The organism is Streptomyces sp. NPDC093598, from assembly GCF_044764825.1.
In the GTDB taxonomy this organism is placed as follows: domain Bacteria; phylum Actinomycetota; class Actinomycetes; order Streptomycetales; family Streptomycetaceae; genus Streptomyces.
The window spans coordinates 56,070-99,884 of record NZ_JBIWIV010000023.1 but is presented as its reverse complement, the minus strand read 5'-3'; the positions used below and the strand labels follow the sequence as shown (position 1 = coordinate 99,884).

26 protein-coding genes and 5 pseudogenes are annotated in these 43,815 nt (G+C 69.3%); 18 read left to right on the top strand and 13 right to left on the bottom strand.

All coding sequences use genetic code 11. The features are described from left to right. A pseudogene (locus ACIRDU_RS36920) lies at positions 1-531 on the bottom strand (hypothetical protein); the annotation flags it as partial. A 141-nt stretch (positions 532-672) separates the two neighbouring features. Next, positions 673-957, bottom strand: a complete 285-nt coding sequence (locus ACIRDU_RS36915; RefSeq protein WP_403588307.1) for a hypothetical protein — start codon at positions 955-957, stop codon at positions 673-675. An 800-nt stretch (positions 958-1,757) separates the two neighbouring features. Here ACIRDU_RS36915 and ACIRDU_RS36910 point away from each other — a divergent pair. The 4 genes from ACIRDU_RS36910 (at position 1,758) to ACIRDU_RS36895 (ending at position 9,035) form a co-directional block, all read left to right on the top strand. After that, positions 1,758-3,116 (top strand): glycoside hydrolase family 43 protein, encoded by a 1,359-nt coding sequence (locus tag ACIRDU_RS36910; RefSeq protein WP_403588305.1) that lies wholly within the window; start codon positions 1,758-1,760, stop codon positions 3,114-3,116. Between the two features lie 365 nt (positions 3,117-3,481). Further along, on the top strand, positions 3,482-5,788 hold the full coding sequence (locus ACIRDU_RS36905) for a beta-L-arabinofuranosidase domain-containing protein (protein WP_403588303.1): 2,307 nt from the start codon (positions 3,482-3,484) through the stop codon (positions 5,786-5,788). Between the two features lie 116 nt (positions 5,789-5,904). After that, a complete protein-coding gene (locus ACIRDU_RS36900; RefSeq protein ID WP_403588301.1) occupies positions 5,905-7,311 on the top strand; it encodes a non-reducing end alpha-L-arabinofuranosidase family hydrolase in 1,407 nt (468 codons plus the stop codon). A 77-nt stretch (positions 7,312-7,388) separates the two neighbouring features. Then, entirely contained in the window at positions 7,389-9,035 is a 1,647-nt protein-coding gene (locus tag ACIRDU_RS36895; RefSeq protein WP_403588299.1) for a glycoside hydrolase family 27 protein, read from the top strand. A 119-nt stretch (positions 9,036-9,154) separates the two neighbouring features. On the opposite strand, the gene ACIRDU_RS36890 is transcribed toward ACIRDU_RS36895, so the two are convergent. After that, the gene (locus ACIRDU_RS36890; protein WP_403588297.1) at positions 9,155-11,806 is read right to left on the bottom strand and encodes an RICIN domain-containing protein; all 2,652 of its coding nucleotides are present in this window, start codon (positions 11,804-11,806) and stop codon (positions 9,155-9,157) included. Positions 11,807-12,067: 261 nt separating this feature from the next. Beyond that, complete coding sequence (locus tag ACIRDU_RS36885) at positions 12,068-13,174, bottom strand: ricin-type beta-trefoil lectin domain protein (protein WP_403588295.1); 1,107 nt, start codon at positions 13,172-13,174, stop codon at positions 12,068-12,070. A 559-nt stretch (positions 13,175-13,733) separates the two neighbouring features. Here ACIRDU_RS36885 and ACIRDU_RS36880 point away from each other — a divergent pair. Continuing rightward, positions 13,734-14,094: pseudogene (locus ACIRDU_RS36880) on the top strand (2Fe-2S iron-sulfur cluster-binding protein); the annotation flags it as partial. A gap of 253 nt (positions 14,095-14,347) precedes the next feature. Here ACIRDU_RS36880 and ACIRDU_RS36875 read toward each other — a convergent pair. From ACIRDU_RS36875 to ACIRDU_RS36860, 4 genes are read right to left on the bottom strand one after another with little or no spacing between them, the layout of a single operon-like run. Beyond that, positions 14,348-15,826, bottom strand: coding sequence for an NAD-dependent succinate-semialdehyde dehydrogenase (locus ACIRDU_RS36875; RefSeq protein ID WP_403588315.1), 1,479 nt, complete (start codon positions 15,824-15,826; stop codon positions 14,348-14,350). Positions 15,827-15,831: 5 nt separating this feature from the next. Next, entirely contained in the window at positions 15,832-17,106 is a 1,275-nt protein-coding gene (locus tag ACIRDU_RS36870; protein ID WP_403588293.1) for an aspartate aminotransferase family protein, read from the bottom strand. A gap of 25 nt (positions 17,107-17,131) precedes the next feature. Then, complete coding sequence (locus ACIRDU_RS36865; RefSeq protein WP_403588291.1) at positions 17,132-17,896, bottom strand: SDR family NAD(P)-dependent oxidoreductase; 765 nt, start codon at positions 17,894-17,896, stop codon at positions 17,132-17,134. Further along, on the bottom strand, positions 17,893-19,203 hold the full coding sequence (locus ACIRDU_RS36860) for an amino acid permease (RefSeq protein WP_403588289.1): 1,311 nt from the start codon (positions 19,201-19,203) through the stop codon (positions 17,893-17,895). Before ACIRDU_RS36860 ends, ACIRDU_RS36865 begins: the two co-directional genes overlap by 4 nt. Before the next feature lie 344 nt (positions 19,204-19,547). Between ACIRDU_RS36860 and ACIRDU_RS36855 the strand changes: the two genes are divergently transcribed. The 3 genes from ACIRDU_RS36855 to ACIRDU_RS36845 all read left to right on the top strand — a co-directional run bounded on the left by ACIRDU_RS36855 (position 19,548) and on the right by ACIRDU_RS36845 (position 23,958). After that, complete coding sequence (locus ACIRDU_RS36855) at positions 19,548-20,225, top strand: GntR family transcriptional regulator (RefSeq protein WP_403588288.1); 678 nt, start codon at positions 19,548-19,550, stop codon at positions 20,223-20,225. 248 nt (positions 20,226-20,473) lie between these two features. Further along, on the top strand, positions 20,474-21,982 hold the full coding sequence (locus tag ACIRDU_RS36850) for an ABC transporter substrate-binding protein (RefSeq protein WP_403588287.1): 1,509 nt from the start codon (positions 20,474-20,476) through the stop codon (positions 21,980-21,982). Positions 21,983-22,095: 113 nt separating this feature from the next. After that, complete coding sequence (locus ACIRDU_RS36845; RefSeq protein ID WP_403588285.1) at positions 22,096-23,958, top strand: ABC transporter permease subunit; 1,863 nt, start codon at positions 22,096-22,098, stop codon at positions 23,956-23,958. Positions 23,959-24,192: 234 nt separating this feature from the next. On the opposite strand, the gene ACIRDU_RS36840 is transcribed toward ACIRDU_RS36845, so the two are convergent. Continuing rightward, positions 24,193-26,997 carry a GH32 C-terminal domain-containing protein gene (locus ACIRDU_RS36840; RefSeq protein ID WP_403588283.1) on the bottom strand — a complete coding sequence of 935 codons (2,805 nt, stop codon included), beginning with the start codon at positions 26,995-26,997 and terminating at the stop codon, positions 24,193-24,195. 198 nt (positions 26,998-27,195) lie between these two features. Then, on the bottom strand, positions 27,196-30,129 hold the full coding sequence (locus tag ACIRDU_RS36835) for a GH32 C-terminal domain-containing protein (protein WP_403588281.1): 2,934 nt from the start codon (positions 30,127-30,129) through the stop codon (positions 27,196-27,198). A gap of 266 nt (positions 30,130-30,395) precedes the next feature. Between ACIRDU_RS36835 and ACIRDU_RS36830 the strand changes: the two genes are divergently transcribed. From ACIRDU_RS36830 to ACIRDU_RS36810, 5 genes are all read left to right on the top strand, one after another. Beyond that, complete coding sequence (locus ACIRDU_RS36830) at positions 30,396-31,430, top strand: LacI family DNA-binding transcriptional regulator (RefSeq protein ID WP_403588279.1); 1,035 nt, start codon at positions 30,396-30,398, stop codon at positions 31,428-31,430. Between the two features lie 186 nt (positions 31,431-31,616). After that, a complete protein-coding gene (locus tag ACIRDU_RS36825) occupies positions 31,617-32,879 on the top strand; it encodes an ABC transporter substrate-binding protein (protein WP_403588277.1) in 1,263 nt (420 codons plus the stop codon). 87 nt (positions 32,880-32,966) lie between these two features. Beyond that, complete coding sequence (locus ACIRDU_RS36820) at positions 32,967-33,893, top strand: carbohydrate ABC transporter permease (protein ID WP_403588275.1); 927 nt, start codon at positions 32,967-32,969, stop codon at positions 33,891-33,893. A 1-nt stretch (position 33,894) separates the two neighbouring features. Then, a complete protein-coding gene (locus ACIRDU_RS36815) occupies positions 33,895-34,767 on the top strand; it encodes a carbohydrate ABC transporter permease (protein WP_403588273.1) in 873 nt (290 codons plus the stop codon). Between the two features lie 114 nt (positions 34,768-34,881). After that, entirely contained in the window at positions 34,882-36,303 is a 1,422-nt protein-coding gene (locus tag ACIRDU_RS36810; RefSeq protein ID WP_403588271.1) for a glycoside hydrolase family 32 protein, read from the top strand. A gap of 206 nt (positions 36,304-36,509) precedes the next feature. On the opposite strand, the gene ACIRDU_RS36805 is transcribed toward ACIRDU_RS36810, so the two are convergent. Continuing rightward, positions 36,510-37,103 (bottom strand): hypothetical protein, encoded by a 594-nt coding sequence (locus ACIRDU_RS36805; protein WP_403588269.1) that lies wholly within the window; start codon positions 37,101-37,103, stop codon positions 36,510-36,512. 752 nt (positions 37,104-37,855) lie between these two features. Between ACIRDU_RS36805 and ACIRDU_RS36800 the strand changes: the two genes are divergently transcribed. Both ACIRDU_RS36800 and ACIRDU_RS36795 read left to right on the top strand, forming a co-directional pair. Next, complete coding sequence (locus tag ACIRDU_RS36800) at positions 37,856-39,076, top strand: MFS transporter (protein ID WP_403588267.1); 1,221 nt, start codon at positions 37,856-37,858, stop codon at positions 39,074-39,076. 294 nt (positions 39,077-39,370) lie between these two features. Then, positions 39,371-39,817: pseudogene (locus tag ACIRDU_RS36795) on the top strand (MBL fold metallo-hydrolase); the annotation flags it as partial. On the opposite strand, the pseudogene ACIRDU_RS36790 reads toward ACIRDU_RS36795, so the two are convergent. After that, positions 39,814-40,263, bottom strand: a pseudogene (locus tag ACIRDU_RS36790) (transposase); the annotation flags it as partial. The pseudogenes ACIRDU_RS36795 and ACIRDU_RS36790 overlap by 4 nt on opposite strands. Positions 40,264-40,441: 178 nt before the next feature. Then, positions 40,442-41,439 (bottom strand): annotated as a pseudogene (locus ACIRDU_RS36785) (IS701 family transposase). 311 nt (positions 41,440-41,750) lie between these two features. Between ACIRDU_RS36785 and dhaK the strand changes: the two are divergent. The 3 genes from dhaK to ACIRDU_RS36770 are packed head-to-tail and all read left to right on the top strand — an operon-like array spanning position 41,751 to position 43,795. Further along, on the top strand, positions 41,751-42,743 hold the full coding sequence (dhaK, locus tag ACIRDU_RS36780) for a dihydroxyacetone kinase subunit DhaK (RefSeq protein ID WP_403588265.1): 993 nt from the start codon (positions 41,751-41,753) through the stop codon (positions 42,741-42,743). 49 nt (positions 42,744-42,792) lie between these two features. Next, on the top strand, positions 42,793-43,392 hold the full coding sequence (gene dhaL, locus ACIRDU_RS36775; protein ID WP_403588263.1) for a dihydroxyacetone kinase subunit DhaL: 600 nt from the start codon (positions 42,793-42,795) through the stop codon (positions 43,390-43,392). Then, positions 43,385-43,795 carry a PTS-dependent dihydroxyacetone kinase phosphotransferase subunit DhaM gene (locus tag ACIRDU_RS36770; RefSeq protein ID WP_062925113.1) on the top strand — a complete coding sequence of 137 codons (411 nt, stop codon included), beginning with the start codon at positions 43,385-43,387 and terminating at the stop codon, positions 43,793-43,795. The genes dhaL and ACIRDU_RS36770 overlap by 8 nt, the downstream gene beginning before the upstream one ends. The last annotated feature ends 20 nt before the right edge of the window (positions 43,796-43,815 follow it).

Here is a 43,815-nt window from a genome sequence, read left to right as displayed (position 1 = left end):
GGCTTCGCCCGCGAGGTCGCCGACGAGGTGCTGTTCATGGACGGCGGCATCGCGGTGGAACGCGGCGACGCCCGTGAAGTGCTGGCCAATCCCCGCGAGAAACGAACCCAGGCATTCCTCGAAAGGGTGCTGTAGCAGGGCACGGACCTGCGGCAGCGGTTCGGCAGCGCATCCGACCCGGCTCTTGCTCCGGTCAAAGCCGTCGCCTTCGGCGAGTTGGTGGGCCTTGGCCGGAGTGACGCCGATGCTGTGACCAGTGGTCCATGTCGAGGCCGCGGGCGGCGACCGGGCCGATGCGGATCGAATGCTCGCCCCCCCGGGTCCGGGGCCTTGAGCCGTCGACAGACCGACCAGGTGCGGACCCGTCCTGATCTCCGGCACCGCCGGAAGGCTCTGGTCGAGCCGCCCGCGCACCTGTGGAAGCACGATGTCGACATCTGCGATGGCTCGCTGGAGGCCGGAGCCCGCGAAGATCTTCATCACCTCCGCGGGGCCGAAGATTTCCGTGCCGCCCCGGACCCGCCCGGGCACGGCGGCGACGATCTGACGCAGGGGGCCCTGTGCGGATTCGGCGGCCTGCGCGATCAGGTCGACCAGCCACCGTGCGGCGTCCCTGACCTCCTGGTGATCGGCGCACCGTCACGTGCTGGATCACGCGGCCTCTCAGGTCGGTCACCAGGACACCGGTGGTCTTGGCGCCGAAGCTGATACCGACGACGTGGCCGGCCTTGCCGGACAGGTCCAGATACGTGGACCGGCGACCGGGCCGGTGACCTCGTCGACCCCGCACTCGACGAGGAAGCCGTCGGCCCAGATCTCCTCCACTGCTCTGAAGACCGTGGCCCTGCTCAGGCCTGTCAGCTCGGTGAGCTTGTTCCGTGTCAAGGGGGCATGGGAGAGGACCACGTCGAGAACTGACGCCTTGTTGCAGTCGCGGGAGGTTGGGTCGGTGGTCACGTGATGACCACAACGAGCCCGGTACGCCGATCGGACCGGGGCCGGTTCGGACGGTACGCCCAAGGGCGACGCGGTGACAAGCGGCTGTTTCGACAGACTTGTCGTTCCCGCCTGGCCGCGCTCGAAAGCGTCCGTGCCGGAGGCTTCCGTCTTGTCGGACGGGCGACTTGACCGCGCACCAGGAGCCAGCCGGCCGTCAGCGGCGGGTCTTCCAGCCGCCACCAGGGCTCGTCGGGGACGACGTGCCGGGCAGTCCGGCGTCACGACCACGGACCGTGCTCCGGTGCGCGCCCGACGACGGCCAGGGCACCGGCCGCTCGAACACGGAGCACCGTGGCGCGGTACCCGGCGGGATGTTCGGTGAACAGCCTTGTGCGAGGGGAGAACTGAGCCGCTCCGCTCCCCGCAGGTCCGCCCTCGGTGCACCTCTCGCGCGGTTCCTGATCCGAGCCGATGAGTCGCGGCGGGTGGAGCGAAGAGCAACGCATCCTGCACACGCGCATGCGGCCCTGCGGGGGCCGGCCGACGCGAGAAGTGTCCGGTGGTGCGAACGTGGGTCACGTCCAGCTGTGCGGAATGGTCGCAGAACGGACAAGAGACCTCGTACGGAGTTCAACGTGCGCTACGGCACTGCCACCCCGCCGCCCGGGTGACCCGAGCCGCACCGGAAACGGAACCCGTCGGAAACATTGACGGAAGCACGGCCCATACCTATCTTCTGCTCGAAGTACCGCACGCAGTTCGGAACTTCGAACAACCTCTCAAGCGTCAGGGCAGTTCACGCAGAAATGGGACGAGCGTTGGACAAAACCCTCAGGGCGGTCCTCGCCCTCCTCGCCTCGGTGGCCGCCCTGCTGGGCCTCACCACCGCCTTCGCCGGTACGGCCGGAGCCGCCCACCCGCCGGCGGGACAGACGACGCGGTACACGATGACCGCATTCACCAACAGCAGCGAGTCGAACATGTACGTGTACGACTCGCCGGACGCCACCGGATTCACCCTGCGGAAGGGCCCGTCCTACACCCCGCCGTCCGGTCTGATCCGAGACCCCAGCATCTTCAAGCACACCGACGGCTTCTACTACCTCACTTACACCACCAACTGGACCGGGAACACGATCGGTTTCGCCCGGAGCACCGACCGAGTGAACTGGACATTCCTGTACAACCACACGATCCCGATCAGCGGGCTGACCCGCACCTGGGCGCCCGAGTGGTTCATCGACACCGATGGCAGCGTCAACGTCATCGTGTCCCTGACGTCGGCGAGCACCGCGACCCACTTCACCGCCTACAAGATCACGGCGACCAACTCCGCGCTGACCGCCTGGTCGGCGCCCACGCAGCTGTCCGGCATCGGCCCGAACTACATCGACACCTTCGTCGTCAAGGTCGGTTCCACCTACCACGCGTTCACCAAGAACGAGACGACGAAGTACATCGAGTACGCCACCGCCTCCAGCCTCACCGGCCCGTACACCGTCAAGAAGACCGGCGACTGGGCGGGCTTCGGCGACTGGGTCGAGGGCCCGGCCCTGGTCCGGCTCGACAACGGAGGCTGGCGCATCTACTACGACGGTTACCGCGCCGGGAAGTACTGGTACAGCGACAGCTACGACAACTTCGCCACCTGGTCCACGCCCACCGAGGTGCCCGGACTGTCCGGCTCCATACGCCACGCGACGGTGCTGAAGGAGACCGTCTCCGGTGGCGTCACCCTCCCGGCCAACACCACTCGGTCCCTCCAGTCCGTCAACTTCCCGAGCCGTTACGCCGTGGTGCGCTCCGACAACCTCGGCTACATCGACCCGGTGACATCCTCCAGCAGCACCACCGTCAAGCAGAGCGCCACCTTCACCGTCGTCCCCGGACTCGCGGACGCCAACTGCTACTCCTTCCGCGACTCCGCCGGACGCTATCTGCGGCACTGGGACTACCGGATCCGCTTCGACAGCAGCAGCGGCACGGCCGTCTTCGACAAGGACGCCACGTACTGCGCCCGTCCGGGCGCGACCGCGGGCTCGGTGAGCCTGGAGTCGTACAACTACCCGGGCCGTTACCTCCGCCACTACAACTACGCGCTGCGCATGGACCTCTACCAGAACACCGACACCTTCCGCGCCGACAGCTCCTTCACGGTGGTCAGCCCCTGGGCCTGACCTGTCCAACCCCCGGCCGGGCCGTCGTGGACCCACGCGGCGGCGCGGCCCCCCTGTCGCCCCGTCAGACGCCACGGCTGCATCCGGCGGCCCCGGAGACGAGGAACCACATGCCGCAGCACGTTCCAGGCGCGCCCCGGTCCAGGCCACGGCCCTCACCGCGTGGATACGCAACCACACGCGCATCGGCTCTCGCCGGCACGGCGGCCGCCACCAACGGCTCCGCCGTGATGCCGTCGGCCTGCCATGTGTGACGGCACGTCGGCAGCAGGCAAGTCCGTGACGTACTGCACCCGACCGTCGGACATGCGAGCGAACGCTCCTACGAACCAAGCAGTCACTCTTCCCTCACCGAAAGGTTCAAGATGTCTTCCTCCGTCAGCAGACGGCGCTTACTGCAAGCAGTCGGGGCCACCGCCGCCGCCTCTGCCACCGGATCCTTCGTCTGCGCGTCCCCCGCCCACGCGGCCGTGCCGCCCGCAAGGGTCGACATCGGGGTCTCCGCGCACCCCTTCGCACTCGACCAGGTCCGGCTCACCGCGAGCCGCTGGCTGGACAACCAGAACCGCACGCGGAACTACCTGCGGTTCGTCGATATCGACCGACTGCTGTACAACTTCCGCGCCAACCACCGGCTGTCCACCAACGGCGCGTCTTCGAACGGCGGTTGGGACGCGCCCGACTTCCCCTTCCGCACCCATGTCCAAGGGCACTTCCTCACGGCATGGGCACAGCTGTACGCCGTGACCGGGGACACCGTCTGCCGGGACAAGGCGACCCACATGGTCGCGGAGCTGGCCAAGTGCCAGGCCAACAACAGTGCCGCCGGTTTCAACGCCGGGTACCTCTCCGGCTACCCCGAGTCCGACTTCACCGCTCTCGAGCAACGGACCCTGAGCAACGGCAACGTGCCGTACTACACCATCCACAAGACCCTCGCCGGCCTGCTGGACGTATGGCGCCACATCGGCAGCACACAAGCCCGTGACGTGCTGCTCGCCCTGGCGGGATGGGTGGACCGGCGCACCGGCCGGCTGAGCGGCCAGCAGATGCAGGCCATGCTGGGAACCGAGTTCGGCGGCATGAACGCCGTGCTGACCGATCTCTACCAGCAGACGGGCGACGCGCGGTGGCTCACCGTCGCCCGACGGTTCGACCACGCGGCGGTGTTCGACCCGCTGGCGGCCAACCAGGACCGGCTCAGCGGACTGCACGCCAACACCCAGGTACCCAAGTGGATCGGGGCCGCGCGGGAGTACAAGGCGACCGGCACCACCCGCTACCGGGACATCGCCACCAACGCCTGGAACTTCTGCGTCGACTCGCACACCTATGCCATCGGCGGCAACAGCCAGGCGGAGCACTTCCGCGCCCCGAACGCCATCGCCGGCTACCTGAACAAGGACACCTGCGAAAGCTGCAACACCTTCAACATGCTCATCCTCACCCGGGAACTGTTCGCGCTGGACCCGAACCGGGCCGCGCTGTTCGACTACTACGAGCGGGCGTGGCTGAACCACATGATCGGCCAGCAGAACCCGGCCGACCCCCACGGCCACGTCACCTACTTCACCCCGCTCAACCCGGGAGGCCGGCGTGGTGTGGGTCCCGCGTGGGGCGGCGGCACCTGGAGCACCGACTACGGCACGTTCTGGTGCTGCCAGGGCACGGGCCTGGAGATGCACACCAGGCTGATGGACTCCATCTACTACCGCAGTGACGACACGCTGATCGTGAACCTGTTCGTGCCCTCGGTGCTCACCTGGTCGGAGCGCGGAATCACGGTCACCCAGACCACGACATACCCCGTCAGCGACACCACGACCCTGCAGATCACCGGCAACGTCAGCGGAACCTGGGCGATGCGCTTGCGCATCCCGGGCTGGACCGCCGGGGCCACCGTCAGCGTCAACGGCACGCGGCAGGACATCGCCACCACGCCCGGCAGCTACGCCACCCTGACCCGCTCCTGGACCTCCGGCGACACGGTCACCGTCCGTCTGCCCATGCGGGTCGTCATGCGAGCGGCCAACGACAACGCGAACGTCGCCGCGATCACCTACGGTCCGGTGGTCCTGTCCGGCAACTACGGCGATTCCACGCTCAGCTCCCTCCCCTCGCTGAACACGTCCTCGATCAGACGGACCAGCAGCACGTCACTCGCCTTCACCGCCACCGCCAACGGCTCCACCGTCAGCCTGGGCCCGTTCCACGACGCGCACGGCCACAACTACACCGTCTACTGGAACGCCGGCGGCACCGTCCGTCTCACCAATGTGGGCAGCGGTCTCGTGCTGGGCATCCAGGACATGTCCACGGCCGACGGCGGCCGCGCCCTCCAGTGGCACGACTCGGGCACCGCCGACCACGACTGGCACATGGTCGCCGATGGAAACGGGTTCCGCTTCCGCAACGCCCACAGCGGCAAGGTGCTCGGCATCTTGAACATGTCCACGGACGACAACGCGACCGTCCTGCAGTGGTCGGACAACGGCACCGCCGACCACCGATGGACACTGCTCGACCAGGGAGACGGGACGTACAAGATCCGCAACGAGCACAGCGGCAAGTTGCTCGCCATCGCGAACAACTCCACCTCTGTCGGCGCGTTCGCGATCCAGGATTCGGACGACGGCACCGCCGACAACCGGTGGCGCATCGTGCGGATATGAGTTCCGCCCCGGAGGCAGAAGGCCGCTCTCCCCCTTCTGTCTGCTCGACAGCTCGACCCTTGTTCGGCATGACGAACATGACGAACGGAACCGCTCACTCAAGGAATGAGACCCCCATGCGCAGACGTGGTTTCAGCCGCAGGCACGTGTCAGTCGTGCTCGCGACCCTGCTCGCTTCGGCGGCGACACTCGTCGCCAACCCCGCCCAGGCCGCCACCACGAGCACCGTGCGCGGCGCCGGTTCCGGCCGGTGCCTCGATGTGCCGGGCACCAGCCAGACCGACGGCACGAACGTGCAGGTCTGGGACTGCCACGGCGGGACCAACCAGCAGTGGACGCTGACGGACAACAACCAGCTCACCGTGTACGGCAACAAGTGCCTGGACGTTCCGGGCCACGCCACCACGGCCGGTACCCGGCCGGTGATCTGGTCCTGCAACGGCGGGACCAACCAGCAGTGGAGGGCGAACGCCGACGGTACGATCGTCGCCGTGGAGTCCGGGCTGTGCCTGGACGTCTCGGGCGGCGCCACCGCCAACGGCACAGCGGTGCAGCTCTGGAACTGCAACGGCGGCAGCAACCAGAAGTGGACCGGCCTGACCGGGACGCCGACCACGTGCGCACTTCCGTCCGCCTACCGGTGGTCCTCGACCGGCCCGCTCGCGCAGCCGACGAACGGCTCGCTGGCGCTGAAGGACTTCACCACCGTCCCGTTCAACGGACAGAACCTGGTCTACGCCACCAGCTCCGACGGAAACGCCTGGAGCGGGATGATGTTCAGCCCCTTCAGGAACTGGTCCGACATGAGCACAGCCACCCAGAACGGAGTAAGCGGGCCGGCGGTGGCGCCCAAACTGTTCTACCTCTCGACCAGGAACATCTGGGTGCTGGCCTCGAACGGGTGGGGCACCAACTGGCCCTTCACCTACCGCACGTCCAGCGACCCCACCAACCCCAACGGCTGGTCCGCCCCGCAGCCACTGTTCACCGGCAGCGTCCCGGTCGGCGGCCCGATCGACCCGACCCTGATCGCCGACGGCCAGAACATCCACCTGTTCTTCGCCAACGACAAGGGCAGCATCTTCAGGTCGAGCATGCCGCTCGGGAACTTCCCCAGCAGCTTCGGCTCCTCCTACACCACGGTCATGACCGACACCGAGGAGCGCCTGTTCGAAGCCCCCGAGGTCTACAAAGTCCAGGGCCAGAACCAGTACCTCATGATCGTCGAGGCGCGGGGTGTCAACGGGCGCTACTTCCGCTCCTTCACCGCCACCAGCCTGACCGGCACGTGGACCGAGCAGGCCGGCAGCGAGAGCAACCCCTTCGCGGGCAAGGCCAACACCAACCAGACCTGGACCAACGACATCAGCCACGGTGACCTGGTCCGCGTCAACGCCGACCAGACCATGACCATCGACCCCTGCAACCTGCAGTTCCTCTACCAGGGCAGGTCTCCCTCATCGGACGGCACCGACTACCTGAAGCTGCCGTACCGGCCGGCCCTGCTCACCCTCCAGCGCTGACCCGGGCGCACCTGATCACCAACTCATGAGCGGCCCATCAGGCCCGCACAGCTACGCGGGCCAGGAAGGAACCCCCCATGGTTTCCCTGCGCAGACGACTACTGCATCTCCTCACGGCCACCGCGCTGACGCTCGCCGCCTGCGTCACCGCCTCCGCCGGCTCGACCGCCGAGGCCGCGCCGGGCAGCCCGGCGCTCACCCCGCCACTGGGCTGGAACAGCTGGAACAGCTTCGGGTGCGGGATCACCGAGGCGCAGGTCCGCCAGGCCGCCGACGCGATGGTGTCCACGGGCATGAAGGCCGCGGGCTACCAGTACGTCGTCGTCGACGACTGCTGGTTCGACCCGCAGCGTGACGCGGCGGGCAACCTCCGGGCCAACCCGACCAAGTTCCCCAGCGGCATGAAGGCGCTCGGGGACTACATCCACGGCAAGGGCCTGAAGTTCGGCATCTACCAGGCGCCCAACGAGAAGACGTGCGCGCAGGGCGTGGGGACCTACCCCGGCTCCACCGGCAGCAAGGGTCACGAGGCCCAGGACGCCGCCACGTTCGCCTCATGGGGCGTGGACTACCTCAAGTACGACTGGTGTTCCGGCAGCGGCACCCTCAACGAGCAGATCGCGCAGTTCACGACCATGCGCGACGCCCTGCGTGCCACCGGCCGCCCGATCGTCTACAGCATCAACCCCAACAGCTTCCACTCCCCCACCGGCGACAAGTACGACTGGGGTGAGGTCGCCGACCTGTGGCGGACGACCGAGGACCTGCTCGACATCTGGCAGAACAACAACACCAACAGCTACCCGATGGGCGTCGGCAACGTCCTGGACGTCACCGCGCCGCTGGCCGCGCAGTCGGGCCCGGGAAACTGGAACGACCCCGACATGCTGGTCGTCGGCCGTCCCGGTCTGTCGCTGACCGAGTCCCGCTCCCACTTCGCCCTGTGGTCGCTGCTCTCGGCCCCGCTCATGGCCGGCAACGACATCCGCACCATGTCCGCCGACGTGAGCGCGATCCTGCGCAACCCCCGTCTGCTGGCGGTCAACCAGGATCCGCTGGGCGCGGGCGGGCGCAGGGTGCGCGACGACGGCGACACCGAGGTGTTCGCCAAGCCCCTGTCCGACGGCTCGGTCGCCGTGGGCCTGTTCAACCGGGGAGGGGGCACCACGACCATCACCGCCTCGGCCGCGCAGGTCGGCCTCACCGGAGGGTCGTTCACCCTCACCGACCTGTGGACCGGTGCCACGTCGAGCACGTCCGGGCAGATCTCGGCGAGCGTCCCGGCGCACGGTGTCGCCGTGTTCAAGATGACCGGCGGCAGCCCGCTGGCCTCCACCACCGCACGTCTGCGCGGTGGTGGATCCGGCCGCTGTCTGGACGTGGACCGCGCCGCCACCGCGGCCGGGTCGGCGACGCTGATCTGGGACTGCCACACCGCCGCCAACCAGCTCTGGACCACATGGGCCGGAGGCGAGATCCGCGTCTACGGCGACAAGTGCCTGGACGCCTCCAACCAGGGCACCACCAACGGCACACGGGTCGTCATCTGGCCCTGCAACGGCCAGAACAACCAGAAGTGGACCAGGCAGACCGACGGGTCGATCCGCAACGTCCACGCCGGGCTCTGCCTGGACGCCCAACAAGCAGGGACCGCCAACGGGACCCCGGTCGTCCTGTGGACCTGCAACGGCCAGAACAACCAGAAGTGGACCACACTCCCGTAACCCGCCACCCCTGCCACCGCACGGGCAGACGCCCGAGCGGTTGAGGGCAGTCCCACGACAGCGGACCTAGCTGCGGGGCCGCAGGCCGTCACGGCTGCGGCCCCGCCACGGCTCTCGGGTCAGGACGGGTCGCCGTACTGCAGGCCGCGTCCGTTGGTGCCGACGTAGACGCGGCCGAAGGTGTCGGGGTCGCCGGTGATGACGCCCACGCCGCCGATGGCGCCCCACTGGTGGGCGTTGTCGTTGACGCGGAGCCAGGTGGCGCCCTTGTCGGTGGAGCGGAAGACGCCGGTGACGTCCTTGACGGTGCCGATCAGGTACAGGGCCTGGTATCTGGTGCCCGGCTTGGCCTTGCCGAAGCCGAGGGCGGAGGCGGACTGCACCGACCTGAGGGTGGTGAAGGTCCGGCCGCCGTCGGTGGAGCGCAGCAGCCCCTTGCCGCCGCCGGCGATCCACAGGTCCCCGGCGATGCCGGGGACGGCCTTGAGCCGGCCGTCGGGCAGGTTTCCGGCGCGGGCGGTGAAGGTCGCGCCGCCGTCGGTGCTGGCGTAGAGCGTGCCGCCCGACAGCGAGTAGAAGGTCCTGGCCGAGGAGCGGTCGGCGACGACCACGGCGCCGTTGCCCAGGCCGCTGACCCTCGACCAGCTCGCCCCCTTGTCGGTGGAGCGGTAGGGGTCCTGGCCGGCCTGGGTCCAGACGATGGTGGAGCCGTCCGCCGCGAGCGCGGCATGCCCGTCCTGGGCACTGGCCACCGGTTCGGCCTTGAAGCCGTTCCAGCTGCTGCCGCCGTCGGTGGAGTAGGCGCCGTCCTGCGCGCCGCCACGGCCGACGCGGACCATCATCGAGGGCTTGGACTGGGCGAAGTCGATGTCGGTGCTGTTGGTCATCAGCGGGTTGTTCAGCCGCCCGGAGGGCACCTTGGTCAGGGAGTCGTGCCGGAAGCCGCCCTGGTCACCCATGGCGGTGATGACGCTGGCGCCGCCGGGAGGGGCGATCGCGTCCAGCAGCGCGGTCTCTTCCAGCCCTCGGGCGCCCATGCTCCAGTGGCTCGTGCCGCCGCTGTCGGAGGCATTGGCGTCCTTGCTGCGCAGGATGCCGTTGCCGGTGCCGTACAGCACGTGCCCGGAGTTGAAGGGATCGATGGCCAGGGCGGTCATCCAGTGCCCGGTGTGGGTGCCGACGTAGGGAGCGGCGGAGGCGTTGCGCTTGGACTTGTCGGCCAGGGCCTTCCAGGTGGTGCCGCCGTCGGTGCTGCGGTAGATCTCGTCCTCGGGCCACCAGCGGCCGAGGGTGGTGACCATCACCGTGGAGGGCTTGCGCGGGTCGACGGCCAGACCGGAGAAGCCATAGTCGCCCTTGGACGGGGAGATGCTCTTCCACGCCCCGCTGCCCGGCGTGTACTTCCACACCGAACCGCCCGTCACGCCGTTGGGGCCGAGGGCGTTGGTGTACGTCAGGTACAGCGAGCCGTCACCGGAGAGCACGCCGTGCTGCGGCAGCTGGCCGGTGGGCTGCCCGGAGACGGCCTGCCAGGTGTTGCCGCCGTCGGTGGAGCGGTACAGCGGGGTGGACTTGTCCCCGACACCGACGTAGATCGTCTTGCTGCCGGCCGGGCCGTACGTCACGAAGGAGATGCCCGCGCCGCTGCTCGCCCCGTCCTTGACGGGGAACGAGGAGACCTGCCGCCATGTCACGCCGTAGTCGGTGCTGCGCCACAGGCCGTTCTTGCGGGTGCCCAGCAGCAGGGTGCGGTGGTTCGCGGGGTCGATCACGAGCCGTTCGCCCGCGCCGCGGCCGTCCTCGTTGCCGCCGATCTTGAAGGGCAGACTCGTGCGCTTGAAGGTGCGGCCCCGGTCGGTGGAGCGCAGGATCGCGCCGTTGCCCGCCCACTCGTTGGTGTAGGTGCCCGCCCCGAGGTAGAGCCGCTTGGGGTCGACGGGGTCGGTGGCCACCGAGTCGATGCCCAGCAGGTTCCAGTCCTTCTCGCCGATCCAGTCGGTCAGCGGGATCCACTGCTCGGCCCCGGTGTCCCAGCGGTAGGCGCCGCCCATGTCGGTACGCGCGTACAGCAGGCCCTTCTCCCGCTGGTTGAACACCAGTCCGGTGACATAACCACCGCCCACCACCTGGGCGTTCTTCCACACATACGGACCGGCCGCGGCCGTGGTCCGCGCCGTGCCCGCCCCGGCCGCCCGGGTCTCGGCTGTCTTCACCAGCTTCCACTGCTGGTTGGCGCTGCCTGTGGCGGGATACTGGACGACTGCCGCGCCGTCGGCCTCGGAACCCTTGGAGACGCCCAGCAGCTGGCCGCTCCTGCGCGAGGTGAAGGTGACGGCGTCGGAACCACTCACCTCGTTGAGCTTCCACTCCTGGGAGGTGGAGGAACTGTCGGTCTGCTGCTCCGTGGCGGCCGCCCGGGCGGTCGAGTCGCCCGCTATGCCCAGCACTTTGCCGCTGTTGCGGTTGACCAGCTCGTAGTAGCCGTCCCTGGTGGGCCGCAGCCTCCATTGCTGGTTGGCGGTGTTCTGGTCGGTCCACTGCTGGATACGGGTGCCGTCGGCGGTGGAGAAGCTGCTGACGTCCAGCACCTTGCCGCTGCGCACGGAGACCAGCCGGTAGTAGGCATCGCCATCGACCGTCGCGGCCTGCGAGTCCTCCTGCGCGATCAGGAGATACGGCACGAGAACGGCGGGCACGCCGAGCAGCAGACCAGTGGCGGTCCAGCGGCGACGGTGACGCCCGCGGCGCCCGCCGTTCGTGGGGTTGTTCATGGGGAGGCGTTCTCCTTGCGTGCTGTTCAACAGTGGAAATCCGGATCCCGGCCACTGGAACTGGCCGGATCCGCTCCCTTGTCGTCACAGACGTCACACAAGGTTGCCGCGAGCCGGAAATTGGATGTCAGCCGTCGTCTTTGAGGTCTCCGGCGCGCTGGGAACCCCGGCGCCACAGCGGGAGCCGGTCCCGACCGTGCCCCGCCACCGGTGTTCTCCCGCAATCCGCGCCCGGAAAGGGTTCAGATTCCGGGAGCGGGGTCATCCGGCGGTCAGAGTGGTCCACTTCTGGTTGGAGCCGCCGTTGCAGTCCCACAGGTGGAGCTGCGTGCCGTCGGTCGTGGAGGAGCCCGGAACGTCGAGGCAGCGACCGGATGCGGGGTTGCGGTAGCCACCGTTGTAGGGCTGCCATACCTGGTTGGCACCGCCGTGGCAGGACCAGAGCTGTACTTTCGTGCCGTTGGCGGTGGCTCCGCCGACGGCGTCGAGGCACTTGCCCATGGAGCGCAGCGTGCCGTCGGTGTAGGCGGACCAGAAGTGGTTGGCACCGTCGCCGCAGCTCCACGTCTGGACGGCGGTCCCGTCGGTGGTGGCGGCGCCCTTGACGTCCATGCACTTGCCGGCCACACCGGACTGTACGCGTGCGGGAGCGGGGGCGGGGTTCTTCAGCCATCCGGCGCTGTCCGCGGCCCTGACGCCGCGGTGGAAGACGTCGGCCATCTTCTGATAGCCCGAATCGTTGGGATGCAGGGCGTCGGCCAGGTCGGCCGTGGTCAGGCTGCTCATGTCCACGTAGGCGACGCGCTTGCCCGCGGCCCGTGCCTCACTGACGATCTGGGGGATGGCCTGGTTGTACGCGGCCCGGTACCGCTCCTCCGAGCCGCTGGTGGACACGACCAGCGAGGCCACGAGGACGGTCGCGTCGGGGGCGGCGGCGGTGATCTGGCCGACCAGCGACTTCAGCCGGGCGGTGGCGGTGGAGACCTCGTAGGACCTGTCTAGGTCGTTGGTGCCGATGTGCAGCGTCACGACATTGGGCCGGTAGCGGGTGAGCGAGGCATCGGCGAGTGCGGCGATCTGGTCGATGCGATATCCCGAGTGGCCTTGGTTGTCCGGGTCGGACATCGAACCGCCCCGCAACGTGCCGACGAAGTCGAGCGGATGGCCGTCCGCGGCAAGCTTGTCCCACAACGGGCCCCGGTAGCCGTTGCCCGTACTGCTGCCCACACCCCAGGTGATGGAGTCACCCAACGGCATGACCCGCAAGGGCGTGGTGGAGGCTGCGGAGGCAGGGGCCACGCCTCCCGCTGTCACCCCCAGCGCGGCGGTGACCAGCGTGATGAGGGACAGAATCCAAGACTTTCTCATGGAGTTCCTCTCTTCTTCGAGCGATTGCTGAATCAGCGAACTGACCGCCGCCCGGCCGTACCAGCGTGTGGTTCGCCGACGACGGCCCGCTCGACGTCCGGATCACCGAGCACAAGGGCGCCGTGATGGCCGTCGCGGCTCAGGAATCCGTCCGGTGGAACGGAAGACGGTGTCGGCCTCGGCCCAGCGGTTGTTGGTGGAGACGACGAGGGTGCCGGGGCGGCGGGCGGCGACGGTGCCGTGCGGCACCCGGCGGTGGGGGCGACGTGCGGAGTCGTGACTGGGGAATTGGCTGAGCTGAAAGAGGGACATCCCATGACTGGGACACGAGGCGCTGTCGAACCGCTTCGACATTGCTGTGAGGTTAAGTGAACGCCCATGGGTGCACAAGGCCCCTTCCAACATTCCCCGGGACACGGAAGAGGCTCTTCGTATGGGCTGCTTGACGCGACGACGTTGGTGATTCATTGCCCTCCCCTGGTCCCACAACGGGTATCGAAGCGCTTCGAATGCGTTCTTCGCTCCACCTCTCCAGGGGAGCGCGCGTGTTCGCATCCAGCTGGACGCGGTCGAGGACCGCTGCCCGTCCGGCGTGCTGCGCGTCGAGCGGTTCCGGCCGAAGGAGCAACCGGCCGGTCCGGGCGGAGAGTTCGAGATCGAGCTGGCGCAAAGTGGCCTGCCCCTGACCGTCGCGCCGGGCGTGTCCGTGCTCGACACGGTGCGGTCGGCCGGCGTCGAGGTGCTCTACCCCTGCACCGAGGGCACCTGCGGCACCTGCGGCACCTGTGAGACCGACGTCCTTGACGGCACCCCGGAACACCGGGACTCCGTTCTCACTCCTGAGGAGCGGGAGAGCGGTGAGACGAGGGATGATCTGTGTCTCCCGGTACCGGGGGCGGCGGCTGGTGCTGGACTTGTGACCCGCAGGTCGGCCTCGATGCGGGCGACGGTCGCCACGCAGCAGGAGGCAGCCCCGCTGCGCCGGGCGGAAGCCGCCATCCCAGAAGTGGGGGCGTGCCCGGCCCCGGCAAGCGGGACCGGGCGCCACCAAGAGGTCGGCAGTCCGGCGAGTGGCCGACAGTGTGGGATCGGCGGGAGTCGTCCCCGTCAGGCCAGTGGGTCGACGCGCCTTGTCGGGCCGCCTCGGCACGGCGTTGTGCCGGCGAGGGCCGGTCAACTGGTCGGCCGCAAAGAGAGGTTGTAGTAGCGGATCTCCTCGTACTCCTCGAGTCCTTCGCTGCTGCCCTCGCGTCCGAGGCCGGATTGCTTGACCCCGCCGAACGGTGCGGCCGCGTTCGAGGGGACGCCCTGGTTGATGCCGACCAGTCCGGTGGCCAGTTGGTCGGCCACGTTGAAGGCGCGGTCGAGGTTCTCGGTGAAGACGTAGCCCGCCAGGCCGTGCTCGGTGTCGTTGGCGCGGGCGATGGCCTCGTCCTGGTGGGAGAAGCGCTGGATGGCGGCGACCGGCCCGAAGATCTCGGTGCGGGCGAGGTCGGCGTCAGCCGGTACGTGGTCCAGGAGCGTCGGTTCGAAGTACGTGCCGGGGTGGCTGGGAGCCGAGCCGCCGGTGCGGAGGTGTGCGCCGCGGCGGGTCGCGTCCTCGACCAGGCCGGTGAGTCTGGTCACGGCGCTGTGGTCGATCACAGGGCCGAGGTCGACGCCCGGGGCGAGTCCGTTGCCGACCTCGATGGCGGCCAGCCGGTCGGTCAGGGCGTCGACGAAGGCGTCGGCGATGCCGTCCTGGACGAAGATGCGGTTGGCGGCGATGCAGGACTGGCCGCCGTTGCGCATCTTGGCGGCGAACGCCCCGTCGACGGCCCGCTCCAAGTCGGCGTCGTCGAAGACCAGCAGCGGGGCGTTGCCGCCCAGTTCCATGGAGCTCTTGAGGACGTTGTCCGCGGCGAGACGCAGGAGGACCTTGCCGACCCCGGTCGATCCGGTGAAGGACACCTTGCGCGCCCTCGGGTCGGCCAGCACGGCGGTGCTGAAGGCGGGGGCGTCGGTGGTGGTGACGACCTGCACCAGGTCTTCGGGGACACCGGCCGCGACCGCGAGCTGGACCGCGAGGATGGTGGTCAGGGGGGTCTGGGGCGCGGGTTTGACGACCACGGGGCAGCCGGCGGCCAGCGCCGGGGCTATCTTGCGGGTGGCCATGGCGAGCGGGAAGTTCCACGGGGTGATGAGGACCGACAGCCCCACGGGTGCGCGCCGGGTGAACAGACGGGCCCCGCCGGTGGGGGCGTCGCGGAGGTTTCCGGCCGGGCGTACCGCTTCCTCGGCGTACCAGCGGACGAAGTCCGCGCCGTAGGAGACTTCGGCACGGGCCTCGGCGAGCGGCTTGCCCATCTCGCGGGTGATGAGCAGGGCGATGATCTCGGCGTTGCTTCTGATCAGGTCGTACCAGGCGCGCAGGATGTCGGCGCGGTGCCGCGTGGTGGTGGCGGCCCAGGACCGGCCTGCCTCGTCGGCGCGGGCGACGGCGTCGAGGGCCTGCCGGACATCGAGGTCGGGGACCTGGGCGATCGTGTGGCCGGTGGCCGGATCGTGGACGTCGAAGGTGCGGGCCACGCCCGGCACGGCGAGATCGAGGTTGGCCAGAACCTTGTCGGAGCCGGCCAGGGCGGTCGGTTCGGCGTCGGGGAGGGTGCGCATGGTGGTCACTTGGCTTCCTGGTCGGCGATGACGGTGTCGATGGCGGCCACGAGCTGCCGGATCTCGTCGTCGGTGGTGATGAACGGCGGGCTGATCTGAACGGTGTTGCCGCGCAGCGGTCGAGTGATGAAACCGTGCTCGACCAGTTCGTCGGTGACCGCTTCGGCGCTGATGTCGTCCGTGAGCGTGATGCCGCCCAGGAAACCCGCCACCCGTGTCTCCACGACCGCTGCCCGGGTCGTGAGGCCGTTCAGTTCGCGGGCGAGCAGCTGTTCCAGCTCGGTCACTCGGGGCAGCAGCTTGTCCTCGTCGAGGAGGTCGAGGTTGCGCAGGGCGACGGCGGAGGCGGTGGCGTGCCCGGCGTAGGTGGCGCCGTGGCGGAAGACGGGGGTGTCGGATGAGTCGCGGTAGAACGGCTGCCAGATGTGGGGCGCGACGAGTACGCCGCCCAGTGGGGCGTATCCGGACGTGATGCCCTTGGCGAAGGTGATCAGGTCGGGCCGGAGACCGTACCGCTCGGAGGCGAACATGTGGCCCGTACGTCCGAACCCGGTGATGACCTCGTCGACGATCAGGAGGATGTCGTTCTGCCGGCAGATGCGCTGCAGTCCCTCCAGGTAGCCGGGCGCGGGCGGGTTGACGCCGCCGGTGCCCTGGATGGGTTCGGCCACGATCGCCGCGATGCTCTCCGGGCCGATGTCGCGCACCGTGCGCTGGACCGCCTCGATGTCGTGGGTCGAGACGCGCGCGGTCTCGGGCACCAGGGACTCGGTGCCGTAGCCGGCGCGGTTGAAGTCGAGGCCCGCGATGCTGGTGCCGTAGGCGTGCAGGCCGTGGTAGGCGAACTCGCGGCTGAGTATCACGGTCTTGCCGGTGCGTCCCTCGCGCTGCCAGTGGCGGCGGGCGAGCTTGCAGGCGACGTCGATGGCGTCGGATCCGCCGCTGTTGAGGATGACCTTGGGGTCGTCGATGGGCGAGAGCGTGGCCAGGCGCTCGGCGAGTTCGACGGCTCGGTCGTTCAGGTAGCGGCCGAAGATGTGGTACGTCTCCAGCCGCCGCATCTGCTCGTAGGCGGCCTCTGCGAGTTCGGGGCGGGCGTGGCCGACGTTCGCGTGCCACAGACCGGCCGTGCCGTCGAACAGACGGCGGCCGTCCGTGGTGAAGACGTAGCTTCCTTCGGCGCGGTCGACGGTCAGCTGGCGTCCCAGGACGGACGGGAGGTGGGCCTGGGCGCTCCAGAGGGCGGGCCCGGTCAGGACGGGCGGGTTCTCGTTGGACATGACTGCTTCCCTGGGGGTGTGCGAGTTACTGGGCGGTGTAGCCGCCGTCGACGGGCAGGGTGATGCCGGTGATGTAGTCGGCGCTGGGTGAGGCCAGGAACGCGATGGCGTTCGCGACGTCCTGCGGGGTGGCCGGCCTGCCGAGCGGAATGCCGTCGGCCACCGTGCGGGCAACGGTTTCGGGGTCCTCGTGGGAGGCGAGCCATTCCTCGTAGAGCGGCGTGCGGGTCATGCCGGGTGCTACGGCGTTGACGCGGATGTTGTACGGCGCGAGTTCCACCGCGGCCGCCGCCGTCAAGGCCTTCATCGCGCCCTTGCTGGCGCTGTAGACGCCCATCGTGGCAACGCCGACCGTGGCCAGCCGGGAGGTGACGTTGATGATGCTGCCGCCCGACTCCCGCATGGCGCGCCCTGCCGCCTGGAGCACGGCGATCGCGGCGAAGGTGTTGATCTCGAACGTGGCGCGGATCTCGGCGGCCGGGACGTGCAGCAGTTCTCCGGTGTGGTCGCTTGCCGCGTTGTTCACCACCACGTCCACCCTGCCGAACCGGTCGACGGCGTGTGCCAGGAGACGTTCGGGTTCGCCGTCCCGTGTGAGGTCGGCCGGGGCGAAACAGGCGCTGTCGGAGTCGAGTTCACGCGCCAGGGCCTCACCTCGTTCGCCGCAGCGGCCGCTCAGGAGTACCGCGAACCCGTCGTGGTGGAGTCGCCGGGCGGCTTCGGCGCCTATGCCGGAGGTGGCGCCCGTGACGAGAGCCACCCGGGACGGCGTCGGTACCTGGCTCGTCATCGACGTGCGACGGCCTTCTGCACGTACCGCACGACCACGTACGTGGCGAGGATGACGGCCAGGCTGAGGACGCTGAGGTAGAGCTGCGAGCGGGCGTCCGGAACCAGCAGCATGGAGCTCACCACGACCAGGATGCCCGCCAGGGTGATCCAGCTCAGGTACGGATAACCCCACATGCGGAGCTTGAGCCGCTCGGGGGCCTCCCGCTCCAGCCGGCGCCGCATGCGCAGCTGTGATCCGGCGATGATCGCGTAGACGAACAGGCCCACGGCCCCGGCGGAGTTGATGATGAAATCGAAGACGGTGTCCGGCGCGACGTAGCTCATGACGACGGCGACATAACCGGCGGAGGTGCAGGCCAGAATGGCCTTCCAGGGCGTTCCCTTCCGGTTGCGGTCGGCGACCCATCTCGGCGCCCAGTTGTGGCGCTGGAGTGCGAACAGCATCCTCGAGGCCGTGTAGAGGCCGGAGTTGAGGACCGACAGTACGGAGGTGAGGACGACGACGCTGATGATGGTGGACGCCGCGGGTATGCCCATCTTGCCGAAGGCGGCGGCATAGGGGCTGGTCTGGGTCGGGATCTGGCCCCACGGGGTGATCATCACCAGCAGGGTCACCGAGCCGACGTAGAAGATGATCACACGCCATACCGTCGAGGAGGTCGCCTTGACGACCGACTTCACCGGGTCGGCGGACTCCGCCGCGGCGATGGTCACGATCTCCGTGCCGACGTAGGCGAAGATCACCATCACGATGCCGTGCAGGATCGCCGACAGGCCGTGGGGGGCGAAGCCGCCGTGGGTGACGTTGCCGACCGACAGGTTCGACCCTGGCCAGATGCCCAGCGCGAAGAGGGTGCCGGCGAGGAGGAAGACGACGATCGTGGCGATCTTGACCGAAGCCAGCCAGAACTCGGTTTCGCCGAACGAGCGGGTGGACACGAGGTTCGAGGCGGTGAGAAGGGTCATCAGGACCAGGGAGAAGACCCACTGGGGTACGCCCGGGATCCACAGCATGAGCAGTTTGGCGCCGGCCACCGCCTCGAACGCCACGACGCCCACCCAGAAGTACCAGTACAGCCAGCCGATGGTGTAGCCGGCCCAGCCGCCGAGCGAGGCGCGGGCGTACTCCATGAACGACCCGAGCGTGGGTGAGGCGGTGGCCATCTCCCCCAGCATCCGCATGACGAGGATGACCAGGAGGCCGCCGAGGGCGTAGGAGAGGATGCTCGCCGGACCCACGGTGTGGATGACGGCTCCGCTGCCGACGAAGAGGCTGGCGCCGACGATGCCGCCGAGGGCGATCATTCGGACGTGCCGTTGTCTTAGTGGTCCCGGCGCGTCGGGCTTGAGGTGCTCTGTGGTGACCTCGGGAATTGTCTGCACTGTTCTGAGCCTTTCTGCGGCGTCGTTGCCGGTGGTCGCGCATGCGACAAACAACGGGGGCCGTGTGCGCGCCAGGCGGTCTGCGGCTCGGACGTGGACGTGGAGCGCCTGGCATCGCGGTGGCTGGGCGGGGGCGGGACTCGCGGCGTCGGGCGACGGCGCGGAGACGCTGTCCCAGGACGAGTCGAGCTGTGCGACCGTCGATGTGGAACTGTAGAACAGTTCTACTGTTGAGCGCTAGGGCCCCGGCTCGGTACGATGACGCCATGACGGCACTCGACGGGTTGGTGGCCCGCAGGACCACCACCGCACAGCAGATCGCGGACGGACTTTCGCAGCGGATCCTCGCGGGGGCCTTCCGCCCCGGTGAGCGCCTGCGCGAGAGTGCGATCGCCACCGAACTCGGTATCGCACGCAACACGGTCCGCGAGGCGGTGCGTCTACTGGAGCACGGCGGTCTGGTCCGTTTCGAGCTGAACCGCGGGGCCGTCATCATCTCTCCGACACCCGAGACGGTCGCGGAGCTCTACACCGCTCGCCAACGCTTGGAGACGGCCGCGCTGGCGACACCCCTCTCCGGTGACCAACTCGCTGTCGTGGAAGAGTCCTACTCCCGACTCGCGACGGCGACCAGGTCACACGAGCGCGCTGACATCGTGGCCGCGGACCTGGCCTTTCACGCGGCGATCGTGGCAGCCCTCGGCAGTAGCCGCATCGACGCGTTCTACGCGGGACTGACCCGGGAACTGCGCTTCTATCTCATGGCCCTGTCCGCACACGAGCGGGAGTACGAGAACCCCCGCAAGGTGGTCAGCGAGCACGAGCCGCTCATGGAAGCGGTCCGGGCAGGCGATGCCCGGCGTGCACAGCGCGAGGCGAGTCACCACATCGAGACGAACGCCGAAAGAGTGCAGCGAATCCTGGCCGCTCACGACGACGGCTGACGCCTGCACCCCGCACACACCGTGGCGGTGACGGACGTCGAGTGAGGCCGCCCGCACGGCGGCGGGCGCAGGGAGGGGCCCGACCGCCGACGACCCCGGACGGACCCGGCACGCACCGAAGACCCCACCATCCCGCGAGGAAACAATTCCGCGTCTTGAAACCCTCTTGGCGAAATGGAAACGGTTTTCACCTACTCTGCCGTTGAAGCCCCCTTGATCGCCACCGTCGGAAGACAAGAACGCGAACCATGAGAACACCCCGCCGCCGACTGATAGCCGGCTTGCTCCTCGCTCCCCTCCTCACCGGCTGTTTCGCCTCCCATGAGGACGACCCATCGTCCTCCGGCTCGTCGGGCTCCGCAGCGGGAGCCCGGCTGCGGGTGGCCCTGGCCTTCGCACCGACCGAGCACTACTCCCCTTACGGCCAGGACGCCTTCATCATGTCCCGGTTGGATGTCTCGGAGGGGCTGACCAAGCTGGACGCCAACGGCACCGCGATCCCCTCGCTCGCCGAGTCGTGGATCAGTGACAAGGACGGCAGGAGCTGGGTGTTCACGCTGCGGCAGGCCAGGTTCCAGGACGGCACCGCGGTCACCGCGAAGGCCGTCGCCTCCGCGCTCACCCACGCCGCCGAGGCTGAGCCGGCACCCGCCGCCCTGAGCGGAGTGAAGCTGACCGCCCAGGCCATGGGCGAGGACCGGGTGCGGGTCGACACCGGCACGGCCGACCCGGTGCTGCCGCTGCGGCTGTCGAACCCTGGCCTGGCGGTGTTCTCCCCGAAGGCGTACGAGAAGAACGGCACCGTGAACCCGGTCGGCACCGCCACCGGCCCCTTCGAGATCACGAAGATCACCGGTGACACGGCGGCCACCCTGAACCGCTTCGACGGCTACTGGGACGGCCTCGCCCAGTCCCCCGGCATCGACGTCCAGTTCATCGCCGACGGCACCGCCCGCGCCGACGCCCTGCGCACCGGCCAGGTGGACATCGCCCAGGCGATCCCCGTCTCGCAAATCGCGTCCCTGGACAAGGGCACCGTCCACGAGACGGACACCGCCCGCGACACCAGCCTCTACCTGAACACCAGATCCGGCCCCTTCACCGACCCCGGACTGCGGGCCGCCGCCCGCGAGGCCATCGGCACCTCCGTCATCGCCAAGCAGGTGTACGAGGGGTACGCCGAACCCGCCAAGGGCCTCTTCGGCCCCGCCCTGCCCTGGACGGCCGGCAAGCGCGTTGCGCCCACCGGACGGGCCGAGGCCACCAAGCCCGACGGCAGGACCATCACCATCGCCACCTACTCCACCCGGCCCGAGCTGCCCGAGGTGGCCCAGGTGCTGCAGCAGGACCTGGAGAAGGCCGGGTTCAAGGTGAAGCTGGTGGTGCGCAGCGACTCGCAGGTCGAAAGCGACATGCTGGCCGGGAAGTACGACGCCGCGGTGACCTCCCGCAACATGATGCTCGACACGGGCGACCCCGTCTCGGTCCTGGCCAGCGACTTCACCTGCCACGGCACGTACAACCTGTCGCAGCTGTGCGACAAGAACGTCGACCGGCTCGTCGCCGCCGCCCAGGCACAGTCCGACACCGGCAGGCGGCAGGACGCCGCCATGAAGGCCGAGGCGGCGATCCTCGGCACCGACGCCGTGATCCCCCTCGTCCACGTGAAGGCAGTCCTGGGCATCGCCAAGTCGGTGCAGGGCGCGCTGTTCAGCTGGGACGAGCGCCAGTACGTGGGAACAGGATCCCGGCGCTGAACCGCACATCCGGCCGCTCCGAAGGCCCCTCCGCTCGGTCCACCGCCCTGCGCGCTCTGGCGCGGGGCGGCGGCCCCACGCTGCTGTGGCGGGCCGCGCTCACCGCCGCCCTGGTGTGCGCGATCGGCCTGCTGCCATGGCTGTCGCGCACCGACCCCGCGCTGACCGTGCTCAAGGCCCGCTCCGCAGAGCGCGATCCCACCCCCGGGGCACTGCGGGCCATACGGGATCAACTCGGCTTGAGCAGGGGCCCGTTGACGCTGCTCGGGCACTGGCTGGGCGGACTTCTGCGCGGAGACACGGGCCGCTCCTGGGTCTCCGGCAGCGAGGTGCTGCCCTCTGCCGCACAGGCCCTCGGTGTCTCCCTGATGCTGATGGCCGGGGCTGTCGCGGTCGCCGTGTGCACGGCCGCCGCGGTGTGCGCCCGCACCCTGTGGCTGGGCTCCAGGCGCCAGCCCGGCACCAGGCGTCCGGGCGGCACCGGATCGGCGGTGCTGGCCGCACTGCCCGAGTTCCTCGTCGCCTCCGTCCTCGCCTCGGTCATCGGCGCGCAGCTCGGCTGGCTGCCCGCCCTCGGCTGGTACGGCCCCCAGTGGATGGTCCTGCCCTCCCTCGCACTCGGTCTGCCCGCCGGGGCGGTCCTCGGGCGACTCCTGGACGACCTGTTGCCCGGCGCGTTCGCCGAGCCGTGGGCTTTGGCGGCTGCCGCCCGCGGCCTCCCGCCCAGGGCCGTGGCCCGCGAAGCGGTGCGGCGCTGCGTGCCCGGCCTGCTGCCCAACCTGGGTCTGTTCGTAGTGAGCCTGACCGGCGGAGCCGTCGCCGTGGAGCAGATCTTCGACATCCCCGGTCTGGGTCAGCTCACCCTGCGCGCCGCCCTCGCCCAGGACCTGCCCGTCCTGCAGACCGGCACGCTCACCCTGGTCGTGCTCGCCGCCATCGCGGGTGCCCTGGCGCGACTCACCGCCCGGCTGCTCATCGGGCCCGCGCTGCGCGACGGCGCCCTGCATTCCCTGCATCCTCCCGCACCGCCGGCGCGCAGCATCCTCCCCTTGCTGTACGGGGCACTGCTGGCCGCCGTCATCACCCTCGGCCTGCCACGCGACCCGCTCGCGCTGGACCCCGCCGCCGGACTCCAAGCCCCCTCCGCCTCCCATCCGTTCGGCACCGACGCGCTCGGCCGGGACATCCTGGCCCGCGTCGGCCACGGCGCGCTCACCACCCTCGGTATCGCCCTGGCCGTCAGCGCCGCCGCCCTCGTCACCGGCCTCTTGCTGGGCCTGCTCCCCCGCCTGTCCGGGCCCGTGGCCGACACCATCAACGCCGTACCACCCGTCCTGGCCGGACTCCTCGTCACCGGCCTCGCGGGCAGCGGCCCGTGGACCCCGGCCATCGCCGTGGCCGTCGGCGCCTGGACCCCCCTGGCCACCCACACCTCCGCCCTCCTCCAGCAGGAACGCGCCACCACCCACCTCACCGCCACCCGCGCCCTCGGCGCCTCGGAGTGGTACCTGCTCACCCGGGAGTTGCTCCCGGCCGTCCTGCCGCCCGTCGTCCGCCACGCCCTGCTCCGACTGCCCGGCGTCGCCCTGAACCTGGCCGCGCTCAGCTTCCTCGGCCTCGGTGCCCAGCCCCCCTCCCCCGAATGGGGCCTGCTGCTCGCCGAGAACCAGCCATACGCCGAACGCGCCCCCTGGGCCGTCCTCGCCCCGGCCGCCGTCCTGGCCCTGCTCGGAGCGCTCGCGGTCACGGCAGCCGGTGGAGTCCGCATCCCCCGGCTCAGGCGGCCGCAGGCCGCTTTGCGCTCTCGGGCCGAATCAGGTGGAAGAGCTCGCGTGCCACATCGAGGGCCTGCACCAAGCCAGGCGGGCGGTCGGAACCGTGACTGCGGTGTATTGGCAGGCCCCTATCGGGACACAACCCCCAGACTCGGTGCGGGCACGCACCGTCCCACACCCGAAGAGCGACACACTACGTGACAAGGCACCCGGCCAGCTCTCACACGAGTCAGACCCCGACACGGGACGGCACCCGTCGGGTTCCCCCCCCCCGGCACAGCCGCCCCAGCGACCGCGTGCTTCCGGAAGATCCAGCGACCGGCCCGCGAGTTGCTCGCATGGGATCTGACAGCGCCGGAACCACTCGGATTACGTGAGACGCATCGACCCGGTCGGCGCGCCAGACGTGCCGACCGGGTCGATGGCGCCGACGGGTCAGTCGGTCAGGTTACCCATCTTCCAGATGGTCATGGACTTGACGACACTGCCGTCGCCGAAGAGCCGCAGGCCGAGAGAGTCCTGCCGGAAGGGGTACGCGCGGGTGGTGATGGACTTGTGCGCGTTCGCGTACGCCTCGATCATCGAGCGGTCCAGGAACACATCCAGTGACAACTGTCCGTTGGAGAGCGTCAGCGGACCTTTCTGGATGCCCGGGTCGGCGTCGACGCTGGAGTTGTTTCCGGATCGTGTTCGATCGACGCCCAGCTGTCCGGCTGAGGCGTCGTAGAACAGACGGGTCCGCTCTTCGTCCCCGGGGCTGCGCAGGACGTCCAGACCGAAGGTGTCGGCGCTGCCCCGCTCCAGGGTCAGCTTGATGTGCAGCATGTCCCCCTTGATGTCTGCCAGGCGCGCATTGGCGTCGGCGACGGAGGCCGGTTCGTTGATCTTCAGGAGCGGTTCGCCCACATGGAGCCGGGAGACCTCCTCGACCGGGCCGACTCCCAGGTCTCCGTCAGGTCGCATGGACAGTTGGACGGGGAGTCCGGCGTTGTGGGCCCAGCCGGCGTCGTAGTGGGCGCGCTCCGTGCGCCGGTCCTGCGCGATGCTGAAGACGAGGGAGCGGCCCTTGTCGTCGACCGTGCCGCTGGGGCCGGTGAAGTGATCGCCGTAGTCGAGCAGCTTGGGCTCGGTGGTGTCGGGTGTCCATCGGCGGGCCTGGGCGTCCCAGGTGCCGACCCAGTAGTAGACGTACTTGCTGCTGTACTCGGCGGGGCCGTCGGGGAAGGACGGGTTGACGAGCAGCGCCCGTCGCTGGCGTCCCTGGTCGTCCTTGCCGATGGGGAGGAAGGTGGGCAGCTCCCAGACCTGGCCGGTCTTGGGGTGGGCCGCCACGTCACCGACCATCAGAGGCCCCGAGTAGGTCCAGTCGGTGAGGTTCTTGGAGGTGTAGAGGAGCGCCGTCCCGCCGACGCTTCGACCTGAGGTGGTCTGGACTCCCGAGCCGACCAGCTGGAACCAGGTGTCGCCTTCCTTCCACACGTCCTGGTCGCGGAAGTCCCCGAAGCGGACCTTCCGTCCGGCGCCGACGTCCAGATCGGCGGTCTGGCTGGTCACCAGGGTCGGGTGCATCTTCCACTCGACCAGGTCCGGGTCGCCGGGGTCGACGGGGCGTGCGAGTCCGGTTGCCTGGTTGGGGCGCTGGGAATCGTTGCCGGCCGTGAACAGCAGGACGGGGACGCCGTTCTCGTCGAGGGTCGCGTCGCCGGACCAGACACCGTCGGGTGCCACACTCCCCGCGGTGGGTGCGAGGGCGACGGGCAGGTCGCGCCAGTGCACCAGATCCTCGCTGACCGCGTGCCCCCAGCCGATGTTGTGCCAGTAGGGGCCGTGGGAGTTGTGCTGGTAGAAGAGGTGGTACTTGCCGTTGACCTGGATGGGGGCGTGGGGCTCGTTCATCCAGTGGTTGGGGGCCGAGAAGTGGTAGCCCGGGCGGTAGCGGTCGCCGTCGTAGCGTGAGCGGTCCATGGCCATACGGGCCTCAGGGATGCTGCCTCCGGCGAATGTCTGCATGTCGTGCTCGTGGCCGGCCCGCACGGCTTCGGAGGTGAGCGCGTCCGTGTGGACCTTCACCTCGTCGATCTGGCCGTTGAACATGTTTGCGGCAAAGGTGCCGTTGATGATGGCGGGCTGGTTGTGGCGGCCGATGAGCAGGGGAACGTCGGCCTTGGCCAGACGGGCCGTGGTGGGGATGGCGGTCCGGGCGACCTGCTCGCCATTCAGGTAGAGGCTGATGGTGCCCTCGCTCGGAGCGAAGGCCGCGGCGATGTGCGCCCACTTGCCCGCGGCCAGAGCTGCCGCCTGGGGGACCGCCGTCTCGTACCAGGCGTCACCGGTACCGATGCCGAACTGCCACATGCCGTGCCGGCCGACGCCGAGCGAGAATCCTCGGCGTGCTGCCTTGTCCTGCTGGTTGACGATGGCCGAGGGCTTGCCTTCGTCACCCCATTCGAAGGCGCGCGGTGCGACCCAGGCTTCGACGGTCATGCCGTCCGTGGGGAGCTGGGTCTGTGATGCGGCGCGGGTGACCCAGGTGGAGTAGCCGTCGAAGAGAAGGGCGCCGGACAGGACGCCGTCCTCCTGCCGCTTGGTACGCCACAGTGGGTCGCTGTTCGGCTTGTGGACCGCGTTGTTGAAGACGTAGCTGATGGGGTCCGCGCTCCGGCTGATCCGCTCCGTGGTCGCGGTGCCGTGGCCCTCGGCGAAATCCCAGTAGGCGGTGAGCCCTTCGAGGCCCGGGTCCGGAGCCTCGTCCAGGCCGACTCTCACGTCGTCCAGGTTGATGTGTCCCCAGCCGCCGGTGGCCCGGTCGACCGCCGTGATGCGTAACCGCTCGCCCAGGTGCTCGCGCGCGTCCCAGGTGACGCGGCGGTAGGCCTCGTCGTCGGTGCCGGTGGCCTTGTGCAGGACGGTGCCGTCCAGGGTCGTCAGAGCCACGTACAGCCGGCCGTCGTCACGGCCGCCGGAAACCAGGACACTGACCATTCCCGTGCCGGTGAGGGTGAACGGCTCGGAGGTGACGGTGCCTGTGGGGGCATCACCGCCGCCCGCGAATCCCCAGAGGTGATAGGTGCCCTGCTGGTTGAAGCAGCAGCCCCATCCCCAGCCCGGCTGGTTGGTGACGGATCCGTTGAAGGCGCCTCCTGTGGTGCTCCAGCCGCTCAGGTCGCCCGTCTCGAAGCCGGGGTTGGACAGGGTGTTCTCGCCGGCGCCGGCCTGTCCCGACATGAGGGGCGTTGTCATGCCGAGACATGCCACGAGGACGAGCAGTGTGCGCAGCAGGCTGCCCGGGGGCCCCGTCCTGGATGTCGCTGATGAACGCGTGCGCATGCATACCTCCGGTGATGGGGTGAGGTGTGTTGAGCAGGCTGATCAGTGCGTTCTCCTGGTCGCGGGCCCACGACAGGGCCCCGGGAGCGTGGAACGTGGGTGGGCAGGTGGTCAGGAGCGCTGGACAGGCACGTTGACGTCGTCGACGTTGATGTGGCCCCAGCCGCCGGTCGCCTTGTCGACGACCTCGACGTAGACCCGTTCGCCGATGTGCTCGGACAGGTCGAAGACGACACGGCGGTACTGTTCGCCACCACGCCCGGTTTCCTTGGCCAGTACCTTGCTGTCGTCCGCGCGGACGACAGCCGCGTAGAGCCGGTCGAGGTCGTTGCCGCCGGACACGAGCAGGTCGACCACGCCGTCTCCGCCGAGGACGACGGTGGCGGAGCGGAGCACACCTGTGGCGTCGTCGCCGCCCGCGTCCGGGTTGAAGCCCCACAGGTGGTGGCCGCCCGGGTCGTCCGCCGTCTCGGCCTGGTAGAAGGGTCCGCCCCAGCCCCAGTCGGTGCGGGTGGTCACGTTGGCGTCGCCGAAGGTGGTGCCCGAGACGACGGTCCATCCGGTGAGGTCGCCGGTGGCGAAGTCGTGGTTGGGCAGGGCGTCGACGTTCGTCGGGCGCGGCGGGTCGTAGGCGGCCGGCGCCACGGACGTGTCGTAGGCGCCGTTCATGCGCCAGACGTCCAGGGAGACGACCCGGGCGGAGCCGCCCTCGCTGGTCAGCCGCAGGCCGGTGGCGTCCTTCCGGGTCGGGTAGACGCGGCTGGTGAGGCTGTTGGTGCCGTTGACGTACGCCTCCAGCATCGAACGGTCGAGCAGGACCCTCAACCTCAGCTGTCCGCCGACGAGTTCGACCGTGCCGCCGTGGACGCCCTTGCGGACGTCCGGGTCGAGGCTGGAGCGGCCGCGGTCGATGGAGAAGCGGTGCTTGCTCGTGTCGTAGGAGAGCAGGGTCCGCTCACTGCCGTCGGCGCTCGACCGGACGGCCAGGGTGACGGTCGTGGCGTCGCGGGGCTCGATGACGGCCTCGATGTCGAGCATGTCGCCGGAGATGCCGGCGAGTTGGCGGTCGGCCTCCTTCACCGACGCCTGGCGGATCTTGACCAGTCGTCGGCCCCGCAGTCCGGCCGCCTCTTCGATCGGCTCGACTCCGAGGGTTCCGTCCTGGCGCAGCGAGACGCTGACCGGCATGCCGGCGTTGTGGGCCCAGCCGGACTGGGCGTGCTGCTGTTCGCTGCGGCGGTCCTGGGTGATGCTGAAGAGCACCGAGCGGCCGTCGGGGGTGACGAAGCCGGACGGGCCGGTGAAGTGCTCGCCGAAGTCGAACTCGCGGGGCTTTTCGTGGTCGGGCACGAAGCGGAACGCGCGCTTGTCGAAGGTTCCGATCCAGTAGTAGGTGTGCTTGACGGCGTCAGGGTTGAACGCCTCCCACCAGGGGCTGACCAGCAGGATGTGCTTGCCGGTGCGCTTGCCCGTCGGGCCGGGGAGCGGCAGGAGCACCGGCAGTTCCCAGACCTCTCCGGGCTCGGGGACCTTCGTGAGGTCGTTCCAGTGCAGCGGGCCCCGGTACGTCCAGGGCCCCTCGGGCCTGCGTGCGGTGTAGACGAGCGCGGTGCCGCCGTGCTTCCTGGTGACCTGGGTGCCGTTGTAGTCGACGATGCCGCTGCCGACCAGTTGGTACCAGACGCCGTCCTCCTCCCAGACGAACGGGTCGCGGAAGTTCTCCGCCCACGCGGTGCCGGGGCCGGCGGGGAGACCGGCCGGGGCCTCGGTGACCGGCTCGGACTTCATGGTCCAGGTGGGCAGGTCCGTGTCGTGGTCGGTCTTGTACGAGGACACGGCCATGCCGGTGCGCTGACGGTAGGGAAGCCGGTCGTCGCCGCCGGTGAAGAAGAGCACCGGCCCGCGGTCGCCGTCGACGTAGGCCGAGCCCGACCAGATCCCGTCCGGTCCGGGCGAGTCCGCGGCGGGCGCGAGGGCGATGGGCATGTCCCGCCAGTGCACCATGTCGGTGCTGACGGCGTGTCCCCAGTGGATCTGGCCCCAGAACGGGCCGAGCGGATCGTGCTGGTAGAAGATGTGGTACTTGCCCTTGAAGTACACGGGCGCGTGCGGCTCGTTCATCCAGTGCCAGGGCGGCAGCATGTGGAACTGGGGGCGGTGCCGGTCGCCGTCGAAACGGGACCGGTTCAACGTCAGGTCCGGGCGGGGCACGCGGTTGCCGGGCAGCGCGGCAACGCTCTCGGTGTGCTCCCGCTGCGCGGTGGTGTCGTCCAGGGTGCCGGGGCGGATGACGAGGCTGTCCAGCAGGCCCATGTACATGTTGGCGTGGAACTCGCCGTTGAGCAGGGTGGGCCGGTTGTGCCGGCCGATCAACAGCAGCTCACCGAGGGCCAGTTGGGGGGTCTTTTCGGGAGTGGCGGCGGCGCCGATGAGGCGGCCGTCGCGGTAGAGGCGCAGCTGGTGTGCGGCCGGGTCGTAGCTGGCGGCGACGTGGGTCCATCGGCCCTTGGCGGCCGGCTGGTCCTGGGCTCCCTTGACCTCGATCAGGTCGGTGCCGAAGCCGAGCTGGAAGACGATCTGGCCGAAGCGGCGCAGACCGAGCAGGAAGCCGGTCCTGGCGTCCGGGTTGTGCTGGTTGACCAGGGCCTGGGGCTTGCCGTCGATGCCGTGCTCGTAGGCGTAGGGGGCGATCCACGCATCGATGGTCAGGCCTTGGGCGGGGTCCAGCCGGCCGGGGCCCTGGGCGGTGACGACGGTGGAGTAGCCGTCGAAGTACAGCGCCCGGCCGCGCACTCCGCGCCGCCGGACGGGATCGGTGTCCGGCTTGTAGCGGGCGTCTTCGAAGACGTAGTCGATGGGGTCGGCGGAGCCCGAGACCGCCTCGCGGGCGACCGTGCCGCCGCGCTCGTCGAAGTCCCAGCGGGCGGTGGGACTTTGGGGTCCGCGTCGGCTCTCCGCAGCGGCGGAAGCGGAAGCGAACGAGAGCGGTACGACGGCCCCGCCGATGGCGGCGGACACGACGGTGAGGGCTGTTCTTCTCCTCATGGGCGGGCTCCTGGGTGGTGCGCGGCAGGTGTGACGCTCTGCCAAATCGGTTTAAGCGAGATGGCTCGGCATCGTTCGCTCCCCGCTCCTGCTAACGCAAGAGCTAATGCATACCGATTTACCTGGGGGTTACAACAGAGACGGGCAAATCGGTATGTATAGCCCCCATTTTTCATTCGAGATGTCTGCGGTGTTGACATCCGGCCACGGGCGCATCAATCTCTTCGCAACTTGCTAATCCGATTTATCACGGAGCTGAGCAGCGCATGTCTGAACGTCGTGTGACCATGGCCGATGTCGCCCGCCACGCGGGCGTCTCGCCGACGACCGCGTCGTTCGCCCTGTCCGGTCGCACCGACATGCGCATCTCCGACGCCTCCCGCCAGAAGGTGCTGGACGCCGCGAAGGAGCTGGGCTACCGCCCCAACGTCACCGCGCGCAGCCTGCGGACGAAGTCGACGCAGACCATCGGGTTCGTCTCGGACCGGATCACCACGACGCCCTTCGCGGGCGAGGTGATCCGCGGCGCGATGGAGGCCGCCCGGGAACGGGACAACCTGCTCTTCATCACGGAGGCGGGCGGCGACCGCGACGCCGAGTCCTCGCTGGTCCACGCGCTGCTGGACCGCCAGGTCGACGCGGTGATCTACGCGTCCATGTTCACCCGGTACGTCACTCCGCCCAAAGAGCTCTTCGGGCGCCGCGTGGTCCTGCTGAACTGCCTCGCCCCCGGCTTCGACGCCCCGTCCGTCGTCCCCGACGAACTGCAGGCCGGCCGGGACGCGGCCCGCGCCCTGCTCGCGGCCGGCCACACCGAGGGCATCTGGGCGATCGGCGGCCACCAGGCCGTGCCGGCCACGCCCGAGGGGATCATCGCCGGCAACGAGCGCATGCGCGGCCTGGAAGAGGTTCTGCGGGAGGGCGGGGCCCGGCTGGACGGTGTCATCGAGTGCGACTGGGACACGCGGGACGGCTACCGGGAGGTCTCCGCGCTGCTCGCGGCGGGTCACCGTCCGCGGGCGCTGGTGTGCCTGGCCGATCGGGTGTCCCTCGGCGCCTACCAGGCGCTCGGCGAGGCAGGTCTGTCCGTGCCCGGCGACGTGTCGGTGGTCTCCTTCGACGACCAGGACATCGCGTCCGTACTGCGCCCGGCGCTCACCACGCTGAAGCTGCCGCACTACCGACTGGGCCGACTCGCCGTGGAACTGATCCTCCGCAGGGGGCCGCTCGAAGCAGTCGTCCACCGTGTGCCCATGCCGCTGCGGGAACGTGCCTCCATCGGCGCCCCCGCCGGGGGCTGACACCGGGCACCCGAAGACGGTTGTCCCGCCGCCAGGAGCTCTGACCCTCCGGGCGGCGGGACGACCACCAAGAACAGCGACCGTCGCAACCGGTCGCCAAGGCGGGTCCGGCAAGACCCGTCTCAGTGAGATGGAGGAACCCTCGTGGTGTTCAGAACCAGGCGCCTCGCAGTAGCGAGTGTAGCCGTGGCAGCGGTGACCGCGCTGGTCGCCGGATGCGCGACCGGCAGCGGCGGCAGCACGTCCGGAGCCGACGGCGACACACTGACGCTGTGGACGCACAACGCCGGCAACTCGGCCGAGCTCGACGTCGTCAAGAAGATCATCAAGGACTTCAACGGATCCCAGAGCAAGTACAAGGTCAAGCTCCAGGCGTTCCCGCAGAGCGACTACAACAACTCCGTCGTCGCCGCCGCCTCGGCCCGCAAACTGCCCTGCCTGCTCGACGTGGACGGGCCCAACGTGCCGAACTGGGCCTGGGGCGGCTACCTCGCCCCGATCGACGTCTCCGGCAGCGAGGTCCCGCTGTCCGACCAGCTGCCCAGCACCGTCGGCCGCTACAAGGACAAGGTCTACGGCTTCGGCTTCTACGACGTCGCCCTCACCTTCTTCGCCCGCAAGTCGGTGCTGAACGAGAACGACATCCGCATCCCCACCATGGACAAGCCGTGGACCAAGACCGAGTTCGACGCGGCGCTCGCCAGGCTGAAGAAGAGCGGGAAGTTCAAGTACCCGCTGGAGATGGGCACCGGCGGCACCGGTGAGTGGTGGTCGTACGCGTACTCCCCGCAGCTGCAGAGCTTCGGCGGTGACCTGGTCAACCGCGAGGGCTACAAGACCGCCTCCGGCACCCTCGACGGCAAGAAGTCCGTGGAATGGGCGGCCTGGTTCCGCTCGTTGGTATCCAAGGGCTACATGTCGAAGAAGTCCGGCGCCGACCCCAACAAGGACTTCCTGGCCGGCAAGAGCGCCATCCAGTGGGACGGCAGCTGGAACGCGACCAAGAACGCCGACAAGCTCGGCGACGACCTGGCGATCATCCCACCGGTCGACTTCGGCAACGGTCCCAAGATCGGCGGCGCCTCCTGGCAGTGGGCGATGAGCTCCAGCTGCTCCAACAAGGACGGCGCGCAGGCGTGGCTGAAGTTCTCCCGCCAGACCAAGTACTTCGTCGACTACGCCAAGGCCACCGGCACTCTCCCGGGCACCGAGGCCGCCGCGAAACAGATCGACGGCTACCAGCCGGGCGGGAAGTTCAACGAGCTCGTCCAGTTCGCGCGCAAGTACGCGGAGGTACGCCCGGTGACCCCCGCCTACCCCTACATCTCCACCGAGTTCGAGAAGGCGGCCCAGGACATCCTGTCCGGCGCCGATCCCAAGAACGCTCTGGGCCAGGCCGCGAAGGACATCGACAACAACCTGAAGACGAACAACTACAACGCCGGCTGACCCTGCTCCGGTCCGGTTCGGGCCCCGACCGCGCCTCCTCGCGCGCCCGAACCGGACCGGCTCCCCCCTGGAGCTACCGTGACCACCATGATCGCAGCCCTTGAGCGGCTGCGTCCGGTCCGGCGAACCCGAACGACCAACGCACGCCGCCGGGAGAGCCTCACCGCCGTCGGCATGGCCACCCCGGCCGTCGTGCTGCTGATCGTCTTCCTCGTCGTACCGGTCGCCCTCGCCTTCGCCCTGGCGTTCACCGACGCGAGGCTGATCTCACCCACCCCGGCCCGCTTCGTGGGCCTTCGCAACTTCACCCAGCTTTTCGAAGACCCGGTCTTCTACAAGTCCCTGCGCAACACGGCCTACTTCGCCGCCGTCGTCGTCCCGCTCCAGGCCGGGCTCGCCCTGGTGCTGGCGCTGCTGGTCAACGCGAAGGTGCGGGGCGTCAACTTCTTCCGCACCGTCTACTTCCTGCCGGTCGTCACCTCGATGGTCGTCGTGTCCCTCCTGTGGACCTTCCTCTACCGGCAGGACGGCCTGGTCAATCACGTCATCTCGGTGCTCACCCTCGGACACGTCGACGGCCCGGACTGGCTGGGCAACCCGGACACCGCCATGCCCGCCATCATCCTGATGTCGGTGTGGCAGGGCGTCGGCTTCCACATGATCATCTGGCTGGCCGGTCTCCAGACCATCCCCGCCGAGCTGTACGAGGCCGCCGACCTGGACGGAGCCACCCGCTGGCACCGCTTCCGCCACGTCACCTGGCCAGGACTGCGCGCCACCCGCACCTTCGTGCTGGTCACCATCACCATCGCGGCGTTCAGCCTCTTCACCCAGATCAGGGTGATGACGCAAGGCGGCCCGCTCGACTCCACCACCACCGTCGTCTACCAGGCCGTGCGCACCGGCTACGACCAGCAGCAGACCGCATACGCCGCGGCGATCTCGCTGATCTTCTTCGTGCTCGTGCTGGCCGTGTCCCTCGTCCAGCGATTCCTGACCCGGGAGAAGGACTGACATGACCTCCGTCCTCAAGCACCTCGGCGGTCACGTCGGCCGGTTCGTCCTGGCCCTGGTCTTCGCGTTGCCGCTCGTGTTCATGCTGGTCTCGTCGTTCAAGCCGGACGACCAGATCTTCGGCGACCTGGGCTCCCTGCGCGCCTTCCTGCCGGTCGGCGCCCTGTCGCTGGACAACTACACGGCCGTGTTCGAACGAGTCCCGGCGGCACAATTCCTGCTGAACTCCGTACTGATCTCCTCGATCACCGTCGTGCTCGGCATCATCGTCAACAGCATGGCCGCCTTCGCCCTGTCCCGGATGCGCTGGCCCGGCCGCAAGCTCGTCCTCACCGGCATCATCGCCACCCTCATCGTGCCGTTCGAGACCTTCGCCCTGCCGCTGGTGTGGTGGGTCAACCAACTGCCGCTGCTCCGCGTCAACGGCTTCCACCTGGAGTGGACCACCGGCTGGATGGACACCTACCAGGTCCAGATCGTGCCGTTCGTCGCCAACGCCTTCTCGATCTTCTTCTTCCACCAGTACTTCCAGAGCATCCCCAAGGAGATCGACGAGGCGGCCATCGTGGACGGCGCCGGCTGGTTCACCATTTACCGCCGCATCGTCATGCCCCTGTCCGGCCCGGCCGTCGCCACCGTCGCCATCCTCACCTTCCTGCCCGCCTGGAACTCCTACCTGTGGCCGCTGATGGTCGTGCAGAGCGAGAACCTGCGCCCGGTCATGGTGGGCATCTCCTACTTCTTCCAACTCAACGTGGGCTGGGGCCAGATCATGGCGTACTCCTCCATGATCACCGTGCCGATCCTCGCCCTGTTCGTGGCGTTCCAGCGGTCGTTCGTGAACAGCATCGCGTCGACGGGCGTGAAGGGCTGAACCCGCGCCCGAGCAACGCCCCGCGTCTTCACCCCTTCTTCTTCCCCTGTGCCTCGCGCACCCCGAGAAAGGCCCCGTGTGTCCACGCCGCCTGCTGACCCCCACCTTCCGGCCGTGCACCTGCGCCCCCCGCGCAACTGGATCAACGACCCCAACGGGCTGGTCTTCCACGACGGCCACTACCACGTCTTCTTCCAGTACAACCCGTACGGCCCGCGGCATTCGAACGTGCACTGGGGCCACTACCGCAGCCCCGACCTGATCAACTGGGAACCCCTCCCCGTGGCCCTCGCCCCCACTCCCGGCGGCTACGACGCCGACGGCTGCTTCTCCGGAAACGCGGTCTCCGACGACGGCCGCATGGTGGCCTTCTACTCGGCCCACCGCTCCGATCGCTGGTGGCAGCCGGTGACCACCGCCGAGTCGTACGACGGCGGAATCACCTGGGCCAAACGCCCGGAGCTGCTCATCCCCGAGCCGCCCGCAGACACCACCATGTACCGGGACCCCTACGTCTGGCAGCAGGACGGCCGCTGGCGGATGCTGGTCGGCTCGGCCCTCGACGACAACCGCGCCGCGGCGCAGCTGTACGAATCCGACGACCTGGAGCACTGGGAGTACCGCGGCCCCTTCCACGCCAGCGACGCCGCGGCCGGCTCCGGCCCGGTCGGATGGGAGTGCCCCCAGTACGCCACCTTCGGCGACCGCGGCGTCCTGATCATCAGCGACTGGACCCCGCAGGGCGGCCCCAGCCACACCACCGTCCACACCGGCCGCGAGCAGGACGGACGCTTCACGGCGACCGCGGACCCGGTGCCGCTGGATCACGGCCCCGACTTCTACGCCCCCGCGCTGCTCAGGGCCCCCGGGGACCGCTGGCTGCTGTGGGGCTGGGCGTGGGAGGCCCGCGACGACGCCTGGGTGCATGAAGCAGGCTGGGCGGGAACGCTCACTCTCCCCCGCGAGGTGACCCTCGCCGCCGACGGAACGATCATCCAACGCCCCGCTCGCGAACTGCTCGCGCTGCGCGGCGAACGCGTACTGCACCGCACCGGGCACGTCACACAATCCGGGGCGGCCGAACTCGGCCAGGTCAGCCGCACCTTCGACCTCACTGCCGTCCTGACCCCGGACACCACCGGCACGAGCGGCCTGCGCCTGGTCACCTCAGCGGACGACACCGAGTACCTCGACATCAGCATCGATCCCACCACCGGCCGGCTCACCGTGGACCGCAGCCACGCGTCACTGGACGCGAGGGCGCGGGGAGGCTCATATGCCGTCCCGTGCCCGGCGGCGATGGCCGGCACCCCCGTGGAGCTGCGCGTGATCGTGGACCGTTCGATCGCCGAGGTCTATCTCGACGACGGCCGGGTCCTCACCCTCAGGTTCTATCCGCTGGCCGAGGGACCCTGGCGGCTGCAGGCCCGCACGACAGGCACGGGCCGCAGCGACTTCACCGTCGAGGCGTGGGACCTGACCCCCGGCGGAATCCGTCAGGAACCGCTGCTGGCGAGCCAAGGGCGGGACGCGTAACACGCGCTGTCTGCCCTTACCTGCCCTCCGAACGCCGTCCTCACCCCGAAGCGGGTGAGGACGGCACCGTCCTAGACCTACCCGTTGGCCTCGACGTACTTGCCGGACCCACGCACGGGAGCGGCAGCCACGCGCTCCCTTCCGCCACTCGCCCAGTGACAGCAGACCCAGCGCCTTCGCCCCCGCCTGCTACGAGGCCGTGTCCATCACGTCTCCGTCCACGCCACGCGCTGCCCACCGCGGGGAGACTCGGGATGTCGCAGACACATGTCAAGGAGCCGCGCAAGTAGCCTGCCGTTTCGCATGAGGCCGTTGTGGTGGAAGTCGTCGGTCGTGACGAGGCGCGTGTTGCCCACGGCCTGCGCGGTGCGGTGTTGGAGCTTGACCGGCGTGTAGAGGTCGTGCGAGTAGACCAGCGCTATGAGCGGCACGCGGTTGGCGGCGAGGCGGTCCAGATCGTAGAGGGCGGGGAAGTCGTCGGCCTCGGCGAGCAGATCGGCGGCCTCGGCGAAGGGCCGGAGCCGGGTGATCTCCCGGAACATCCACGGATACATCATCTCGCCGAACAGCAGAAGAGGCTCGAGATCCGGGGCAAACTCGGGCAAGCCCCCCAGAAGGCGATGGGCCGCCCATCGAGTGGCTTTGCCGGGTTGGGCGTAGATGAACTCCTGGAGGGCGTACAGGGGCATGTCGACGAAACCTGTGTGCGTGACCACGGCACGGCGAAACGCCTCGGAGACTTCGGTGCCGTCCCATGCCTGCTCGAAAAGGCGGTGGGCACGCTCGAAACCGTCGCTCATGCCGAAGTTGCGGCCGAACTGTCCGGAGTTCTGCGGGATCCGGGCAGACGGCCAGGTACGCGTCCCGGTGCCCGTGGCGTTCCCCGAGCAGGGCGGCGCCGCCGGCCCAGACGTCGACGACGCGCCGGGGGGCCAGCCGGCCCTCGCGTTCTGCGGTGGCGGCGCGCCACGCACGGACCTCGGACTCCGGGAACGGCTCACCGGTGTAGCTGTCCACACGAGCCGGCAGGGCGCCGACCGGGCGGCCCGGGGGCCGGGCAGGATACGACGTCGGTGGGCCATCGCCTTCCGCCGCCCGGCAGGGGCGGACGTAGGCGACGAGTTCGCAGGGCTCGTCGCCCGGATCCTCGGCGCGCCGGGCGACGACCACTGCGGCCCTGTCCACGTGCGGGTGCCGGGACAAGACGTTCTCGATCTCGTCGAGCTCGACGCGCTGGCACGGTCCACCTTTCAGCACGTGAAGCCGGACGTATCGATATGGCCATACACGAGATCCCGATCGGGAGTGGCACGGTTACTCAGAGGCAAACAAGGGCGCTTTGCAAAGACTGTCCCTCACAAGCTGCAAATCCCAAGATGTCGCCTCAAAACGGGCATGGAAAATCATGACATTACCTTAACTTGCACCTACCACTGATCGGTCGCATCCTTGTCAGCCAAGACTGCGTTCTTCTGCGTGTCCGCCGTTTCCTGAACGATCTCTGCGGAGCCACGGGGGAACCCATATGCCTTTGGAAGAAGGCGAGGAGTAGGTGACGCGCCCCCTGCAAAATTCCTCATTCCGATGGTTCTTCACAGGGCGCTTAGTCTCGCTGCTGGGTAGCTCCATGGCCCCCGTGGCCATCGCCTTCGCCGTACTGGAGTCCTCGCACAGCGCGGGAGACCTGGGCATCGTCCTGGCAGCACGCAGCATTCCGTTGGTGCTGTTCCTGCTGGTCGGTGGCGCCGTGGCCGACCGGATGTCGCGCGGCGCGCTGCTGGTGATGTCGAATCTGGGCGCGGCCCTGACCCAGGGAATCGCCGCGCTTCTTCTGGTCTCCGGCGCGTACCATCTTTCCGCCATCGCCTCGGTGGAGTTCCTGAACGGCACGCTCACCGCGTTCACGTCGCCCGCCCTGCGGGGCATCGTGCCCCAACTCGTCGCAGGGATCGATAATCAGCGGGCCAACTCGCTCCTCGCAACGGCCAAGAACGCGATCTCGGTGGCGGGACCCACCGCGTCAGGACTCGTCGTCGCGGCCTGGGGCGGTGGCTGGGCCATCGCCGCCGACGCCGCGACCTACCTCGTCGCGGCGTTCTGCATGGCCCGGCTCGACCTCCCCGAGCACGCGCCCGGTCCACGATCGGCGCTGGTGCAGGACCTGCGAGCAGGCTGGTCGGCATTCCGGTCTCTCCCTTGGGTCTGCGCAACCGTGGCCGCCTTCGCCGTCACCAACTGCGTCTACGTCGGCGTCTGGAACGTCCTCGGGCCGACGACGGCCAAGGCGTCCATCGGTGCGGTGTCCTGGGGGGTGGTGCTCAGCACACGGGCTGTCGGCGTCCTGGTCTCGAGCGCCGCGATGTACAGAGTCAGATTGCGCCGGCTCCTGAGCGCAGGTCAGATGTGCTTTGCTCTGGGCGCGCTGCCGCTGGTCGCCCTGGGATTGCGCCGCAGTGTCTTCTGGCTCGTTCCATCCGCCCTGGCCGCCGGTCTGGGCCAAGGAGTGATGGGGATCGCCTGGGACACCTCGCTCCAGGAACACGTCCCGAACGCCTTGCTGTCACGTATCGCCGCCTACGACGACCTCGTATCCTTCATTGCTGTCCCCATCGGCCAGGTCGCAGTCGCCCCTCTTGCCGCCGCGCTCGGCGACGCCCACGTCGTGGTGGCGGGAGGCATCCTCTTCGGCGCGGCCGCGCTCGCCCCTCTCCTGTTCCGCTCCGTCCGGGGACTGGAGCAGAAGCCGAAGCCCCAGCCGACGCCTGCGACGTGACGGCGCCATGCTGACAGAGACCGTCAGCGTTGCCGCTCGGGCCTTCGAGGGCCGGCGGCAACAGTCGTGGTTGTGGGGGATCCCGTACTGTTCGCAGGCTTCCACGAAGGCGACGGAGACCGGGTGGATGCGTGGTTTCGGGTGACCGCATCGGGCCGCCCGCCCCGTGGTGGTGCGAGGGCCCGTCCTCGACTATCGGAGCGCTCGGGAACAGCGGCGACTTCGCCAAGCTCTGGGCCAAAGGCGACGTGGCGGACTGCACCGTGGGCACGATGCCCCTGCAACACCCGACCCAACACCTCGACGCGCAGCCCGGTCGCGTCCGCCTTCGCCGTCCATGAGCTTGAAGACGGGCATCGGGCGCGCGTCGGCGCGCTCACTATGACCAGCCGGGCAGTAGCGCACGGCATCCCGGCCTTCGCCGTGCGCATCGAGGCCGAGGGCCGATCGCTGGTCTACTCCGGGGACACAGCACCGTGCGCGAACCTTACGCGGCTGGCCGAGGGATGCGATCTGCTGCTGTGCGAGGCTGGAAGTGACCGGGCGCCTGACGAGGGCGAGCAGGTGCACCACACGCCCGAAGACACCGGCGACACGGCCAGCGCGGCCCGGGCGGGCCGGTTGATCGTCACCCACGTCGGCCGTTTCCTCACCCCGCAACAGGCGGTGGCACGCGCCTCGGCCCGGTTCGACGGTCCCGTCGACTATGCCGCACCCGGTGCCACCTTCTCAGTCGGTTAGGCCGCAATTGCCTGGGGCCGTCCGACGAGGTGGCCGTGTTCGAAGCGCGCTCCGGCGCGGACGAGTGCGACGAGGTGGGGTGCTTTCACGGCCCGCCACCGCTGCTGGGCCGCCTCGACGAGTTTGAAGACCATGGCCGGTGTGGCGGTGCGGGAGCCGGCGCCGCGGATGACCTTGGTCCGCAGCCGGACGGTGGAGAAAGCGGACTCGATGGGGTTCGTGGTACGCAGGTGGATCCGGTGCTCGGCCGGGAAGTCGAGGAACGCCAGCAGCTCGGGCTCGTCGTCCGTGATCTTTTTGACGGCCTTGGGGAACTTCGCGCTGTAGAGCTGGGCGAACGTCTTGATCGCCGTCTCGGCTTGGTCGCGGTCTTCGGCGTTGCGGATGTCCTGGATGGCCTTCTTGGCGCCGGGCTGCGCGGACTTCGGCATGGAGTCGAGGACGTTGACAGTGCCGCAGTTATGGGGGTCGGTCGGTGGCCGCGACGGCGGTAGCGGCTGAGACGGGCTTGGTGTTGGTGGCGTCGTCTCCAGCATGACCAGTGCAAGGTGCGTTCGGTCCCGTGCTGGACGGCGTGGGCGAGCTTGCTCAGCATGCGGCGGATCTCATTCACGCTGAGGCGGATCAGGTCGTCTCTGTGTCCCCCTTTTCGCAGGTGGTAGCCCGGATGACGGTCAGGTGAGCGGAAGCAGCCATGGCCAGGGTGATGTGCCGGTACCAGGCCGGATGGTGGCGGACCTGGTAGTGGTCCGGGCCGGCTTCGTTTTTCGCCGCCTGGAAGCACTCCTCGATCGCCCAGCGGGCTCCGGCGGCCCGGACGATCTCTCCCAGCGGGGTGCCTTCAGGGGCATGGGCGAGGTAGTAGGCACGTTGACCGTTGGCCAATGACCGGCGGATCAGCAGGGCGTGTTCGAAGCCGTCCGCGCTGTTGCCGGGCAGTGGGACCGAGGCCCAGGCGTATTCACGCAGGCCGTGGGCACCGTCACCCGCGGAGCGGACTTCCCAGGTGTCCTCGGGCAGGATGGCGGAGAGGGTCCGGGCATTGTGCCCGCGTGGCCCGCAGCGCTGCTTGTATGCGATGGCCAGCACATAGCTGAGCCGGTGGTCGGTGAGCCAGCCGCGCAGCACCGGGTCCTGGCCGGAGACCTCATCGCCGGTGACCCACCGAAACGGCACCTCGGCGTCCACGGCTCTTGCCGGCATCGCTCAACACCCAACGGGCAGTTGTCGATCTTCCCGGAGGTGCCGGTGTACTGCCGTTGCACCTCAGCCGAGCGGGTGCCCTTCTTGATGAACTTGATGAACCCGGTTTCATCGACGATCAACACGCCGTCATCGGCGCCCGGATGCTCCAGCACGTAGCCACGGACCTCGTCCCGCACCGCGTCTGCGTCCCAGTCGGTCTGGTTCAGCAGACGCTGCATGCCGTCCGGGCACACGTCGCCAGCCTGCTCCGTCGGCGTCCAGCCGTTCCTGCGCTCCAGTGGTGCGAGCAGGCCGTGTAGATACTCCCCCGCCCGTTGGCGCGGCTCCGACCGGTGAAAATACTGGCCGATATGGGCATGCAACGTGTCGCGGCCAGCGGCCCAGCGGTGCACCTGACCACACTGAGACGTCCCCACCCATGACCAGCTCAACGATCAGCAGAACCACCGGTCACAGCAACTGCGGCTGCAGTACTGGGTGCGCTGTGCCCGTGACGTTCGCTGCCGCAAGGTTGATACTTTCCGGCAGCAGCGCTCCGACCGACCGCCACCGACCACGACAGGGAACTGACGCCCCGTCATCAAAGTCGGCATTAAGTCAGCATCAGTACCGCTGCAGCCCGCCCCGGACCGCCACGAAACGTCTCGAGCCAGAACTGGCCTGACACATCCTGACCTGCAAAAATGAAGGCCAGAGGCACATTGACCAGTCTCACCTGGAGGTACCCATGAAGATGCTGATCAACGTCCCGGAGACCGTGGTCGCGGACGCGCTGCGCGGTCTGGCGGCTGCTCACCCGGAGCTGACCGTGGACGTGGACAACCGGGTGATCGTGCGGCGGGACGCCCCTGTCCCGGGGCAGGTGGGGCTGGTCTCGGGCGGAGGCTCGGGGCACGAGCCGTTGCACGGCGGTTTCGTGGGTCCCGGCATGCTGTCGGCGGCCTGTCCGGGCGAGGTGTTCACCTCCCCCGTGCCCGACCAGATGCTGCGCGCGGCGGCCGCCGTGGACAGCGGGGCGGGTGTGCTGTTCATCGTGAAGAACTACACCGGTGACGTGCTCAACTTCGACATGGCCGCCGAGATGGCCGAGGACGAGGGGATCCAGGTCGCGAAGGTGCTGGTCAACGATGATGTGGCGGTGACCGACAGTCTGTACACGGCGGGGCGGCGCGGTACGGGCGCGACCCTGTTCGTGGAGAAGATCGCGGGCGCCGCCGCCGCCGAGGGCATGCCTCTGGAGCGGGTCGAGGCAATCGCGCGGCAGGTGAACGAGAACTCCCGCAGTTTCGGTGTCGCGCTGAGCGCATGCAGCACGCCGGCCAAGGGCAGCCCCACTTTCGATCTGCCGCCCGGCGAACTGGAGTTGGGCATCGGCATCCACGGCGAGCCCGGCCGGGAGCGGCGGGCGATGATGACCTCCGGCGAGATCGCCGAGGCCGCCGTCGAGGCGGTGGTGGAGGACCTCCAGCCGCGCAATCCGGTGCTGGTCCTGGTCAACGGCATGGGCGCGACGCCCCTGCTCGAGCTGTACGGCTTCAACGCCGAGGTGCACCGGGTGCTCGCCCAGCGCGGCGTCCCCGTGGCCCGCGTCCTCGTGGGCAACTACGTCACCTCCCTGGACATGGCGGGCGCCTCGCTCACCCTGTGCCAGGTCGACGAGGAGCTGCTGCGGCTGTACGACGCGCCGGTGAAGACCCCGGGTCTGCGCTGGGGCGTGTGAGGGGCAGGGGGTAGAGGATCACCACGTACCTACCAGGCAAGGAGATCCAGTGCTCGACGCCGATTTCTTCCGCCGTTGGATGACGGCGACCGCCGCGTCCGTGGACCGCGAGGCGGAACGGCTCACCGCCCTCGACTCCCCCATCGGGGACGCCGATCACGGCAGCAACCTCCAGCGCGGGTTCACGGCGGTCGTGGCCGTCCTGGAGAAGGAGGCCCCGGACACGCCCGGCGGGGTCCTGACGCTGGCCGGACGCCAGCTGATCTCGACGGTCGGCGGCGCCTCGGGGCCGCTGTACGGGACGCTGCTGCGCCGTACCGGCAAGGCGCTGGGTGACTCCGGCGAGGTCAGTGCGGAGCAGCTGGCCGAGGCCTTGCGGGCGGGGGTGGACGCGGTCCAGACGCTCGGCGGTGCCGCCCCCGGCGACAAGACCATGATCGACGCGCTGGTGCCCGCCGTGGACGCGCTCGGTGACTCGTTCGAAGCGGCCCGGACCGCCGCGGAGGAGGGCGCCGTGGCGACGACGCCCTTGCAGGCGCGCAAGGGCCGGGCAAGCTATGTGGGCGAGCGCAGCATCGGGCACCAGGACCCGGGCGCGACGTCGGCGGCGCTGCTGATCGCCGGACTCGTGGAGGCCGCCGGTGAGTGACGAGCAGCTGGTGGGGATCGTGCTGGTGTCGCACAGCGCGGAGGTGGCCGCGTCGGTCGCCGAGCTGGCGAAGGGGCTCGCGGGCGGTGGCCCGGTGGTGCCCGTGGCCCCGGCGGGCGGGACGGAGGGCGGCGGGCTCGGTACGAGCTCCGAACTGATCGCCGCGGCGGCCGCGTCCGTCGACCGCGGTGCCGGAGTCGCCGTCCTGACCGACCTGGGCAGCGCGGTGCTCACCGTGAAGGCGCTGCTCGCGGAGGGCGACGAACTCCCCGAGCGGACCCGCCTGGTGGACGCCCCCTTCGTGGAGGGGGCCGTGGCCGCGGTCGTCACCGCGTCCACGGGGGCGGATCTGGCGGCGGTGGAGGCGGCCGCGACGGAGGCGTACACCTACCGGAAGGTGTGAGCGACGCCTGCGGCCGGGCA

Coding starts and splice junctions, on each gene's coding strand:
- ACIRDU_RS36905 (WP_403588303.1), top strand. CDS start 3,482: ATGTCTTCCTCCGTCAGCAGACGGCGCTTACTGCAAGCAGTCGGGGCC.
- ACIRDU_RS36900 (WP_403588301.1), top strand. CDS start 5,905: ATGCGCAGACGTGGTTTCAGCCGCAGGCACGTGTCAGTCGTGCTCGCG.
- ACIRDU_RS36895 (WP_403588299.1), top strand. CDS start 7,389: ATGGTTTCCCTGCGCAGACGACTACTGCATCTCCTCACGGCCACCGCG.
- ACIRDU_RS36890 (WP_403588297.1), bottom strand. CDS start 11,806: ATGAACAACCCCACGAACGGCGGGCGCCGCGGGCGTCACCGTCGCCGC.
- ACIRDU_RS36885 (WP_403588295.1), bottom strand. CDS start 13,174: ATGAGAAAGTCTTGGATTCTGTCCCTCATCACGCTGGTCACCGCCGCG.
- ACIRDU_RS36875 (WP_403588315.1), bottom strand. CDS start 15,826: ATGCGCACCCTCCCCGACGCCGAACCGACCGCCCTGGCCGGCTCCGAC.
- ACIRDU_RS36870 (WP_403588293.1), bottom strand. CDS start 17,106: ATGTCCAACGAGAACCCGCCCGTCCTGACCGGGCCCGCCCTCTGGAGC.
- ACIRDU_RS36865 (WP_403588291.1), bottom strand. CDS start 17,896: ATGACGAGCCAGGTACCGACGCCGTCCCGGGTGGCTCTCGTCACGGGC.
- ACIRDU_RS36860 (WP_403588289.1), bottom strand. CDS start 19,203: ATGATCGCCCTCGGCGGCATCGTCGGCGCCAGCCTCTTCGTCGGCAGC.
- ACIRDU_RS36855 (WP_403588288.1), top strand. CDS start 19,548: ATGACGGCACTCGACGGGTTGGTGGCCCGCAGGACCACCACCGCACAG.
- ACIRDU_RS36850 (WP_403588287.1), top strand. CDS start 20,474: ATGAGAACACCCCGCCGCCGACTGATAGCCGGCTTGCTCCTCGCTCCC.
- ACIRDU_RS36840 (WP_403588283.1), bottom strand. CDS start 26,997: ATGACAACGCCCCTCATGTCGGGACAGGCCGGCGCCGGCGAGAACACC.
- ACIRDU_RS36835 (WP_403588281.1), bottom strand. CDS start 30,129: ATGAGGAGAAGAACAGCCCTCACCGTCGTGTCCGCCGCCATCGGCGGG.
- ACIRDU_RS36830 (WP_403588279.1), top strand. CDS start 30,396: ATGTCTGAACGTCGTGTGACCATGGCCGATGTCGCCCGCCACGCGGGC.
- ACIRDU_RS36820 (WP_403588275.1), top strand. CDS start 32,967: ATGATCGCAGCCCTTGAGCGGCTGCGTCCGGTCCGGCGAACCCGAACG.
- ACIRDU_RS36815 (WP_403588273.1), top strand. CDS start 33,895: ATGACCTCCGTCCTCAAGCACCTCGGCGGTCACGTCGGCCGGTTCGTC.
- ACIRDU_RS36805 (WP_403588269.1), bottom strand. CDS start 37,103: ATGAGCGACGGTTTCGAGCGTGCCCACCGCCTTTTCGAGCAGGCATGG.
- dhaK (WP_403588265.1), top strand. CDS start 41,751: ATGAAGATGCTGATCAACGTCCCGGAGACCGTGGTCGCGGACGCGCTG.